At 40.1% G+C, this 57,671-nt stretch carries 50 protein-coding genes (1 of these 50 running past the window's edge); 18 read left to right on the top strand and 32 right to left on the bottom strand.

The window, feature by feature from the left end; all coding sequences use genetic code 11:
- Window positions 1-1,032, top strand: partial view of an exodeoxyribonuclease VII large subunit gene (gene xseA, locus Q0791_RS03710; protein ID WP_299002824.1) — the 3' portion only. Its footprint begins 315 nt before the window's first position; 1,032 of the gene's 1,347 nt are visible here — the last part of the coding sequence; its start codon lies beyond the left edge, outside the window; the stop codon is at window positions 1,030-1,032.
- 54 nt (window positions 1,033-1,086) lie between these two features.
- Here xseA and der read toward each other — a convergent pair whose 3' ends face one another.
- The 8 genes from der to Q0791_RS03670 all read right to left on the bottom strand — a co-directional run bounded on the left by der (window position 1,087) and on the right by Q0791_RS03670 (window position 9,939).
- Window positions 1,087-2,559 (bottom strand): ribosome biogenesis GTPase Der, encoded by a 1,473-nt coding sequence (gene der, locus Q0791_RS03705; RefSeq protein WP_299002821.1) that lies wholly within the window; start codon window positions 2,557-2,559, stop codon window positions 1,087-1,089.
- Window positions 2,560-2,644: 85 nt separating this feature from the next.
- The gene (bamB, locus tag Q0791_RS03700; RefSeq protein WP_299002819.1) at window positions 2,645-3,832 is read right to left on the bottom strand and encodes an outer membrane protein assembly factor BamB; all 1,188 of its coding nucleotides are present in this window, start codon (window positions 3,830-3,832) and stop codon (window positions 2,645-2,647) included.
- Between the two features lie 11 nt (window positions 3,833-3,843).
- Window positions 3,844-4,464, bottom strand: a complete 621-nt coding sequence (locus tag Q0791_RS03695) for a tetratricopeptide repeat protein (RefSeq protein WP_299002817.1) — start codon at window positions 4,462-4,464, stop codon at window positions 3,844-3,846.
- A gap of 14 nt (window positions 4,465-4,478) precedes the next feature.
- Window positions 4,479-5,753, bottom strand: coding sequence for a histidine--tRNA ligase (gene hisS, locus Q0791_RS03690; protein ID WP_299002814.1), 1,275 nt, complete (start codon window positions 5,751-5,753; stop codon window positions 4,479-4,481).
- Between the two features lie 144 nt (window positions 5,754-5,897).
- Window positions 5,898-7,010, bottom strand: coding sequence for a flavodoxin-dependent (E)-4-hydroxy-3-methylbut-2-enyl-diphosphate synthase (gene ispG, locus Q0791_RS03685; protein WP_299002811.1), 1,113 nt, complete (start codon window positions 7,008-7,010; stop codon window positions 5,898-5,900).
- Between the two features lie 15 nt (window positions 7,011-7,025).
- The gene (locus tag Q0791_RS03680) at window positions 7,026-7,976 is read right to left on the bottom strand and encodes a RodZ domain-containing protein (RefSeq protein ID WP_299002808.1); all 951 of its coding nucleotides are present in this window, start codon (window positions 7,974-7,976) and stop codon (window positions 7,026-7,028) included.
- A 61-nt stretch (window positions 7,977-8,037) separates the two neighbouring features.
- Window positions 8,038-8,790 (bottom strand): type IV pilus biogenesis/stability protein PilW, encoded by a 753-nt coding sequence (gene pilW / locus Q0791_RS03675; protein WP_299002805.1) that lies wholly within the window; start codon window positions 8,788-8,790, stop codon window positions 8,038-8,040.
- A gap of 27 nt (window positions 8,791-8,817) precedes the next feature.
- A complete protein-coding gene (locus Q0791_RS03670) occupies window positions 8,818-9,939 on the bottom strand; it encodes a bifunctional tRNA (adenosine(37)-C2)-methyltransferase TrmG/ribosomal RNA large subunit methyltransferase RlmN (RefSeq protein ID WP_299002802.1) in 1,122 nt (373 codons plus the stop codon).
- A gap of 169 nt (window positions 9,940-10,108) precedes the next feature.
- Here Q0791_RS03670 and Q0791_RS03665 point away from each other — a divergent pair, with 169 nt between their 5' ends.
- The gene (locus tag Q0791_RS03665) at window positions 10,109-11,197 is read left to right on the top strand and encodes a CNNM domain-containing protein (RefSeq protein WP_299002901.1); all 1,089 of its coding nucleotides are present in this window, start codon (window positions 10,109-10,111) and stop codon (window positions 11,195-11,197) included.
- Window positions 11,198-11,352: 155 nt separating this feature from the next.
- The gene (locus Q0791_RS03660; RefSeq protein WP_299002800.1) at window positions 11,353-13,104 is read left to right on the top strand and encodes a bifunctional metallophosphatase/5'-nucleotidase; all 1,752 of its coding nucleotides are present in this window, start codon (window positions 11,353-11,355) and stop codon (window positions 13,102-13,104) included.
- A gap of 38 nt (window positions 13,105-13,142) precedes the next feature.
- Here Q0791_RS03660 and Q0791_RS03655 read toward each other — a convergent pair whose 3' ends face one another.
- The 3 genes from Q0791_RS03655 to Q0791_RS03645 all read right to left on the bottom strand — a co-directional run bounded on the left by Q0791_RS03655 (window position 13,143) and on the right by Q0791_RS03645 (window position 14,464).
- A complete protein-coding gene (locus tag Q0791_RS03655; RefSeq protein ID WP_299002798.1) occupies window positions 13,143-13,679 on the bottom strand; it encodes a GNAT family N-acetyltransferase in 537 nt (178 codons plus the stop codon).
- A gap of 13 nt (window positions 13,680-13,692) precedes the next feature.
- Window positions 13,693-14,175, bottom strand: coding sequence for a hypothetical protein (locus Q0791_RS03650; RefSeq protein WP_299002791.1), 483 nt, complete (start codon window positions 14,173-14,175; stop codon window positions 13,693-13,695).
- A 67-nt stretch (window positions 14,176-14,242) separates the two neighbouring features.
- Window positions 14,243-14,464 carry a DUF3820 family protein gene (locus Q0791_RS03645; protein ID WP_299002900.1) on the bottom strand — a complete coding sequence of 74 codons (222 nt, stop codon included), beginning with the start codon at window positions 14,462-14,464 and terminating at the stop codon, window positions 14,243-14,245.
- 180 nt (window positions 14,465-14,644) lie between these two features.
- On the opposite strand from Q0791_RS03645, the gene Q0791_RS03640 reads away from it, so the two are divergent.
- Window positions 14,645-15,463 (top strand): M90 family metallopeptidase, encoded by an 819-nt coding sequence (locus tag Q0791_RS03640; RefSeq protein WP_299002789.1) that lies wholly within the window; start codon window positions 14,645-14,647, stop codon window positions 15,461-15,463.
- Between the two features lie 123 nt (window positions 15,464-15,586).
- Here the strand turns inward: Q0791_RS03640 and aceA are convergent, their stop codons facing one another.
- The 3 genes from aceA to Q0791_RS03625 form a co-directional block, all read right to left on the bottom strand.
- Window positions 15,587-16,915, bottom strand: a complete 1,329-nt coding sequence (aceA, locus tag Q0791_RS03635; protein WP_299002897.1) for an isocitrate lyase — start codon at window positions 16,913-16,915, stop codon at window positions 15,587-15,589.
- 88 nt (window positions 16,916-17,003) lie between these two features.
- Complete coding sequence (gene aceB / locus Q0791_RS03630; protein WP_299002786.1) at window positions 17,004-18,629, bottom strand: malate synthase A; 1,626 nt, start codon at window positions 18,627-18,629, stop codon at window positions 17,004-17,006.
- A 665-nt stretch (window positions 18,630-19,294) separates the two neighbouring features.
- Entirely contained in the window at window positions 19,295-21,526 is a 2,232-nt protein-coding gene (locus Q0791_RS03625) for a zinc/cadmium/mercury/lead-transporting ATPase (RefSeq protein WP_299002785.1), read from the bottom strand.
- Between the two features lie 408 nt (window positions 21,527-21,934).
- Between Q0791_RS03625 and Q0791_RS03620 the strand changes: the two genes are divergently transcribed.
- Window positions 21,935-23,173, top strand: a complete 1,239-nt coding sequence (locus tag Q0791_RS03620; protein WP_299002783.1) for an SLC13 family permease — start codon at window positions 21,935-21,937, stop codon at window positions 23,171-23,173.
- A gap of 74 nt (window positions 23,174-23,247) precedes the next feature.
- On the opposite strand, the gene rsmS is transcribed toward Q0791_RS03620, so the two are convergent.
- Together rsmS and Q0791_RS03610 are read right to left on the bottom strand one after the other, a co-directional pair.
- A complete protein-coding gene (gene rsmS / locus Q0791_RS03615; protein WP_299002781.1) occupies window positions 23,248-23,448 on the bottom strand; it encodes a pleiotropic regulatory protein RsmS in 201 nt (66 codons plus the stop codon).
- Between the two features lie 63 nt (window positions 23,449-23,511).
- Window positions 23,512-24,240: a cytochrome b/b6 domain-containing protein gene (locus tag Q0791_RS03610; protein ID WP_299002779.1), complete on the bottom strand. Its 729-nt coding sequence runs from the start codon at window positions 24,238-24,240 to the stop codon at window positions 23,512-23,514.
- A gap of 211 nt (window positions 24,241-24,451) precedes the next feature.
- Here Q0791_RS03610 and Q0791_RS03605 point away from each other — a divergent pair, with 211 nt between their 5' ends.
- Both Q0791_RS03605 and Q0791_RS03600 read left to right on the top strand, forming a co-directional pair.
- Window positions 24,452-24,679, top strand: a complete 228-nt coding sequence (locus Q0791_RS03605) for a hypothetical protein (RefSeq protein ID WP_299002777.1) — start codon at window positions 24,452-24,454, stop codon at window positions 24,677-24,679.
- 110 nt (window positions 24,680-24,789) lie between these two features.
- Complete coding sequence (locus tag Q0791_RS03600) at window positions 24,790-25,488, top strand: tRNA (adenine(22)-N(1))-methyltransferase TrmK (RefSeq protein ID WP_299002775.1); 699 nt, start codon at window positions 24,790-24,792, stop codon at window positions 25,486-25,488.
- Between the two features lie 15 nt (window positions 25,489-25,503).
- Here Q0791_RS03600 and Q0791_RS03595 read toward each other — a convergent pair whose 3' ends face one another.
- Window positions 25,504-26,115, bottom strand: a complete 612-nt coding sequence (locus tag Q0791_RS03595; RefSeq protein ID WP_299002773.1) for a fumarylacetoacetate hydrolase family protein — start codon at window positions 26,113-26,115, stop codon at window positions 25,504-25,506.
- A gap of 348 nt (window positions 26,116-26,463) precedes the next feature.
- On the opposite strand from Q0791_RS03595, the gene Q0791_RS03590 reads away from it, so the two are divergent.
- Window positions 26,464-27,726, top strand: a complete 1,263-nt coding sequence (locus Q0791_RS03590) for a dicarboxylate/amino acid:cation symporter (protein ID WP_299002772.1) — start codon at window positions 26,464-26,466, stop codon at window positions 27,724-27,726.
- A gap of 57 nt (window positions 27,727-27,783) precedes the next feature.
- Here Q0791_RS03590 and Q0791_RS03585 read toward each other — a convergent pair whose 3' ends face one another.
- The gene (locus Q0791_RS03585) at window positions 27,784-28,236 is read right to left on the bottom strand and encodes a YaiI/YqxD family protein (protein WP_299002769.1); all 453 of its coding nucleotides are present in this window, start codon (window positions 28,234-28,236) and stop codon (window positions 27,784-27,786) included.
- Window positions 28,237-28,292: 56 nt separating this feature from the next.
- Window positions 28,293-28,856 (bottom strand): alkylphosphonate utilization protein, encoded by a 564-nt coding sequence (locus tag Q0791_RS03580; RefSeq protein WP_299002766.1) that lies wholly within the window; start codon window positions 28,854-28,856, stop codon window positions 28,293-28,295.
- Window positions 28,857-29,088: 232 nt separating this feature from the next.
- Between Q0791_RS03580 and Q0791_RS03575 the strand changes: the two genes are divergently transcribed.
- Together Q0791_RS03575 and Q0791_RS03570 are read left to right on the top strand one after the other, a co-directional pair.
- Entirely contained in the window at window positions 29,089-30,474 is a 1,386-nt protein-coding gene (locus Q0791_RS03575) for a methyltransferase domain-containing protein (protein WP_299002765.1), read from the top strand.
- 240 nt (window positions 30,475-30,714) lie between these two features.
- A complete protein-coding gene (locus Q0791_RS03570; RefSeq protein WP_299002762.1) occupies window positions 30,715-31,197 on the top strand; it encodes a glutathione peroxidase in 483 nt (160 codons plus the stop codon).
- A 2,151-nt stretch (window positions 31,198-33,348) separates the two neighbouring features.
- Here the strand turns inward: Q0791_RS03570 and Q0791_RS03565 are convergent.
- The 5 genes from Q0791_RS03565 to Q0791_RS03545 form a co-directional block, all read right to left on the bottom strand.
- The gene (locus Q0791_RS03565) at window positions 33,349-34,320 is read right to left on the bottom strand and encodes a phosphate ABC transporter substrate-binding protein PstS family protein (RefSeq protein WP_299002759.1); all 972 of its coding nucleotides are present in this window, start codon (window positions 34,318-34,320) and stop codon (window positions 33,349-33,351) included.
- Window positions 34,321-34,432: 112 nt separating this feature from the next.
- Window positions 34,433-35,740, bottom strand: coding sequence for a phosphate regulon sensor histidine kinase PhoR (phoR, locus tag Q0791_RS03560; protein ID WP_299002757.1), 1,308 nt, complete (start codon window positions 35,738-35,740; stop codon window positions 34,433-34,435).
- Between the two features lie 99 nt (window positions 35,741-35,839).
- Window positions 35,840-36,424, bottom strand: a complete 585-nt coding sequence (locus Q0791_RS03555) for a VOC family protein (RefSeq protein ID WP_299002754.1) — start codon at window positions 36,422-36,424, stop codon at window positions 35,840-35,842.
- Window positions 36,425-36,501: 77 nt separating this feature from the next.
- Window positions 36,502-37,188, bottom strand: coding sequence for a phosphate regulon transcriptional regulator PhoB (gene phoB / locus Q0791_RS03550; RefSeq protein ID WP_299002751.1), 687 nt, complete (start codon window positions 37,186-37,188; stop codon window positions 36,502-36,504).
- A gap of 209 nt (window positions 37,189-37,397) precedes the next feature.
- Window positions 37,398-38,483, bottom strand: coding sequence for a porin (locus Q0791_RS03545; protein ID WP_299002750.1), 1,086 nt, complete (start codon window positions 38,481-38,483; stop codon window positions 37,398-37,400).
- A 279-nt stretch (window positions 38,484-38,762) separates the two neighbouring features.
- On the opposite strand from Q0791_RS03545, the gene rdgC reads away from it, so the two are divergent.
- Window positions 38,763-39,671 carry a recombination-associated protein RdgC gene (rdgC, locus tag Q0791_RS03540; protein ID WP_299002894.1) on the top strand — a complete coding sequence of 303 codons (909 nt, stop codon included), beginning with the start codon at window positions 38,763-38,765 and terminating at the stop codon, window positions 39,669-39,671.
- 70 nt (window positions 39,672-39,741) lie between these two features.
- On the opposite strand, the gene Q0791_RS03535 is transcribed toward rdgC, so the two are convergent.
- Entirely contained in the window at window positions 39,742-41,544 is a 1,803-nt protein-coding gene (locus tag Q0791_RS03535) for a PDZ domain-containing protein (RefSeq protein WP_299002747.1), read from the bottom strand.
- 118 nt (window positions 41,545-41,662) lie between these two features.
- Here Q0791_RS03535 and Q0791_RS03530 point away from each other — a divergent pair, with 118 nt between their 5' ends.
- The 4 genes from Q0791_RS03530 to xni all read left to right on the top strand — a co-directional run bounded on the left by Q0791_RS03530 (window position 41,663) and on the right by xni (window position 47,763).
- Window positions 41,663-43,795, top strand: a complete 2,133-nt coding sequence (locus Q0791_RS03530) for a hypothetical protein (RefSeq protein ID WP_299002746.1) — start codon at window positions 41,663-41,665, stop codon at window positions 43,793-43,795.
- Window positions 43,796-43,861: 66 nt separating this feature from the next.
- Window positions 43,862-45,388 carry a GGDEF domain-containing protein gene (locus tag Q0791_RS03525; RefSeq protein ID WP_299002745.1) on the top strand — a complete coding sequence of 509 codons (1,527 nt, stop codon included), beginning with the start codon at window positions 43,862-43,864 and terminating at the stop codon, window positions 45,386-45,388.
- A gap of 84 nt (window positions 45,389-45,472) precedes the next feature.
- On the top strand, window positions 45,473-46,831 hold the full coding sequence (gene ppnN / locus Q0791_RS03520; RefSeq protein ID WP_299002743.1) for a nucleotide 5'-monophosphate nucleosidase PpnN: 1,359 nt from the start codon (window positions 45,473-45,475) through the stop codon (window positions 46,829-46,831).
- A gap of 167 nt (window positions 46,832-46,998) precedes the next feature.
- A complete protein-coding gene (xni, locus tag Q0791_RS03515; RefSeq protein WP_299002741.1) occupies window positions 46,999-47,763 on the top strand; it encodes a flap endonuclease Xni in 765 nt (254 codons plus the stop codon).
- A gap of 345 nt (window positions 47,764-48,108) precedes the next feature.
- On the opposite strand, the gene Q0791_RS03510 is transcribed toward xni, so the two are convergent.
- Both Q0791_RS03510 and Q0791_RS03505 read right to left on the bottom strand, forming a co-directional pair.
- Window positions 48,109-48,753 carry a GNAT family N-acetyltransferase gene (locus Q0791_RS03510; protein ID WP_299002739.1) on the bottom strand — a complete coding sequence of 215 codons (645 nt, stop codon included), beginning with the start codon at window positions 48,751-48,753 and terminating at the stop codon, window positions 48,109-48,111.
- A 117-nt stretch (window positions 48,754-48,870) separates the two neighbouring features.
- Window positions 48,871-51,687 (bottom strand): prolyl oligopeptidase family serine peptidase, encoded by a 2,817-nt coding sequence (locus tag Q0791_RS03505; RefSeq protein ID WP_299002891.1) that lies wholly within the window; start codon window positions 51,685-51,687, stop codon window positions 48,871-48,873.
- Window positions 51,688-51,982: 295 nt separating this feature from the next.
- Here Q0791_RS03505 and Q0791_RS03500 point away from each other — a divergent pair, with 295 nt between their 5' ends.
- Complete coding sequence (locus tag Q0791_RS03500) at window positions 51,983-52,990, top strand: isocitrate dehydrogenase (protein ID WP_299002736.1); 1,008 nt, start codon at window positions 51,983-51,985, stop codon at window positions 52,988-52,990.
- Window positions 52,991-53,080: 90 nt separating this feature from the next.
- On the opposite strand, the gene rlmM is transcribed toward Q0791_RS03500, so the two are convergent.
- The 4 genes from rlmM to Q0791_RS03480 all read right to left on the bottom strand — a co-directional run bounded on the left by rlmM (window position 53,081) and on the right by Q0791_RS03480 (window position 56,397).
- A complete protein-coding gene (gene rlmM, locus Q0791_RS03495; RefSeq protein WP_299002733.1) occupies window positions 53,081-54,163 on the bottom strand; it encodes a 23S rRNA (cytidine(2498)-2'-O)-methyltransferase RlmM in 1,083 nt (360 codons plus the stop codon).
- Window positions 54,164-54,282: 119 nt separating this feature from the next.
- Window positions 54,283-54,669 carry a DUF423 domain-containing protein gene (locus tag Q0791_RS03490; protein WP_299002730.1) on the bottom strand — a complete coding sequence of 129 codons (387 nt, stop codon included), beginning with the start codon at window positions 54,667-54,669 and terminating at the stop codon, window positions 54,283-54,285.
- Window positions 54,670-54,684: 15 nt separating this feature from the next.
- Window positions 54,685-55,326, bottom strand: a complete 642-nt coding sequence (locus tag Q0791_RS03485; protein WP_299002728.1) for an alpha/beta fold hydrolase — start codon at window positions 55,324-55,326, stop codon at window positions 54,685-54,687.
- 159 nt (window positions 55,327-55,485) lie between these two features.
- Entirely contained in the window at window positions 55,486-56,397 is a 912-nt protein-coding gene (locus Q0791_RS03480; protein WP_299002725.1) for a transcriptional regulator GcvA, read from the bottom strand.
- Between the two features lie 172 nt (window positions 56,398-56,569).
- On the opposite strand from Q0791_RS03480, the gene Q0791_RS03475 reads away from it, so the two are divergent.
- Together Q0791_RS03475 and Q0791_RS03470 are read left to right on the top strand one after the other, a co-directional pair.
- Window positions 56,570-56,791 carry a hypothetical protein gene (locus Q0791_RS03475; protein ID WP_299002722.1) on the top strand — a complete coding sequence of 74 codons (222 nt, stop codon included), beginning with the start codon at window positions 56,570-56,572 and terminating at the stop codon, window positions 56,789-56,791.
- 312 nt (window positions 56,792-57,103) lie between these two features.
- Window positions 57,104-57,238 carry a hypothetical protein gene (locus tag Q0791_RS03470; RefSeq protein WP_299002718.1) on the top strand — a complete coding sequence of 45 codons (135 nt, stop codon included), beginning with the start codon at window positions 57,104-57,106 and terminating at the stop codon, window positions 57,236-57,238.
- A gap of 37 nt (window positions 57,239-57,275) precedes the next feature.
- Here the strand turns inward: Q0791_RS03470 and Q0791_RS03465 are convergent.
- Window positions 57,276-57,671: IS3 family transposase (locus Q0791_RS03465; RefSeq protein ID WP_299002715.1), on the bottom strand; the 396-nt coding region annotated here is incomplete at its 5' end.

Here is a 57,671-nt window from a genome sequence, read left to right as displayed (position 1 = left end):
GATGGGTTACTCGCTCAGCAATATGAAGCCTTAAAATTAAAACTCTCCTCGGAAGGCTTATTTGCCACTCATACCAAACGAGATTTACCCTTAAATATACAGCGTATTGGAGTGATAACTTCACCCACTGGCGCTGCCATTCGTGATATTTTACATGTCCTCAAAAGGCGCGATCCTTCTATTGAAGTGATTATTTATCCCGCACAAGTTCAAGGCGCGGTCGCGGCAAAAGGCTTATGTCGAGCAATAGTCAATGCCAATGCCCGCAATGAAGTCGATGTGTTACTGCTGACACGAGGGGGCGGTTCATTAGAAGATCTTTGGTGTTTTAATGACGAAACTTTGGCGCACCATATTTATAACAGTGTCATTCCACTCATCTCGGCCGTGGGTCACGAAATAGATACCACCATCAGTGATTATGTGGCCGATCTCAGAGCGCCAACCCCTTCTGCAGCCGCTGAATTATTGTCAAAAGATACAGTAAATAAACAACAAAAATTACTCACTCAGCACTCTCGATTAAAACAAAGCTGGCAGCACTTTTTATTGCAAAAACAAGCCGAAACTGACAGACTCAATCATCAATTATATCGCCACGATCCCAAGCGACGCTTGCAAACCTTTCAGCAAGGCTTTGATGAAGTACAACTAAAACTTATCAATGCACTGGAGCGTTATTTAAATAAACTCACTCTCAAACAACAGGCTTTACTGCACAGATTGAATCATCAATCGCCAAGCCATAAGCTGGCACTCAGTACTCATCAATTAGCGCACCAGCATAAACGCTTGTTCGATGCCATGAGCAGCTTAATGAAGCAAAAAGAGCAGCAATTTAATCACCTGACACACCAACTCGACACTGTGAGTCCATTGGCGACACTCAGTCGAGGCTACAGTATAACCTTTGATAACCAAGGACAAGTGCTCAGAAATACGGATGATATTAAAGTCGGTGATACATTAAACACACGATTGCGCTTTGGCGAAGTGCAATCGACCGTCATTAATGCCACCCAAAAAGAGTAAAACACAAAAAAAGGAACCTTTCGGCTCCTTTTTAACTTAAACATAAGGATTAAATTACCCTTTATTCTTATCTTTAATATGACTTGCCATGCGCTTACGGCGTCTTTCTTGGCTCACGGTTAGCTTTTTCGTGTTCATACCTTCAAAGGGATTGCCCCCTTCTTGAAAACGCAATTGAATGGGCGTTCCCATCACTTTTAATGAACGACGATAATAGTTCATCATAAAGCGTTTGTAAGAATCCGGTAATTTTTTCACTTGATTACCATGCACCACCACAATCGGAGGATTATAGCCCCCAGCATGGGCGTATTTTAATTTCACTCGGCGACCATTCACTAAGGGTGGCTGATGATCGTCTTGCGCCATTTGCATAATGCGCGTTAACATTGCTGTGCTCACGCGGGTTGTCGCACTGTCATAGGCTTCTTCGATAGACTCATAAATATGCCCCACGCCTGTGCCATGTAATGCTGAAATAAAATGAATACGCGCAAAATCAATAAAGCCTAAACGACGATCGAGTTCGCTTTTCACCCTATCTTTAACATCTTGATCGATACCGTCCCACTTGTTAACTGCAATGACTAAGGCACGGCCCGCATTTAACGCAAAACCTAACAAACCGAGATCTTGCTCTGCAATCCCTTCACGGGCATCGATCACTAATAACACCACATTACTGTCTTCAACCGCTTTGAGTGTTTTAATGACCGAGAATTTCTCAACAGTTTCATGTACTTTTGAACGGCGACGTACACCCGCAGTATCGATCAGAACATATTCACGCCCTTCTCGCTCCATGGGAATATAAATACTGTCGCGAGTCGTGCCAGGTTCATCATAAACCACCACACGCTCTTCACCTAAAATACGGTTAATCAAGGTTGATTTACCCACATTCGGTTTACCGATAATGGCCAATTTTATCGGCAAGTCTTGCAAACGCTTTTGCTCAGCTTCGGCTTCTTCTTCGGTATATTCGCGCTCTTCTTCGTCTTCAATCGCCTCGCCATCTTTGACAATGCCCATGGCTTCAGCATAAGGGGCAAGAGAGTACTCAATCATATTCGTGACACCACGACCTTGAGCCGCAGCCATTTGATAGACTTCACCTAAGCCCAGTGACCAAAATTCAGCACAAGCCGAATCGGCATCGATGCCATCGACTTTATTGGCCACAACAAAAGTGGTTTTCTCACGACTTCTTAAATGTTGAGCAATCGCTAAATCTGCCGCAGTTAACCCCGCGCGGGCATCAGTCATAAATAAAACCACATCGGCTTCTTCAATAGCCGCTAATGACTGCTCAGCCATACGGGTTTCAATCCCTTCTTCCGTGCCATCAATACCACCGGTATCGACCACGATAAATTCATAACCTGCCAAATGAGCTCGGCCATATTTACGATCTCGAGTTAAGCCAGGAAAGTCAGCAACAAGTGCGTCTCTGGTGCGCGTCAGTCGATTAAACAGTGTCGACTTACCAACATTGGGACGCCCAACTAGGGCCACTACAGGGATCATTTATTTGCCTCTATTACTTACTATTTTGAAATAAAAAGCCCCCAGCAGTATAGCTGAGGGCCCTATCTTATTGATACTACGTTATTTAAGGAAGGGTCACCTTAGACACTACGCCATCACGTGCTTGTACATATAAACTGTCACCAACAACAAGGGGGCGACTGTATAAACCTGAGCTATCGACTTGAATACGGCCAATGATTTCACCTGTGCTAACATCAAGAAAATGCAGATAACCTTCAAAATCACCCACGACTAAATAGCCATTAAATACAACAGGTGAGGTTAAATCGCGATTTGATAACTCAGTATTGGACCAAAGCTCAAGCCCATTACGCCGATTAACAGCATACACTCGGCTGTGATCATCTACGACAAATAAATTGGCGCCCAAGTAGGCTAATTCTTGAAAACTGGAATACTGACGAGACCAAACGATACGGCCCGAACGCATTTCCATAGAAACAAGATTACCGTTATAACTGACCGCATAAATATTATCACCGAGTAATAAAGGCTTCATATCCACATCGGCCATACGGGCAAATTCATTACCGCCTTTTGGCGTATAAATCGCTTGCTCCCAAGCAGCTTGACCATTGGTTTTCACTACAACGGCAATTTTACCATCCGCAGTGCCCACAAAAAATCCACCCGCCTCATAAGCCGCTGAACCTGTGCCGCGCAAGGTTAAGCTTGGCAATTGGGTGTGGTAAGTCCATAGGCTAGTGCCATCACTCACATCAAAAGCTTGTAATGAACCATTCCCGGTATTCACCGTCACAATTTCATCACCCACAGTTGGCGCTGATAAAAGTTCACCATCGGCCATCACATGCCAAAGAATATCACCAGTTTCGGCATCTAAAGCCACTAATAAACCATTTTCAGCACCGATAAACACTTTATTACGAGCAGCAGTAATGCCAGCTGATAATAATATTCCTCTACTGGTTGGCAGCACATCTTCTTTAAATTTATCACTTAAATCAACCGACCAGACAGGCTTTCCTGTCTCTTCATTAAATGCCTTTATGAGGCCAGCTCTATCAGCAACAAATAACTTACCGTACCGCACTGCTGGTGCTAAACGTGAATAATATCTGCCCACGCCATCACCGACACTTTCGCTCCAACTGACGGTTGGAAAAACGCTCGCTTGAATGCTGCTCAGCTCACTAACTGGCTCTTCTTCAACATCCGTTGAAGAACAAGCTGATAATAAACCTATGCTCAAACTACACGCAAATAATGCTTTGCACCAAGACTTCATGGGCAGTTCCCTTATGCCTTATTTAAATTATCTAACTTCATTTGTAAGGCGGGACTTGTGGCCAATCCACCTTCATCAATCGCCGATTGGTAAGCCGTTTTGGCTTGTTCATCTTCACCTTGTTGCACCAAAAAATCCCCTTTTAGCTCATCACGCTGAGCCGAAAAAGCAGGAGCGGTCACTTGATCTAAGGTGGCAATGGCAGCAGCAAACTGACCTTGCTGTGCTTGTACTCTCGCTAGACGAATACTGGCTAACATCACTAAACTTTGATCTGGATTACTGGCAATGACACTTTTCAATGCTGTCATGGCTTTCTCATAATCTTCTTGTTCAACAGCCGCTTTTGCAACCATAAGTTCAATCAAAGCTTGATAGCCTGACTCATTGTAATTTTTCGAGAAATTTTCAGCACCTGTTAATAATTGGGCTTCAGTTTCACCTGAGGCTGTTAGCGCTTGAAAAGCTTCTGATGCTGTTTCATTTTGCTTCACTTGATGATCAGAATAATAATTCCAACCAAATAGTCCACCTAATCCAACAACAGCCCCAATGACAATGGAAGTACCGTAATCTTTCCAGAACTGTTTGATAGCATCAACTTGCTGTTCTTCTGTGCTATAAATTTCCATGTACTCTTCCCCTATTAAATCAGTTCTGCAATATATGCAGCTAATGCATCCTGAGCCACCACGGCTTGCGCTTTACCATCGCGTAAATGCTTAACCACAACTTGGTTGTTCTCTAATTCATTCTCACCGATAATGAGCGCAATACTGGCACCACTGTTATCGGCACGTTTCATTTGTTTTTTGACGTTTCCACCACCACAATGGGTCATTACTTTACAGTGTGGCAAGCGAGTGCGCAATTGCTCTGCCAGCTTAACGGCGGCAATACGGCAATTATCTCCCATTCCAGCAACATACACATCCACCGCAGCTGGAATATCTTTCGTCAATGCCAAGGTTTCAAGCAATAATACAATACGTTCAATACCCATGGCAAAGCCAACAGCGGGAGTGGCTTTTCCGCCGAGCTGGCCGACTAAACCGTCGTAACGCCCACCAGCAAGCACAGTCCCCTGAGAGCCTAAACTGTCGGTGATCCATTCAAAAACAGTGCGATTATAATAATCTAAACCACGCACTAAACGAGGATTAATGGTGTATTGGATGCCAACGGCGTCTAAGAGTTCACAAAAATGTGAAAAATGTTGACGAGAATCTTCACCTAAATAATCAGACAAAGTAGGCGCATCGGCTAAGATGGCTTGAATAGCGGCATTTTTAGTATCTAATACCCGCAATGGATTTGTATACATACGACGCTTGCTGTCTTCATCGAGTACGTCTTTATGGGTTTCAAGAAACGTAATCAGCGCATCGCGATATTGTGCTCGCTCATCACTATCGCCTAAGGTATTAATTTCTAAGCGAACATGCTCACTAACGCCTAACTTTTGCCATAAACGTGCAGACAACATCAGCACTTCAGCATCACTGTCGGCACTGGCGATGCCGTAAACTTCCACACCAAACTGATGGAATTGACGATAGCGTCCTTTTTGAGGACGTTCATGTCTAAACATCGGCCCCATATACCATAGACGTTGTTCTTGATTGTACAGCAAGCCATGTTGATTACCTGCACGCACAGTCGATGCTGTCCCTTCAGGACGCAAGGTTAAACTGTCACCATTTCGATCGTCAAAAGTATACATTTCTTTTTCAACAATATCGGTCACTTCACCGATAGAGCGTTTAAAAAGATCGGTGCTTTCTACAATAGGAGTACGAATTTCACTGTAACCATAAGCACTGACTGATTCTCTTAATACACTTTCAACTTTTTGCCAGATTGGACTTTGTGCTGGCAGAATATCGTTCATGCCGCGAATTGCTTGGATCGTTTTTGCCACTGTGTTAACTCATTCTGTCATTTATAAAATGAAAGGCACGCTTATCTATCAATAGCAATGCCATTAATTCAACATTTCAGCCTAATCGCTTAAATCCCCACCAGTTTTGAGACTTCATTGGTGAAATAGGCTGAGCATTTAAAATTATGTGATGTCTTTGGTTGGAATTTGATTATCAACCAACGCCGCTTTGGCTCGAATTTTCGCTTCCAATGAATCCACAATATTGAGGTTATCAAAACGCTCTTTTTGTCTCACACCGTCATCGTAATAACCACTCATACGATGTCCGCCTGTTAATCCAATATCTGACACTAATGCTTCACCGGGGCCGTTGACGACACAACCAATAATGGACACATCCATGGCTGTGGTCACATCTTCTAAGCGTTGCTCTAGAGCATTGACTGTTGCGATCACATCAAATTCTTGACGTGAACAAGAAGGGCAAGCGATAAAGTTAATACCACGAGACCGAATACGTAATGATTTTAAAATATCAAAACCCACTTTAATCTCTTCGACGGGATCCGCCGCTAAAGACACACGTAAAGTATCGCCAATACCATCGGCCAATAACATCCCTAGGCCCACCGCAGATTTCACGGCACCTGCTCGTGCACCACCGGCTTCCGTGATCCCTAAATGTAAAGGCTGTTTAATTTGTTTGGCCAATAGACGATAGGATTCAACCGCTAGAAAAACATCTGAGGCTTTCACACTTACCTTAAATTGATCAAAGTTGAGTCTATCTAAAATATCCACATGACGCATGGCAGACTCAAGCAGGGCCTCTGGCGTCGGCTCTTTATATTTGTCCATTAAATCTTTTTCAAGAGAGCCACCATTGACACCGATGCGAATAGGAATATTTTTATCTCTAGCACATTCCACCACATTTCGAATGCGCACTTCATTACCTATATTACCTGGATTGATTCGAAGACAATCAACCCCGTATTCAGCCACTTTAAGTGCAATACGGTAATCAAAATGAATATCAGCAATCAATGGAATGCGTGTTTGCTGCTTAATTTGTTTAAATGCTTCAGCAGCGTCCATAGTTGGAATGGAGACCCTGACAAGATCGGCACCGACATTTTCAAGGGCTTTAATTTGAGCAACGGTCGCATCCACATCTGTGGTGCGAGTATTTGTCATTGACTGCACAGCAATGGGTGCACCATCACCAATGGGTACATCACCGACGTAAATGCGAGTAGAAGGACGTCTGATTATTGGAGATTCATTGTACATGATTAATTTGCTCTATTATTCGCCAAGCGGAAGGGTTAAACGGGCGACTTTACCGCTGGGAAAAGATTCTAAGTTTATATTGTTGCCATTCAATGAAACCGTTACAGATTGAGGGGCGCCCAGTAAAACAGAAAATGGCGCTTCTCCTGATAAGCTCAAAGTTTCATTGGCTTTTTCTAGTCCTGAAGTCAGTACTCTGCCTGTAGCATCGGTGACTTTTATCCAACAATCCCCTGTAAGGGTAAATAACAATGAAGACCTTGATGACGTCATGGGAGTGTTGTGACTGTCTGTATTTATCTCTTTATCTATCTGTGTATTAGACTGTGTGGTATTTGCTCCATGACTTTGTACAGGCTGTGTCTCTAATGCTGAATCACTGCTATCTTGAGAAGGATTATCTAACGTCATCAGATCCTTATTGACGGCCTTCACATTCGATTTTTCAGCATTAATGGTACTTAAGTTTATCGCTTGCTGTCCTTGAGCCATTTCCTCTGCAGTGGGCTGAGAAATATCCAACTCAGTTTCCATAGATGATTTTTGTACCCACCACCAGACCATTAATGCCAATAAAATCACTATGATCAAATAGGTTAATAGCGTCAAGCGGCCATCTCGTGCTTGGCGAGTGGTTTGTCGTGAAAAGCTTTGCATGCCTGGCAGCTGCTCATTGGCCAAACAAGTATCTAAACAAGATTGAATACGGTGCGAATCGGCCTGAACAATACGAGCAAAATTCTTTACATAGCCTCGAGTGTAGGTACTGCCGCCAAGCCCTGAAAAATCATCAGCTTCAATATTCCTGACCACCATGGGCCTTAAGTTCAATTGCTCTGCCACTTCATCAACAGATAATCCTTTGTTTTCACGGGCAGATTTTAATTGCTCGCCTAAGGTCAATTCTTGACTTAATGTTTCATCGTTATCGCCATCGTTGGGCAACTCAATATGTTTTTTTGTCATTAGTGCATACTAGCCCGATATTATATGATTGTGTCAGATAAAGTCGCCGCCTATTCACATACTAAAATGTGCTTGTTGCCACCGCTTCACCAAGACCTTTTTCAATTTTAATCCCCAGCGCCAAGCTTTCCGTTGTACGAGGTAACACCTTGTAATAACTTAACAACTGCTTTTGCGCGGCAACAAAATCACCTAATTCAATTTCAATTTCAATGAGTTCAAGTAACGATGTTTTTCTTCTTGGGTTGTATTTTAACGCTTTATTAAAATAGTTTCTCGCTTTTTCGAACTGCCCCGCCTTACGGCTACATATCCCTAAATTTTCATAGGTAGCCGCAAATTCAGTGTAATCAGATTCAGACACAGCCTTTAAAAATTGTGTTTCAGCCTCATCAAATTGACCCTGCTGACATAAAAATACACCAAAATTATTAAAGCTATCGCCAGAAACATCATTCGATTTTAGCGCCAGCCTAAAGGCCTTCTCAGTGTGAACCCTATCCCCAACAAACTGATAGTAATACGCTAAAGCCAAGTTAACCGCTTCAAGCTCAGGCGCATACATAAAGGCTTTATCTAAATTATATTTTGCTTGCTCAATATTCCCTTTGCGCAAGTATACTAAGCCTAATTGCACTCGCTGCTTTGCCGCAGCGAGCCCATTAAAGCTTGTTTCAGAAACAGGTTTATCTGTCCCAACATACGTTCTTTCTGTTACACAACCGACTAATGTGACAGCAACAAACAAAAACATACTGATTTTATAAAATATTTGTTGCTGTTTTTGCCGCTTTCCTTGTCGCAAGTCTTCCATGGCTATTGTAACCAATCCATTAAAAAATTAGTCCATTGTGACTGAAATTTGGCTCTCTTGCATGCGTTTTTTCGCCAAACGTTTCGTTCTATCTTTGATATCACCGGCTAATTGTCCACAAGCCGCATCAATATCATCTCCTCGGGTTTTACGCACGATCACAGTAATGTCATAACTCATCAAGACTTTTGAGAATCGATCAATACGAGAATTAGAAGAACGCCCATAAGGTGAACCAGGGTAAGGATTAAATGGGATCAGGTTAATTTTACAGGGCGTATCTTTCATAAGCTTGGCTAATTCATGGGCTTGATCTGTGCTGTCATTAATGTGATCAAGCATCACATATTCCACGGTGACTCGGCCACGATTCGCATTTGATTTAGTTAAGTATCGACGGATCCCCGCCAAAAATTCCTCTAAAGGATATTTTTTATTCACCGGAACCAAAACATCCCGTAACTCATCATTTGGTGCATGAATACTCACAGCCAACGCCACATCAATCATGTCCCCCAGTTTATCTAATGCGGGTACAACGCCAGATGTTGATAAGGTCACTCTGCGTTTAGATAGGCTAAAGCCAAAATCATCAAGCATGATATCCATCGCAGGCACAACATTTTTCAAATTCAATAACGGCTCACCCATGCCCATCATAACCACATTGGTAATAGGGCGCTCGCCAGTTTCTTTTTGAAAACCTAAAAACTCAGCCACTCGCCAAATTTGCCCAACAATTTCTGCCACGGTTAAATTACGATTAAAACCTTGCTGAGCGGTTGAACAAAAGGTGCACTCCAAGGCACAACCCACCTGAGAAGACACACATAAAGTGGCTCTGTCTTCTTCAGGAATATAAACCGTTTCGACTTCTTGTCCTTGACCAACGTTGATAGCAAATTTGATGGTGCCATCGAATGATTTTTGATAACTTGAAATTGTGGGGGCAACCACTTCACAGCGCTGGGCCAATTTAGCACGCAACACCTTATTAATATTCGTCATTTGTTCGAAATCACTTACACCAAAGTGATAAAGCCATTTCATTAGCTGATCGGCACGAAAGGGTTTTTCTCCCATATCGGCAAATAATGCTCGCATTGATTTACGATCAAGATCCAATAAATTGATCTTTTTTTCACTCATTGTAACTAACCTCAAAAACCTAAAACCTGCTGCAGGGCGGCAAATTATACAGAAATCAACCCAGTTAAGCTAGTTTTCATCGCCCTAATACAAACCCCCATAGTACCGCCACACAGATCAGTGATATCCTATGGTTCCTTTTATCCAATTAGGCTTAAATAGTCACACTATGTTCACCTTAATCATCATTGTATTAATCGCATTAAGTGTTTCTTTTATATGTAGTATTTTTGAAGCTGTTTTACTTTCCGTTACCAATAGCTATATCACTAGCCTCAGCCAAAGTGACGCCACGAGTGCCGCACGGCTCCAAAAACAAAAAGACAATATAGAATCCCCTCTTGTGTCGATTTTAACCCTCAATACTATGTCTCACACAGTAGGAGCGGCAGTTGCAGGGGCACAAGCCAGTATCATTTTTGGCGATCAGATGTTTGGCGTATTTTCCGCCATACTGACATTTTTAATATTGTTTTTTGCAGAGATAATTCCAAAAACATTAGGTGCAAATCATTGGCGCCGCTTAGCGCCTTTTACCTCTTTGTGCATTCTTTGGATGGAAAGAGCCACTTTACCGCTAATTTGGTTATCGAACTTGGCCACACGTAGCCTAGGTAAAGGCGATCAAGGGTTATATATACGACAAGAAATCAGCTCTATGGCGCAAATAGGTAAAGAATCGGGAGAACTGGATGAGCAAGAATCTCATATCCTCATTCAAATGCTCAGTGTGAAAGAAATGCCTGTCACCACCATAATGACTCCTAGGACTGTGGTCTTTAAATTACCTATGTCAATGACACTACAAGACTTTATTTATCAACATCAATACGCCCCTTTTTCTCGCATTTTAATCTACGATACCAACCCCGATGACATTATCGGTTTTGTGAATAGACATGATGCCATCAATGCAGCAAAAGTCACTCCAGCAGAATATTTAGCCATTTTAAAGCAGCCTTTACTCATAGTGCCAGAAACAGCTAAAATTTTGCCTTTATTTCAATTAATGATTAAACGCAGTACTAAAATTGCCATGGTTGTGGACGAATATGGCTGTGATTTAGGGATCATCACCTTAGAAGATATTATTGAATCTTTGTTAGGCTTAGAGATCGTCGATAGCAATGATCCCGCAACCGATATGCAGCAGCTTGCACGTCAGCTTTGGCAAAAACGCATTCAAGAAAAAGGCATTCGAATTTCTGACAATAACGATGTCAGCAGTGTTTTAGCGCGGCATAAAAAAGAACATTAATCGCCCTATTTATTACATTGGCAATACAGTTCCATACCCACTTGCACGGTTAATCAGGATACTGGCTTCTTCGTTTTACTTCAGGTTATAATCCGCAAATACTCAAATCCGATGCCTTTTTTATCGGACTTGAGTATTGACATTAAGAGGTAATAATGACTGAACTCTATGCTTGTAAATTAGCCCATATCAATGACACCCACTCACATTTTGATCCCACCCCTATTCATTTTAATTTAAGCCATCTCGATAAAACCCTGAGCTTACACACCCACACAGGGGGATATGCTCGGCTTGGATATCAAATAGAAAAAGCACGGCAACAAGCCATAGAAAATCAACAAAACTTTCTGTTTTTACATGGTGGAGACAGTTTTCAAGGCACCTTATATTTTAGAGAGTTTAAAGGTCAAGCCAATGCCCATTTACTCAATCTACTCAAGCCTGATGCTATGGTGCTGGGCAATCATGAAATAGATGCGGGTAACGGCCCTGTCGCCTCATTTCTTGACAATATCGATTTCCCTCTTCTGGCGGGCAATATGGACTTAAGCCAAGAATCCCCCAACAAACCCGCTAAACTAAAAAATCACCCCAATCTATTAGACTTGGATCCCCAAACCCAAACAGCCAAAGTGCTATTAAAGCCTTTCCATGACAAAACATTGGCCATTATTGGCATAACGTTAGATCAAATGAAAGAGATTGCCAGACCCGATCCCGATACCCACTTTATTGATGCCATTAAAACAACCCAAAAAACAGTGACTAAACTCAAGCAACAAGGGATTGACCATATTATCGTCTTAAGTCATTTAGGTCTCACTCAAGATAGAGTTCTTGCAGAAAAAGTGCCTGAAATCAGCTTAATTGTTGGCGGCCACTCTCACAGCCTTCAGGGCGATTTTACTTCACTTGGCTTATCCTCATTACCTTACGCAGAAACCATCAATACAGTCCCTATTCTTCAAGCGGGAAAATATGCAGAAACCCTCGGCATTGTCGATATCGATTTTAATGCTGCAGGACAAGTGACTCGATTAAAGGGCCACAATTATTTCATGCTCAATAAACAGTTTATTCTAGAGTCTGCCCAAGGAGTGACAAAAGAAGATTATTCATGGGCTAAAAGCCAACTTGAAAACCATTCCAATATTTTATGGGATCAGAAAGACGACACAGTTCAATCAGCCATAGATACACGCTATCGTCCAGCACTTATTGCCCTTGAAGAGCAAGTGATCAACTTCATTCCTAAGAGTCTCATTCATACCCGCCTTCCTAGTCAAGCGCTCCCCCACGGCAGTGAAATATCGCCTTGGGTCAGTCGCAGTATTTATCATGAAACCCGCATACTGGACGAAAAAGTTGATTTTGCCCTGCATAATGCAGGCGGCGTGAGACAATCCTTAACAAAAGGTCAACTGACTCTTGCTGAAGTGGTTGGCCGACTTTTACCCTTTGATTTACCTTTAGTTAAATACCAAATTCAAGGAAAATACCTTTATCAAGCCATTGAATCTTCAATTAACCATGCCACCAATAACGGTGTGATGGGCACAGGCGCGGGCAGCTTTCCTTACACCTACGGACTGCGCTATTTTTATGATGGGCGCCGTCCATTAGGACAACGCATCACCCAGTTAGATCTTCTAATACAAGAAGGCGAACATTTAGCGGATCAAGAAGCTATCTGGGAAGCCGTTAAATTAGACCAATATTATGTGGGAGTCTCTTCTGAATATACCGCCTCAGGCAAAGAAGGTTATCAAGCCCTACAGCAAGCCTGCTGGCAAAGTGCGATTAGCGAACTATCCCTTGCAGAAGCCTTTATTCAATTTATGAGCAAAGAGCAGAATATGGCGCAAGTTTTACCTTTACAAGTGCATTACAAGAGCCACCTTTAGTTCTGCCCCTATAATGCGCTGCTAAGGCTAACAGCGCATCAAACTTGAGGCTCACGACGTGGCTCAAGCCTTTTTTCATCCAGCACTTTCTCCATCAAGAAGCCCATGATCACTTGACCGGATTTTTCTTGATAGCTTCTGTGGCGTAGCTTAAAACCTTGCTGCAAAAATAATGACTTAGACAATTTCGACGCATCAACACTTAAGCGAGGAAAACCTTGCTCAACTGCCCACTCTTGTAAACAAAGATACAAGCACCTCGCAATGCCTTGATGTTGATAATCGGAATGCACATATAAATGCTCAATATAGCCAAGATTTTTATAATCCCTAGCAACATTGATAAAACCACAACACTTTGCTCGACCTTGTTCCAACTGATTATCATCAATCATTAACCAAGTTTGGCTATTGGATAACCGCTTATGCCAATAATAATGAGAGCGAGGCGCTTTTGACCAAGCTTGCCGTTGCGGTAGCGAATAAACATCGTCAGTAATAGCATGAATAGCATCATGAAATAACTGACTCACGCTCGCCGCATACACTTTTTGGTAGGGAATAATGAATAACATCGCAAGGCTTCATTTAATTCGTTTTTAAATTGACTACTTTTTCTCTGATCTTTGACTCACTGGACCATGAAAAACCACTCACCCCATAACGCGTTAACTGTCTATGTGCTTGAATGGATAAAATAATATAAGGGATAATATTGAGCGCATTAATGATAGCCAAAATGGCAAGGAAGGTGGTTCGTAAGGGACTATTAAACATACGTGAAAACTTGATAGTGGTATAAACATAATAAATGACACAAACAAAAACAATCAGTAAACTCCCCACCAATAACACAATATTATCTTGAACGCCTTGCGCAAATTGCCACTCAAAATACGTATACAATCGCGGTAACATTTCCATGAGGGTCATGATAACCAATGGAATAAGCAATTTTTTTTGATATTGTGATATTTGACAGAGCATTGAAATTGTTTGCTCTTGATGACCATCTTGTGTATTCATCTCACTCGAATCACTAAGGGTAGCGGTTGCAGATGTGGTTTTCATTTTACCTACTGATTAATCAATTTGATGCCAATTTTATCGCTAATTAATAAGGATAAACACTCTTTACTCATTTAAAGTCTCTTTCTAATAAAGGTTGTAACATAGACTCCAACCCATTGAGCTTAATTTCATACATTAAGGCTAATTGTTGACCCAACTTGCCTTCAGGAAACCCTTTACTGTGAAACCAGACTAAATATGGCTCAGGCAAGGTTAACAACTTTCTCCCCGCATATTTTCCAAAAGGCATTTTTTGATGAATAGCGGCTAACAAAGCTTGCTCATCCACTCCAATTTGTTCTAACAACTTAATGCTACTCCCGTCTTTCATTTAAGTTTATTATGGCGTTAGCACAGGCCGTTGCCAATCATTATTTGATAATCTCATTCCCCAACCTTGAATATTGCCAAAAGCCCCTTATTTCTTTAAATAAGAGCATTAAATAAGAAGAATAAAAAGGATGTCAATATGGTCATATTTATTATCATGTTAGTGAGCGTCAGTGCCATTGCTTGGATATTATCCCGTAATTGGCGTGTAGAGCGACAACGTAACAAAATAAGAGCGCAAGCTTTCCCCAAAGCGTGGCGCCAAATACTCAAACAACGCTTTCCTTACTTTAATGCAATGCCAGCCGACCTACAATTACAACTTAAACAGCATATTCAAGTCTTTGTGTCAGAAAAAAATTTTGTTGGTTGCAAAGGATTGATCATTGATGATGAAATCAAAGTCACCATTGCCGCTCAAGCCTGCTTATTACTACTGAATCGAAAAACAGATTATTATCCAAAACTAACCGAAATTTTGGTCTACCCATCTATTTTTGTTGTTGAACACCCTGAACAAATTGGTCAAATCGTCTCATCACAACCAAAAGTATTATCCGGTGAGTCTTGGCAAAACGGGAAAGTGATCCTTTCTTGGCAAACAACACAAGATAATGCCGCTCATCCTTTTGAAGGCAATAATGTGGTGATCCATGAATTTGCTCATCAATTAGATCAAGAAAATGGCAAAGCCAATGGCGCACCGATTTTAAATCGTGTGGAAGATTATCAATCTTGGTCTAAGGTATTGGCCGATGAATACGCTATGCTTGTTCTTGCCGCCCAACATCAAACCCCTTCGCTCTTTAGCTATTATGGCGCCACCAACCCTGCAGAATTCTTTGCGGTGATCAGTGAAGTCTTTTTTGAAAAGCCCCATGCGTTTTTTAAGCAACATCCTGCACTCTATCGTGAACTCAGTCATTTTTACAAATTAAATCCAATCCATTGGCACTAATACCAATAACACTTATTAGCAATAACACTAAAATCACGACAAGGTGAACCACAATAAAAAAACCGTACAGTTAGGTTGGAAGACTGTACGGTAAACATCACAATCGACTAGGGCTCACCTTTATTAGGCCTTTTTAGCATAAAACTGCTGCTCTTCTGTTGATCCCGTTAAAGCTGTCACCGATGAGTGTCCCCCTTGAATAATATTGGTCACTCGATCAAAGTACCCCGTTCCGACTTCTTGTTGATGCGCCACAAAACTGTAGCCTTTTCTCGCTGCTGAAAATTCAGCTTCTTGCACTTTTTCAACATAATGTTTCATGCCTTCGCCTCGTGCGGTATCGTAGGCGAGATCAAACATGTTGTACCACATGCTATGGATCCCAGCGAGGGTAATGAACTGAAATTTATAGCCCATATCAGACAACTCTTGTTGAAAGTGAGAAATCTGCTCATCCGTTAAATTTTTCTTCCAGTTAAACGAAGGTGAACAATTATAGGCTAATAACTGATCGGGGAAATGTTCATGGATCGCATCAGCGAAACGCCTCGCTTCTTCTAAACAAGGTGTCGAGGTTTCACACCATAATAAATCGGCAAATGGCGCATAGGCTAACCCGCGAGAAATCGCCTGCTCAATTCCAGCGCGGACTTTAAAAAATCCTTCCTCTGTTCGCTCACCAGTAATAAAATCTCTATCATAAGGATCACAATCCGATGTCAATAAGCCAGCAGCATTAGCATCGGTTCTTGCTATCACTAAGGTTTCTACGTCACAGACATCTGCTGCCAATCTGGCTGAAATCAATTTTTGCACCGCCTCTTTTGTGGGCACTAAGACTTTACCTCCCATATGACCACATTTTTTCACTGAGGCTAGTTGATCTTCAAAATGCACACCGGCAGCCCCTGCATCAATCATGCTTTTCATTAATTCAAATGCATTTAACACACCACCAAAACCCGCTTCAGCGTCAGCAACTATGGGAAGAAAATAATTCACATACCCTTTCTCGTGGGGCTCATGTCCACTGGCCCACTGCACTTGATCGGCACGCCTAAAGGCATTATTCACATTTGATACAACCGAAGGTACTGAATTCGATGGGTATAAAGATTGATCTGGATACATATTGCCCGATAAATTCGCATCCGCTGCCACTTGCCATCCAGATAAATAAATGGCTTCAATACCCGCTTTCGCTTGTTGGACAGCTTGTCCACCTGATAATGTCCCCAAAGAATTAACGTAACCTTTTCTTGCTTCACCGTGAACCAGTTCCCAAAGCCTAGCAGCGCCGCGTTTAGCTATGGTATTTTCCGGTACTAACGATCCTCTCAATGCCAACACTTCTTCAGCAGTATAAGGACGATGTACATTCTTCCATCGAGGATTTTCGGCCCAATCTTTTTTAATGCTCTCAAGTTGTTTCTGCCGTGAAATACTGCCCATAGTGCTAGCCATAATCGTCTCCTTCGGTTTATCTAAAACAGGTTTACTGTTTCATTTCATCCACCTGTTGTTGTGCAAACCTATTGTGTTAAGCAATCAGTAAATTTGAAGCGGGCTCAGTTAAAAAATCCACCAATTCATCCGCCAATAACATATTTTCTAGCAATACCGCAGCTTGTGTATAACGGCCATGAGTAAATTCGTGATCGCCGATTTCCTGTTTCACCTTAGCCAATTCTTCAATTAACATCTTCTTGACTAAAGATTTCGTCACTCGTAATCCATTGGATATCAACACTTGATGCTTGATCCATTGCCAAATTGAGGTCCGCGCAATTTCGGCGGTAGAGGCATCTTCCAGTAATCCATAAATAGGCACACAAGCTTGCCCATTAATCCACGCCTGAATATATTGCAATGCAATACGTAAATTCAATCGCATCCCCTCTTCGGTACGCTCACCTTGACAAGGCATCAATAGCTCTTTTGCCGTAATAGGCGCATCAACGTCACGGGTAACATGAAGTTGATTCTTATGGTTTACGCCAATAAATTGCTCAAATGCAGCCATAGAAGTGTCGATTAATCCAACATGCGCCACCCAAGTACCATCATGACCGTGACTGGCTTCCACTTTTTTATCATTAAACACGTGAGTTAATAGTTGAGCATTGCTGTCTGTTTTCTCACTGGGAATACTGGCAGCCAAACCACCAATCGCCATTGCTCCTCGTTTATGACAGGTTTTGACTAATAGCCTTGAGTAAGCACTCATCAAGGAGGCGTTCATAGTGACTGCTTGTGTATCGGGTAATATACGATCTTTATGATTTTTTAGCGTTTTAATATAACTGAAAATATAATCCCAACGGCCACAATTCAATGCGACGATATTAGCGCGTAACTCATACAATATCTCTTCCATTTCAAAAACGGCAGGTAAGGTTTCAATCAAGCAAGTACATTTTATCGTGCCTGGGCGTAAGCAATAACGATCTTCGACAAATGCAAAGATCTTGGCCCATAATCTCGCTTCTAAATGGCTTTCTAATTTAGGAATGTAAAAATAAGGTGCACTTTCTTTTTCTAACAATTTAAGATAGTTATTATGAAAGTAAACACAAAAATCAAAAAAAGCGGCTGGGATCGGCTCCCCTTTGAAAGTCACATGCTTTTCAAGCATATGCAAGCCTCTTATGCGACACATTAATACGGTTTTCATTCGAGCATCATCATTGACTGAGTCAATTTTATCCTCTTTCTCATTGATCACATCACGAAGATTTTTCTGACCCTTAAGAATATGTTCCCAACTGGGCGCTAATGCATCTTCGAAATCAGCAATAAACACCTTTGCATTTGAATTTATGCCATTTATTAGAGTATCACGATCCACAGGACCGGTTAGCTCAACTCGCCTATCTTGCAAATCTTTAGGAATAGGTGCAACACACCATTGAGAGTCCCGTATTTGCTTGGTTTCTGTTAAAAATGCTGGCAAAGTCCCCTTATCAATAGACTGCTGCTTTAGCACTCGCATGTTAAGTAACTCAGCCACTTCATCATTAAATTGCTCACAGATCTTTTCAATTAAACTGACTGTGCCCGTTGACAGCACTTTACTCTGTTGGATCAGGACTTGTTCTTGAGCGCTCCCTTTAATCACAAGAGATGCAGCGGTGATTTGTTTTTCTTCTATTGTATTGGTTAGCATCTCGACGACTCCATATTCCGTATTCCATCTATAAAAGAGACAAGAGAAAGTAAGCACACTTACTTTCAAATGTTTAATTACAACAAAATTTAAAGACAAAATAAAAATAATGCAACTTAGAAAATTAAAGATGAAAAATAAAAAAAGAATCATTCTAGCGATTTAAATTGGTCTGACCAAAAAATAAAACCAAAGATAAATAACTGAAATAAAATAAATTTAATATAAAACAGACAATGAGCAACTTGATTATCAATTGACAAAGAATAATTTGTCAGACAATTTTACCAAGGAAGGACACGTGAAAGTTGTTACGTAATTTTATTACCATGTGTAATAAAATAAATACTTAAATAAATCACGAAAGAAAACAGAAAAGTGTGTGTCTATGTTTTGAACTTACCCATAAGAAAAGGCAATAATAAACGATAGATCATTATGTTATTGGCGAATAATATTTAACAAAAGTAAAACAATCGTTTTAAACTGACGTTTACGTCAATATGACTAAGCCTGAGCAAGAAAAAATAAAACAGAAAAATTATGTTTAACGACTAACACTGAAATATTAATTGGTTTATTAACAAAAAAATTCATATTTTGATATAAAGATATCGAAGATCAAGTCTTCGATATCTTTTGATAAACCTAACGATTAAAATAAGCTAATTCTGTTTGGCTTTGAACCCTAATAAACGTAACGCATTCAATGTCACTAAAGCGGTCGCGCCACTATCTGCGAGAATCGCTAGCCACAAGCCCGTGAATCCCAATAATGTGGTCACTAAAAATACGGCCTTAAGGCCAAGAGCCAAGGTGATATTTTGTCGAATATTTCGTAGCGTCGCTTGGGATAACGCTATCATTGCAGGCAGCTCAATTAAACGATTATGGGTTAATGCTGCATCGGCTGTTTCTAATGCAACATCCGTTCCTCCCCCCATTGCAATACCAATTGATGCCGTTTTCATAGCAGGCGCATCATTAATTCCATCACCCACCATAGCAACATTGGCCTTAGCATTGGCTTTTTCAACAGCAAAGACTTTATCGGCAGGCAATAAGCCTGCTTGAAAATCAATGTCAATTTCAGCAGCAATGGCAGCGGCGGCACGAGGGTTATCACCCGTTAACATGACTGAGTTAATGCCCATGTTTTTTAATGCCAATATGGCTCCTTTAGCATCCTCACGTAAGTTATCCCGCCAAGCTATCATGCCTATGGGCACACCATCTCTTAATACTATCACTAAGGTCTTACCTTGCTCCTCTAACGCGATGGCTTCACTTTGTTGCACTGCACTCAAGGTGATTTGTGAAGGCAGCCTATTCGCAGCATATAGCTGAATAAGCTCCCCTTCTACAGTCCCTTGAATGCCTCGCCCGGGTAATGCTTCACGGAATGCAGCTTCTTTAACCTCAATGCCTTTATCTAGAGCGGCATTCACCACGGCCACCGCTAAAGGATGTAAGGATCCCATTTCCACCGCAGCGGCTTGCCTTAATAATCTTTGCTCCTCTCCCTTCCAGCACACAAGATCAGTCACCATAGGTTGACCTTGTGTCAGGGTTCCCGTTTTATCAAAAGCCACTGTCTTAATATGACCCAGTTGCTCTAATGCAGCGCCGCCTTTAATCAAAGCGCCTCTTCTGGCCCCTGCCGCTAATCCAGAGGTGATTGCTGCGGGAGTCGAAATCACTAACGCACAAGGGCAGGCAATCAATAATAAAGTTAAACCCCGATAAAGCCATTCACTCCACAATTGTGCAAAAAACAGTGGTGGGATCACAATCACTAAAGCCGCTAACATAATCATGGCTGGCGTATACCAACGACTAAAGGTATCTAAAAAACGCTCGAGCGGCGCTTTGCGGGACTGCGCATCTTCAATTAAATGTAAAATGCGATCAATGGCATTTTCTCCTTGTGCAGATATAATTCTTAATCGCACAACTTTATCAGCCACTAACGAACCCGCCATTATTTTATCGCCGGGCACATGCTCTACAGGTACGGACTCCCCCGTCAACGCACTTTCATCAAAACTGGCGATAATATCTAATAATTGGGCATCAGCAGGTAACCTAGCACCTGGGGCAACTTCAATCACATCACCTTTGACTAAAGACGCAACTGAAACCTTCACTTTAGTGCCATTTTTCTTAATGACCGTGGCTTCCTCAGGCACTAAATCCATCAAGGCCTTCACACCACTACGTGCTCTTTGTGCAGCGTATCCTTCTAAACGTTCACCAATTAAAAAGAGCAATAGCACCATACCCGCTTCCGCCGTCGCGCCTAAATATAGCGCCCCGATTGCCGCAACACTCATTAGAGTTTCAATGGAAAAAGGCGTACCAGAACGCGCTAAAGTTAACGCCTTTTTAACAATAGGTAATAGGCCCAGTATCGTGGTTAATGTAAATGCTATGCTTCCCCATGCCACAAAATATTGGCTGATCAGAAACGACAGTAACATCATTAAAGCAATCACAATAACGGATAAATTCTGCCTAATGAAACTCTGCTCTACGTGCTTAGTTGCACTTTTATTCTTAGCGAGTCTGACACCGGTTTCCATTGCCTTAGCTTCAATTTTATCCACCATATTTGAAGACTCAAAGTGAACAATTAGCTTCTCAGTGGCAAACATGACCTTTGCACTCACAACCCCTTTTAAAGACATTAATGCCTTTTCTAACTTTTGAGCACAACTGGGGCAATCCATTCCTAAAACTGTCCAGCTTTGTGTATGCCCCGAACGAGCTCGTGCCAAAGACTCTCCTTCATCATGCCCACTATTGACTGAACAACAAGTGCGCTTGCTCTTGCTTTCAACTTTATTTCCGACAAGGTGAAGGTGAGGCTCTTCTCTATTACAACTCTGGCCAGCCATGGGTAACACTCCTAAAAGACATCACCTGTTCAATGGTGACGTTTACACTCAAATTAAGCACACTCAATAACTCCCAATAAGTCCCAATTAAGTCATCACGTGCACAATATAGCTTAACTATAAACCTTGGAGTATTATCTAAGGTCAAGCAAAGTTTATTAAGAACCCCATATCAGCATGTTTAAACTAGTATTTAAAAGAGAGGCAACGAGTCATCTGCAAATACCAAAAACATAAAGTCATTCATAAACAAGTTAAATCCATTTAAAAACAACAAGACGCTGTTTTTAAAAACTATGACAAAGTGCCTCAGATAGTCAGGTTAATAAGGCAACGAAAACATGCATAACAGATAAACTTAAGCCTCATTCAATTCATGAAAATCGAAAATGTAAGGCATTAGCTTCTATGTCATTAAGTTTAATTACCACCATCATCATTTTTATTTTAATCTCTGTTCGGCAATGGCTTCCCAGTGGGTTACGAATTTGGCACATCATGTCGATAGGCGCCATTGTCATTTTAATCATGGGAGAAGTGAGTCTAAAAGATGCTTTTTTCAATATTGATTGGAATGTGATTGCTTATTTATTTGGTGTGTTCTCCATTGCCGCAGCATTATATGACAGCGGCATATCCGATCGCATGTGTGACTACCTTAATAAACATCACCCAAGTATTTCCATTTCATTATTTTTTTTAATGGTATTTTCAGGGATCACAGCAGCATTACTTACCAATGATGCAGCAGCGGTTATTGGAACGCCCATTGCACTGACCTTAGCCAGATTATTAAAAATTCGCCCTACAGTATTACTCATTGCATTATGCACTTCGGTCACGATTGGCAGCATGTTTACCCCTATCGGTAATCCACAAAATATTTTAATTGCCGCCAGAGGACATATCACTAATCCTATGAGTAGCTTTGCATTGTGGTTAGTTGTTCCAACCCTATTTTCAATGACATTTGCCTTTTTCTGGTTGCTTTACGTACAAAGAGCATGGGGGCAAACTTGCAAAGAAGATGTCGACCTTCCTAAACCTAACCATGGCAGTACTTGGCCCTCTTATTTAAGTGTCGGTCTACTCATTGCTATGATTCTAGGCGATAGCCTACTCATTAGCATTAATCCAAGCTATCAGGTTCCCATAGGCATTATGGCACTCATTGCATGCTTACCCGTTTATCTCTTTAACCCCCATCGAAATACCGTCTTCAAAGAAGTCGATTGGGCAACACTCGTATTCTTCGTGGCCATGTTTATTGTGACAGGCGCAGTCTTGGCATCAGGAGATTTACAAACTTGGTTAGGCCCCAAAATTAATGAACTTAATCATCCTCCTTTGCTTACTATGATCAGTTTTTGGGGAAGCCAATTATTCTCTAATGTTCCCCTCATCGAAATCTATTTACACTTGTTGACTCAACAATCCCTATCGACCATGATGCTGTTGTCAGCAACAAGTACGCTAGCCGGAAACCTCTTTATTATCAGTGCAGCAAGTAATGTCATTGTGGTCCAACAAACCGAAAAATTTAATGCTAAACCTTTCAGCTTTTGGGAGTTTGCCTTAATATTACTCCCTATCACAATAGTGTCTCTTATTTTCAGTTATCTATGGATAGTCTTTGTTATGTCTTAAATCGTCTCATGCTGAAAGGGATAAAGCCGCTATTGCCATGAGATAAAGCGGCTCCAACCTCTGTTATTGATCCGTTAGTCAGAATCCTGTTGGTTAATTTTTGCTTCTAAATCTTGTTTCACTATCGACAAGGCTTGCAAAGCCACATGAGGATCGATCTCATTGCTTTCCAATAAAAAAATCAAATCAACCGCCAATTTTATTTCAGCCGAAGCGGACTCTAATGAATGAAGATGATCTTCCTTGCTATTTCTCGTATCGTTATCTTGGCTCATTGTATAACTCAATTAGGAAATGAATAATAACGATAGGTCAAACAACCTACCTGTGTCTCTACGTTATCGCGACTTATCTGTTAATTTAATGGATTTATTACCTGAAATCATTGCCGATACAATGCCAGGCTGATGGGTGATTTCCGCCCAAATCACACCCAAAACATGAAGAAAAATAAGCAGCATCAAAAAATACACACTGTATAAATGTATAATCCCCGCGAGTTTCTTATATGGGCTGAGCAAAGCAGCCTTGGTCTCATCGACTCCCGTTTTGTCATAAGGTTTAATCGATGAAGGTTCGGTATTCTCTTGAGCAATAAATTGCTGAGTCATGCCACCAAAAGGGGGATAATAAACATCGGTTCCCGCTCGAATAAGACCTGTAAGAGCAATAATACTTAAGGTCAACAAAATAAATATAATCATTACTTTTCCAAGAGGATTATGGCCTAAGTATTGCGGAGCATCAGGATGATTCATCATCTTAACATAGTCCTTAACCTCTCCTTTTTTAAGCGATAACGCACTCCATCTGGCAAATTTGTTCCCCATAAAGCCCCAGCATATTCGTAAGCTAAGGTTAATAGTAAATCCATAACCTATGATGATATGTAATTCCTTTAACTTAATTTTGGCGGCTAATCCTGTGATCCCTAATTCAGGTTTAAACAACATGATAAAACCAACAAACAATAGCAAAAGCACCAGAAATAAATTAACCCAATGGAATATTCGACTGGGTAAATCCCAAACAGGTACAGTAGACTGGCTTTGTGGCTCAATATTCATATTATTTTCCTATACGAAATACCGCTTTTTATTTTCGGCGAACATCTTACTTGCTAAACACAACAAAATCGAGAAAACTCACTCATCGAGAAGCCTATCGACGTCGACTGACTTGTTAGATGAAACTGGATTTAGGTATAATGATGCTTATCTTAAAGATTGTAATTGACTCAGATCAAAATCATTACAAGAGCAGTAAAGGCAGCAAACGATGGCACAAGTGGATTTTACGCGCATTAATCAAACCACGACACAATCCTATAATGAACAAAAAAATTTGATCAAACGGGTTTTCAAAGGACAAACAGTACCTTGTAAAAAATGCGGACAAAGCTTATTACTGAAATTACCCAAAACAGATCCATCTACAGCTGTATCGGGGATTTATTGCAAAAAAGGATGTACCGATCTTGAGCTTGATATGGAGCAAATCATTTAATACTTAAGAATCCAACCCAATAATGCATTACAGCACTTTCCATTGACGCACTCTCCATAGAAAAAAGTTCGCCATTGATAAAATTCCATTAATAAAAGTTGAGTCATTTTTTGAAGCTAAATCCACGATTACACCAAATTAATCAAATGATAACTCGACAATATGCCCATATTTGGGATTGTTGTTGCGATCACGGCTTACTCGGCGCAGCTTTGCTCGATAAGCAAGCAGCCTCCCATGTCCATTTTGTTGATACTGTGCCACATGTAATGGCAAACTTAGAGGACAAATTAAAGCGATTTTACTCACAGCTCGCCCCTAAAAATCAAGCAACAATATCAACCCAATGGCACACTCACTGTTTAAACGCCAAAAGCCTTCCACTAGAGCCCAGTTCACAAGCTCAACTCATTATTATCGCAGGTGTCGGAGGCGAACTCACGCTTGAAATTATTGAAAACTTGCTTCAGTTACACTCCAAGATCCCTTTAGAGTTTTTGATCTGTCCTGTTCATCATCAATTTAAGGTAAGGCAAAGATTGAAGCAACTGCAATTAGGCTTAATTGATGAATCTTTAATACAAGATAATCACCGCTTTTACGAAATCATACATGTCTCAACACAAGCAACGGACCCCATAACATCAGTCGGCAACAAAATGTGGGATCTGAGCTTAAAAACACATCAAGACTACTTAATAAAAACAATCGCTCATTATGAGAATATTGCTAAAGGAAATCAGCAAGCACACAGTCAGCCCATTCAAGCTTATCAAGCACTATTGGCGCAACTTAAGTCATATGCTTAGTCGTTAACATGCTCGTCATTCAGCCAACCACTCTTGTGTCAATAAGGTATCACCATTTAACATCACCTCGGCACAATAATGGCTCTTTGGCTTTAATTGCCCTACCCCTTTTGGTGTTCCCGTCATCACTATGTCGCCATCTTCTAAGGACATGAAACTTAAAATATCCGCCAAAATAGCCTGAGGCGAGTGGATCATTAGCGCAATATCACCTTGTTGAATGACTTCATTATCAATAGACAGCGAAAAAGATAAAGAAGGGTCAACTGAATCTATTGAGACAAAATCACTGAAAACAACGGATCCATCAAACGCCTTTGCTTTTTCCCAGGGTAATCCTTTTTGCTTTAACTGGCTTTGCAATGCTCTTTTGGTTAAATCAAGTCCCACTCCAACCGCTGAAAAACGCCCCCCTTGATAAAGAAAACAGAGCTCTGTTTCATAATGTAAAGCTTCGGTATGGTAAGCTTTTAATCGCGTCGATATCGCAGAATTAGGCTTAATAAAAATAACCAAGTCGTTCGGCACATCATTATTCAATTCTTTTATATGCTCCACATAATTGCGCCCCACACACACAATTTTAGAGGGTTGGATCGCTTGTTCATCGACTTTTATAGAATGCACAACTGTGTCCTTAGTATGTTCAAGTAAAATTGATAGAAAAAAGCCTAATCAAGACTAAAGTCTAACATTGATACGCGCTTTTTATAGGCAAAAATGTTAATCAAACAATAACTTGATTACAAATGAAAAAAATGCAACCCTTAAGAACAACTAAATCAAACAATTTAAAACATTACTGCAACAAAAATAAAATAAAAAGACGATTTTATCATTTTCATCCTGTTTTTTAGCTGAATATCATTAAAGAGACTTGCTAATAACGAAAATATCGAAGAGTATTTTTAGCATTAAAAATGGAAACGACCTCTATGGAAAGAGATAAACAACATAATTGAAGGCATAAAACTCATGTTCAAATCATTATCATCACGCATTTTTATCGGATTATTTTCCGGCCTGATAATAGGCACTATTATTCAATATGGTTTTCCTGACAGTAGTTTTGCAAGTGATACTCTAATTCATATTGCATCTGGTGCAGGCAGTATGTTTGTTCAATTAATCATGATGCTCGTCGTTCCCCTCGTCTTTTTTAGTATTGTTACAGGAGTCAGTGAGTTACAAGATTTAAAGTCCTTTGGTCGTCTTGGCAGTAAAACCTTCGCTTTATATTTAGTCAATACTATGATAGCAATTGTTGTCGCTATCGCCTTTGCACTTTGGTTAGAACCAGGCGCAGGCATGGTGTTATCGGGTGCTAAAGATGCCAAGCTTACCGCAACAGAATTACCTGGCTTCATAGACATGATAGTCAATATTATTCCCAGCAATCCAGTCAAAGCCTTTTACGAAGGCAATATGCTTCAAGTCATCTTCATGGCTTTACTCACAGGCGGTATAATCAAATCACTAGGTGATGAAGTCAAACCTGTGGTTATTTTCTTTCAGCATGCCAATAAAGTCATGCTAAAAATGATCACCGTAGTGATGAGTATTGCCCCTATCGGTGTCTTTGCGCTAATGGTAAAACTGGGAGCAACCTTTAAACCAGATGCTTTCATCAGTGTCTTTAGCTACATGGCATTAATCGTTGCTCTACTGGCTTTATGGGCCTTAGTGGTTTACCCCATTATTGTTGGGTTAACAACCAACATTACCGCTTCTCAATTTCGCCGTAGAACCCGTGAGCAATTCTTATTTGCTTTATCAACGGCCAGTTCAAACGCCACTATCCCTGTCACTATGCGTACCTTAACTGAAAAGCTAGGTGTTAAACCCAGTATTGCAGGTTTTGGTGTTCCCATGGGAGCCACAATGAACATGAGTGGTGTGGCAATTTATATTACCGTAGCAGCTTTCTTTGTGGGAAATGCTTTTGGTCATCCCATCACAGTAAATCAACTACCCGTACTTGCCTTTAGCGTATTTTTACTCTCTGTTGGCGCTGGCGGTGTACCAGGTGGTGGTATCGTGATGATTGGTGTACTTATTCATCAACTTGGATTGCCTATTGAAGCCATCGCCCTCGTTGCCGCATTAGATCGTATTATTGATATGTTCTGTACCAGTACTAACGTTGTCGGTGATTCTGCCGTTGTCAGTATTGTTGATCACTCAGAGAAAACACCTGAACAACGAGAAGCCAATCCACAACTGAATGCTGAAGCTTAATCTTCTAATATTAAAAAAGCAGAATGATAAAAACGCCTATGCCAGATCTAGGCGTTTTTATTTTTTCTGATTAGCGGTTAATATTTTATCTAGCTGATTAGAAAAAGCCTGCCTCTGAGCTTGAGTCATAGCAGACGGTCCTCCCGTTTGCACACCACTTGAACGCATAGTATCCATAAAATCACGCATATTTAAAATCCCTTTAATATTATGGTGGGTATAAAGCTCTCCTCTTGGATTCAGTGCAACCGCACCTTTATCTATCACCTCAGAGGCCAGTGGAATATCGGCTGTTATCACTAAATCTTGAGGCGACAATCGCTTAACGATTTCATCATCTGCAACATCAAAACCTGACGATACAGTGATCATTTTAATAAAAGCGGAAGGGGGGATTCGAATAGTATGATTGGCAATAAATGTTGTCACTGTTTGCGTTCTATCAGCCGCCCTGAACAGGATCTCTTTAATCACACTAGGACAAGCATCGGCATCGACCCAAATTTTCATCACTTTCTCCGTCGTTAAAAAACGCCAACTTATTAGGTTGGCTTTACCCATTTAAATCATGATTTTTTGACGAAGCATGTCAAAATAACAATACGGGTTCCATTAACACGCCCCTCAATATGTTCAGGGTTATTTGTCAGCGAAATATTACGCACTGTGGTCCCTCTCTTAGCGACAAAGCTGGTACCTTTTACATTCAGATCTTTAATGATCACAACATTATCACCCGCCTCTAAAATAGCGCCGTTACTATCCACTGTGGAGGCCACCTGCTCTTGTGTATTAACAGTTTCTGCATCCACCCAGGCTTGTAAATCATCCTCTAAATAAAGCATATCCGTTAGATCTTGAGCCCAACTCTCAAACTCTAAACGCTTCAACATTCTCGCAGCCATCACTTGCACGGCCGGAACAGTACTCCACATGCTGTCATTTAAGCATCGCCAATGATTCACATCCATTTTATCTGGCGCCATAATTTGCTCATGACACGTATGACAAACCATCAATTCATTGTCATGATGTGCACCTGAATAAGGTAACTCAAATACCACTAATTCTGTACCTGCACCGCACAGCTCACATTTGTTCTCACAACGTTGACGTAATTCAGTTGTCATAACTCTTTTCGATTATCCGTATAAAATTTCGCTGCATTGTATCCCATCATTAAAAAACTTGAAATACGCGAAACACAAAGTCCTTCATATCACTTTTTGAGGGCATTATTTTTACTTAACCCTGCTTTCATCGGTGTGAACTACCACTCTCAAACCATTTAGAGGTATAATCCTTTTCAATGTTAATCCATGCTCGTCATTCCCGTCAGCATTTAGATCTAGGCTCTTATTCATGGATACCCCCCTCAATATTCAGGCGCTCACACCTTTGCAAAAACGTGCGCTCAGTTATAGTCATACACTGCACTCTCTTTTTAATGAAATTATCACCACAGAATCACCAGCCGACCGTGTCTTAGCTCGGTATTTCAGAGACAATAAAAAGCACGGTTCTAAAGATAGAAAAGTCATTAGAGAAACCTTATTTGCCTTGTTTCGTTGGTGGGGCTGGATAAAAAAAATACAAATACAAGAAAATGATGCGCTTAACTGGTATGTTCAACTGAGCCTCGTTGGTTTATTTGAAAAACACAGCTGGCATAACATTATCGAATCATGGCTCCAGTTCGCCAAACTTAGCCCTGTGAATGTATCTTTATTTTTGCCTTATCTCGATACGGAGCAATCCTTCACTAACGAGAGACTTAAAACTGATCATATTGACTTGCACTCACATCAAGCTAAGCAAGCCTTACTTAAGCAGCTCACCAGTTTAGACTTTCCCTTACTTGATTTAGTCCCAGATTGGGCTAGAAACATGGGCATTTTTACTAAAGAAAATGAAACGTTACTCATTGAGGCTTTCAGTTCTCGGCCTCCCATTTGGGGAAGAGCACAAAATATAAGCACACAAAAAGCACTAGAATTATTACAAAGAGCTGACATAGAGGCTAAGGCTGACTCCCCTTTTACGGACAGTATTCATTTAGGCCACAAAAATATTAATCTCAACGGGCTCGCACTCTATAAACAAGGGCAATTAGAAATACAAGATTTGGCTTCACAAGTCATTGGTCATATATGTGCCCCTAAGCCCAATGAGCACTGGTGGGACGCTTGCTCTGGTGCTGGAGGAAAAAGCTTACAACTCCGCTCAATAATGTTACAACAAGATCCTCAAAGCAGCGGAAAAATAATTGCATCAGATATTCGACATAAGGCCTTAGAAGAATTAAATAAACGTGCAAAACGAGCCAAATATAAAGGCATTAAAACTCAGGCTTGGATAAATAATGAGTTACCTGTAAAAGCGAATAGTTTCGATGGTGTTTTGGTTGATGCACCATGCAGCTGTATCGGTACATGGCGACGAAATCCCGATCTGCGTTGGATCAGTCAGAGCGCAGCGGTTACCCAAAAAGCGCTTTTACAAACGGATATTTTAAATCGTAGCGCTAAAGCTGTAAAAGTGGGGGGAAAATTAATCTACGCCACTTGCTCTCTGTCATCGATAGAAAATGAAGACGTTGTAAAGGCATTTTTACAAACCAACCCTGAGTACAGTCTTGATACCCTCACACATCCATTTACTCATGAACAACACAAAATGCTGACGATATGGCCATTTGAAGCCAATAGTGATGGCATGTTTGTCGCTAAGATGACCAAAAATCGATAATGATTCCAACAGGGGACTGGATCACAGCCCCCTGATTTTCTCCTGCACAGAAAATAAGTTGTGCACAATCTAAAATACCGCTAAAGTAAAAAAAGGATTACGGTACCAGCTGATGTCGATCCGTGATACTTCAAGATGCGGGATCCTGCAGGAATAAAAGCCTTTTAAGCAAAGCTTTGAATTGCGATCCCGATAATGCTCAGTCAACATTCAGACACACAGTATAAAAAGGACAAATCTATGTCGGAATCTATTTATCAATTTTCTGCTGTCGATATAAAAGGGACTCGAATCGATTTCAAACAATATGAAAATAAAGTACTTTTGATTGTCAATACAGCAAGTCAATGTGGCTTCACTCCCCAATATAAGGCGCTAGAAGCACTGTATAGAAAGTATCAATCGAAAGATCTCATCATTCTAGGTTTTCCTTGTAACCAGTTCGGCCAACAAGAGAAGGGCAATAATGAAGAAATCAGCGCTTTTTGCGAAGTCAATTTTGGTGTCTCCTTTCCTTTATTTCAAAAAATAGATGTCAATGGCAAGCAAAGTCACCCTCTCTATCAATTCTTAAAAAAATCTGCAAAAGGCGTGTTAGGCTCTGAAAATATCAAATGGAATTTCACTAAATTTCTCGTTGATAAGCATGGCCATGTCATCAAGCGATACTCACCTACCACCAAACCGGAAGATTTGGAAAATAAAATCCTTGAGCTCTTATAGATAATTTAATCAATACATAGATTTATTTTTTTATTGATAAATGTTGAACTATTAGTAAAAACGCCACTCTAATTGATTGAGCATGTTTTTTAATGTTCATCATTCTCCCTTGGGGTTTCTAATAAACCCCATTGATCAATAAATTGATCAAAAGGCAACACTTGATTTCATCAAGGTAGTTGCCTTTTTTGTACCTATTCCTATGACAAGAAAAGCCCTTACTTTTATCACTAGCGTTCAAAAATTTTTTGTACTTTTTTAAAAAAGAATGGAACTTATGTGCATTTTAACGCTCTGATATTATGAAGCGATTATTTTTGAATGGTTTCATCATTTATCATCTCCCTATTGAAGCATATTTTGTGCTGACTTTTACTTACTAGGGTCAATATGGAAAATGACAATGAACAAAAGCATCACTTCAATACATCAGGCCAACACTATTATCGTTAGGGCTCTGTAGCAAAAAATTATGTACTCATGCTCAACTAGCGCAGCATGAACCCCATAATCTGTTTTTGTTACAAGCAATACTGAGGTATTGAATATGTTGTTATTGTTTACATTTTTCATTTAACGATTCTTGTTGGCAACACTCTTTTGAGGGTTGCCATTTTTTATGTGCATTTTCTATCTAACGTCTCATTTTATGGCGGCACTTTCCAATCAGAAGTCCAAAAACGCCATCCTCAGTCAACTTTTCAATATAGAAACCCTGAAAACAAAAATCATCACTCACTGATAGCAAAACCAAATAACCAATGTGTCTTTATTCTCTTTGCACCTTCTGACATGATCAACTGAATTCGGTCACACTTTCTCGTCATTTTTTCATTCTTTTTTAAAAAGCATTGAACTTATGTGCATTTCAACGCTCTGATACTATGAAGCGATTATTTTTGAATGGTTTCATCATTTATCATCTCCCTATTGAAGCATATTTTGTGCTGACTTTTATTTACTAGGGTCAATATGGAAAGTGACAATGAACAAGCAACAATGTGATACGGCTAGCGTAATATCCAGTTTAACCTTGTTCTGATTTTCCTGAAACGACTGTTATTGTATGGCAACCCTCTTTAGAGCGTTGCCATTTTTTTCGCTGTTTCAAGAACACTGTTATGCTCTATTTTATTTGCTCTTTTTTCACTCTTTTTCTCACGCTCTCTCGCCATTTTTTCAATCTTTTTTGAAAAAGAATGGAACTTATGTGCATTTTAACGCTCTGATACTATGAAGCGATTATTTTTGAATGGTTTCATCATTTATCATCTCCCTATTGAAGCATATTTTGTGCTGACTTTTACTTACTAGGGTCAATATGGAAAGTGACAATGAACAAGCAACAATGTGATACGGCTAGCGTAATATCCAGTTTAACCTTGTTCTGATTTTCCTGAAACGACTGTTATTGTATGGCAACCCTCTTTAGAGCGTTGCCATTTTTTTCGCTATCTCCAGTGCAGTGTTACGTTCCATTTTATTTGCTCTTTTTTGAAAAAGCATGGAACTTATGTGCATTTCAACGCTCTGATACTATGAAGCGATTATTTTTGAATGGTTTCATCATTTATCATCTCCCTATTGAAGCATATTTTGTGCTGACTTTTACTTATTATGGTCAATATGGAAAGTGACAATGAACAAGCAACAATGTGATACGGCTAGCGTAATATCCAGTTTAATCTTGTTCTGATTTTCCTGAAACGACTGTTGTTGTATGGCAACCCTCTTTAGAGCGTTGCCATTTTTTTCGCTATCTCCAGTGCAGTGTTACGTTCCATTTTATTTGCTTTTTTTCATGCTCTCTCGCCATTTTTTCAATCTTTTTTGAAAAAGAATGGAACTTATGTGCATTTCAACGCTCTGATACTATGAAGCGATTATTTTTGAATGGTTTCATCATTTATCATCTCCCTATTGAAGCATATTTTGTGCTGACTTTTACTTACTATGGTCAATATGGAAAGTGACAATGAACAAGCAACAATGTGATACGGCTAGCGTAATATCCAGTTTAACCTTGTTCTGATTTTCCTGAAACGACTGTTATTGTATGGCAACCCTCCTTGGAGCGTTGCCATTTTTTATGCATCCCTAACAAAAAAGCCACCATCACCATAAGGAGGCCTTTTCTAAATGTAACTAATATTACAAGCGAATACCTGCTTTCGCTAAATCTTTCGCAATCACACCGCGAGGTAAAGCCACATATCCGTCTTTTTCAACAATCTTTTGGCCTTGTTTTGATAAAATAAAGCGAATAAACTCACGATCCATTGGTGCTAATTCTTTATTGGGCGCTTTGTTGACATAAACATATAAGTACCGAGATAGTGGGTAGATCCCTTTTGCCGCATTTTCCGCTGAAGCATCGATATAATTAGTGCCTTTCTTTGATATAGCAACCGCTTTCACACCCGCAGTTTTATAGCCAATACCCGAATAACCAATGGCATTCAAAGATTGAGAAACAGATTGTACTACTGATGCAGAGCCAGGTTGCTCATTCACATTGGCTTTAAAGTCTCCTTTACACAAGGCTCTTTTCTTGAAATAGCCATAAGTACCCGATACAGAATTTCGACCATATAGCTGAATATCTTTCGCCGCCCAACGACCTGTTAAACCTAAATCCCCCCAACGATCCACATCTTGACCACCACACTTATAAGTAGCAGAAAAAATATCATCGATTTGCTCAATACTTAAACCTTCAATCGGATTATCTTTGTGTACAAAAACCGCTAATGCATCAATAGCCACGCGGATCCGAGTCGGTTTATAGCCGTAATGCTTTTCAAATGCCTCGATTTCGTTGGGCTTCATTTTGCGGCTCATAGGTCCAAACTGAGAAGTCCCTTCTGTTAGTGCTGGCGGTGCAGTAGAAGAGCCTGCAGCTTGTATTTGTATATTGACATTTGGGTAGAGTTCACGAAATTCTTCAGCCCATAATGTCATCATATTTGCCAAGGTATCTGAACCAACCGATGATAAGTTCCCTGACACGCCACTTGTTTTAGTATAAATCGGTAAATTGGGATCAATAGATGCCATCACGCCGATAGAAAACACACTTGCTACAGTCAAACCCACTGCGCTGATCAGCTGTTTCAGTCTCATTTCTTGCTCCAATATTCAGCTTAATTATTTCAATGCAGTCAGTATCGATTGCGACCGTGACAAGTCTATGACAACTAAGTGACACTATGATGACAAACCAAGCTTTTTTAACTTATACCGCTATAGGGCTCATTTCTAATAAATGTTGAGGGATAACAAAGCTGAATGTACTCCCTTTACCCAGTTCACTGACAATATTCAATTCACTTTGATGATGGCTCAATGCATGCTTAGTAATGGCTAAACCTAAACCTGTTCCACCACTGCCTCTGGATCTTGCACTATCGACACGATAAAAACGCTCGGTCAGTCGACCAAGATGCTGTATCGCTATACCTTCTCCCGTATCCTTTACACTAAAAACACCTCCTGCTGGAGTATGCTTCCAACTTATCTCTATCACGCCACCTTCTGGCGTGTACCGAATAGCATTAGAAATCAAATTAGAACAAGCGCTTCTTAATTGTACTTCGTCACCATGAACGTCGCATTTCTCCTCACAGAAAAAGTGTAATTGATATTGGCCTTGGGAAAGCGCTTTCGCTTCCTCAACCAATAAGTTAAACAGTGCAGACATATTGATTGTTTGCTCTAAATCAATATTACTGGCATCTTCAATGCGAGAAAGTACCAATAATTGCTCAACCATAGATTTCATTCGAGTCGTTTGCTGTTGCATTTGAACCATGGCCTTCATATTGGGCGAGTCGGGTTCAGCCATACCCTGCATCATTTCAAGATACCCTTGCAATACGGTTAACGGTGTCTTCAACTCATGGGACACATTGGCCACAAAGTCTTTTCTCATCCCTTCAAGGTGTCTAACATGGGTAATATCTCTTGCAATAAAAAGGTATTGACCCGTACCATAAGGCATTATTCTAATTTCAAGTACGCCATTTTCCGATAACGGGGCAGCAAGCTCAAAAGGTTCAGCATATTCACCTTTTTTTAAATATAAAGAAAAGTCCGGATGACGAAGAAGGTTGTCAATACGCTGCCCACTATCTTGAGGCCAAACGAAACCCAGCAACAAACGCGCCAACTGATTACACCATAAAATATTATATTCAGAATCTAACACCACCGCAGCATCGGGCAATGCTTCAGCACCTTGTCTAAAACGCCCTAAAATATACGCTAATTGAGAAATACGCTTTCTATTTTTTCCCTGTAATCGATAAATACCATTGAAAACACCTTCCCAACTTCCTCTACCATTAGGAGGCGTCAATCGCCTATCGTGCCATAACCAATAATTTAACCTAGAGATCTGATGATAATGCCAGAATAATAACCCAATACTACCCAACATCACGATTTCAATCACTCGACCGAATAATAGGCCGAGAGAAAAACAAAAAAATAGAAAAAAAATCAAACGCAAAAATAAACGTGAACCAGAGTAGGAGTCAAGCATAAAACAACCTAAAAGCTGCGGTAAAAAAACAATAATTTAAAATATAATCAAAGTGATATTTAATTTACGACCCCATTTTGCCATTTGAAGCAACTTCCTTCACTGGCTGGCGATATCATCATGGCCTTGCTCAAGCTCCCATTGAACGCCATAAGGATCTTGAAAATAAAAATATCGGATCCCACCAATAATATGACACACATTCTCTTTTTCTTTCAAATCACTTTCAAGTGCTTCATCCAAGAAAATAAAATCATTTGGCGTAATAGGGCTAATAGTATAAGGCTTATAATCTAAATGATCGCTGATCATTTTTACACCATTAATACTTTTTAAAAATTGAAAAGCCTCATCAATATTAGCGACACCTAAAGCCACATGCCTCACACCACCAATATCATTGGTATTGCCTGTAGGCCTGCTATCATTTCCACTGGGGTAATGATATTCCATTAATTCAATAAATAACGGAGTAGGAACCGTTGGAATTTTTAAAAATTGTATACACACATCGACTTTATCAGCTTCTTCAATAAATCCCGCTGATTTTGCAAAACCAACATTTTTAAAATGAGCAAAATGTTGTACTGGAATAGCGCCTAATGCTTGTTGATAGAATTCACTGGCTTGCTCAATATTATCCACGACGATATTGATGTGAGAAATCGACTTATACGCTATCATAAAAATATCCTTATATTGATTGCATCACCATTCATTATAACAATATCGGTTTCACTGATTATTCCAGTCTACGTATTTTACCTTGCAGAAAATCGATAGCCTGCACCACGAACAGTCTGAATCAATTTATCATGCCCACCCTGCTGAATCGCTTTACGTAAACGCCTAATATGCACATCTACGGTTCGGTCCTCAACATACACATTTGTCCCCCATACATTATCCAGCAACTGTTCTCGACTATAGACTCGTTCAAGGTGGGTCATAAAAAAGTGTAATAATTTAAACTCGGTTGGCCCCATTTCAATCACCATCTCACCAACAGTCACTCTATGACTCACAGGATCAAGCTGTAACCCTTGCACGTCTATCGTATCTTCTAAACAAGTGGGTGCACTTCTTCGCATCACAGCTTTAATACGAGCAACCAATTCTTTTGGTGAAAAAGGTTTGGTAATAAAATCGTCAGCACCCACTTCCAATCCACGGACTTTGTCTTCTTCTTCCCCACGTGCCGTTAACATAATAATGGGAATTTGACGCGTGAACTCATCTTGGCGTAAACGTTTTGCCAGCTGTATACCACTGCCACCTGGAAACATCCAATCAAGTAAGACTAAATCTGGATAAGGTTCAGACAACCTAGCCAAAGCAGAATCATAGTCTTCTGCAGCAATAGTGTTAAAACCGTGTTGCTCAAGCACAAAAGTTAGCATATCTCGAATCGCTAACTCATCTTCTACAATTAATATCCTTGCCGTCATAATTAATCTTCTATCAGTGAATGTTACACGACTATTATTATTGGTCAATTTTATTACAAAAATATGAAACAACGAACGATTATTATGCCCTAAAACAATAATCCCGTCTTATGATCTTTACACTTAGATCCTCGACACAATAGCAAATAAGGAGGCGAATGCCTCCTTATTCATTTTATATTTTTCTAGATTATCACAACACATCATGCTTAGAATTTATGCTCAATACCCACAGCAAAATACTTATCCGTTTCTTCACTGCTACCTGTGTAAGCCGTGTCATAGGTACGATCTATCCAAAAAGCCATCAGCTTAGTCGGCTTAGCCAATTGATAATCAACACCCGCAGCCCAAGACTCTCCAACCTCTTCCATATCTTGGTATTGCGCTTTTAAAGTAAAATCTTTTACTGGGTACGCTGCACTTAATAAATAACCATTATTTCGATCGCCATCAACTGCAATAATTTGCTCAAATGTCTCTCCATCTATCGTAACCTCAATCTCATCATATTTCTCCTTTTGCTGCTGATACATGGCACCGAGCTTTAATTCCATAATTTTTACTTGCGCTGTTCCACGGATGATCTCATAACCTTTGACATTATCATCATAGGCCACTGATGCATAAAACATCGTCTTCTTCAGTTTCTTATCACCATAAAATGCAGCCACACTATAACCATTCTCATCATATTGATTTGAGTCTGCATCTGCGACATAAGTCGCGCCTATTCTAAATCCCTTCATATCTGGTGTTAAATACGTTGCCGTTTGTGCCATACGATTCTGGCCTTTAAACAGGTACTTAATATCACCATCTAAATCATTGAACTGATCGACTTTTCCTTCTGAGCGCTTAAAAATGGTATCATTACGTCCAACCGCTAATTCTCCAAAACTCCCTCTTAAACCAACAAATTGATTACGAGCGGTAAAATTATCAGAACTATCAGCGCCCGTGTCCACTTTATACTCTATGGTATAAAATGCTTCCAAAGCATCGGTAATTTGATAGCCCCCTTTCACCCCTAGTCGAGACTCGTTACTTTGAATCGTATTCTTAGTCTCTCCATCCTCATCATTATATTGGCCTGTAATATTCAGCTTCCCGTACAAAATGACCGCACTGTCTAATGCTTGCTGACTTTGCATGGTATTACCACGATCACTGTTAACATTAATGTCAGTGGTAACGTCTTGTTTATTATTTTGTGTCGTTTCCGCAGCCTGAGCAGAGGCCAAAGTGAGTGAAGCCAGCGTAGAAGCTAATAGAGTTTTATGAAAAGCGTTCATCAATGCATCCTTTGGCGGTATTTCGCCTTCGTTATTAGTTTTCGAGCGCTATAATGCAACATCTTTATTTCATTTTTATTTCAATGATTATCTTATGATGCATTAAAGTTAATTGAAAGCGGCAATGTTAATTAAATGTGAGCAACATCGAAGAAGCTGGCTTATTGAAATTATACAAAAAGTCACCACCAAGAACCGATATTGCAGAGGATTAGAGTTTACCCACGCCTAACAATGCCTTACACTGCGGGGTTTATTTCTTCATTAGGCATGTTAGCTATGTGGTTTAAAAACCTTACCCTTTACCGTTTCAATAAACCCTTTGATATTGATACAGAAAAACTTGAACAAGCGCTAGCTGATTTCACTTTCTCTCCCTGCTCAAGTCAAGATATCAGTCAATTTGGTTTCTCAAATGCTTTAGGAAAGTTAGGGCAAGCATTGGTTCATACAGCCGAAAATAGACACCTCATTTGTGCTACTAAAGAAGAAAAAATTCTTCCTGCACAAGTGATCAAAGAAGCATTAGAAGAAAAAGTGGCCCTCATTGAACATGAAGAAAATCGCCAGTTAGCAAAAAAAGAAAAAGATGCGCTAAAAGATGACATTATCACTCACTTATTACCCAGAGCTTTTTCAAGACGAAGCCAAATTCGCGCATTGATTTTACCCGAAATTAATATGATCTTAGTCGATAGCAGTAGTGCAGCTAAGGCCGAAGAATTATTAGCATTATTAAGAAAAGCCCTAGGTAGCCTGCCAATTGTCCCCTTGAGCTTTCAAACTCCCATAGAAACCCAGCTTACTCAATGGCTTAAAGATGGAACTTCACCTCAAGGTTTCGAAATGCAAGATGAAGCTGAATTGAAATCTGATTCTGATGAAGGAGGAATCGTGCGTTTCAAACAGCAAGATCTCAGTGAAGATGAGGTACTTGCCCATATTGAAGTCGGTAAACAAGTGCACAAACTGGCCTTACATTTTGGACAATCCATCGCCTTTTTAATGCAATCAGATACTAGCCTTAAACGACTCAAGTTCTCTGAAGAGTTCAGAGCTGAAAATGATGAACTAAGTGATGAAGATCCACTCACTCGTCTTGATGCCGATTTTGCCTTAATGGCAACAGAACTGATTGCTTTAATGAACACTTTAGTTGCAGCCTTAGGTGGAATTGAAGAGCATTAAACTCCTCTCTTAAACCCATGCGCTCATGTAAAGATGACAGCCTGTTTATTTCTAGGCTGTCATCTATTTTTTATGGCTTAATCCATTCTCCCTTTTCATTGAAAGGCCACTGGATCCCTAACCAAGCAGTGAAAAAGTCTTTCTGTGCTTGTGTTGGCGAGACGACACTTTTTAATTGCAATGAACGACTCGGTTGAGCCGTTAATGTGACCGATATTTCTTGCAATTTCTGCTCTTGAAACACTGTCATAATAACGGTCTGCCCAAGCGTAAAATCCTGCAGACGTTTTTCGATATCACTGGCCGTGACTTTTAGTCCATTAATCGCGACTAATTCATCACCTAAGGTCAGACCCGCATTCCAAGCAGGACTTTCTCGCATGACCTCAAGCATAATTAAACTGCCTTCTTCAAACGTCACTCCAGTAAAAGGAATATCGTCCACTTCATTCCCATAGGTCAAGGCTATGCCCGCTTGTTTTAATAAATCAGTGAAGGGCAACTGTACTGGTAATTCCACATATTGTGACCACCAGCCTTGATAGTCCCGTCCCGAAAGTTTTTTTAAAATTCCTTTAACATCATTGACATTATAAGATTTAGGCAAAGAAAAATCTTGGTAAAGCTGCTGGTGCACATCTCGGTATGACACCTTATTGTGAGTGTTTTTTAGCAGAGAAAAATCCAATGCAAGTGAGGCCAAATAGCCTTCATAATAGATACTCACACTATTATTAGTCGAATAATCACCTCTAGTACTCACCCATTGACTAAGGCTGGCTTCTGCCACTGACTGAATTTGATTACCTGGAGTATGTTGACTCAAAGTAATGCGTTCAGCTAAATCGTCAAAGAACTCTTTTGCTGTGATCACTCCAGCTCTTAATAACAACTGACTTTGGAAATAACTGGTTGAACCTTCGGATATCCATAACAAAGGCGTCAACTTTTCTTCTTGGTAATCATATGGCACTAATCCCTCAGGCCGATAAGCTTTCACATTCCAAGTATGGATAAACTCATGAGCCGCTGTTTTAATAAAACCTAAATAATCTTCTCGCTCTCTAAAACTAAAACGCGGCTTTTGAATAATGGTTGAGTTGAGGTGCTCTGTAGCGCCACTTTCTCCACTTGTTGCATGGATCATATATAGATAACGTGAATACGGATACCCAGTCCAAATGGCGGAAGCTTGACGACTCAATTTTGTTAAATCCGTTACTATTTGTTGTAAATCGTAGTTGCCTTCTCCCCATACCACCAACCCATATTCCCTGCCATCGACTGAAAATTCTCGATACTGGTTAATGCCAGACTCAATGGGAGAATCAATCAAAACATCATAATTCATCGCGGTAAAATGATGCTGACCTTCTCCCCTTTCCATACCCGAATAGCTTTTCCAACCTTGAGGCACAGAAAGATGGACATTCACTTTATCGCTTCTATAAGTAGGACTATACATAAAAGTACCCGATGCATCTAAAAAGGCATGGGTTCCATTGATGTGACTCACTCGTTGCCCCAACAAATTAGCGTGTAATTGATATGAAACCGTCACGCTCGTCGGCTTATCTAGCGTTATTTGCCACTCTCCATTTGCCGTTCTTCTCCAAGGTAAAACATCCCCCTTAGAGTTAGTCGCTGTAAACAAGCGAATATTATCCGCTAAGGGTAACACTTGATATTTACCTGTTCTCCACACGGGTAAATTTACCTTGAGTATCTTCTCCTTCGTTTCAGGAAATTGAATATCCACCTGAGCAAGATGATGCTTTGGCTCAACAAGCTCAATAAAGTAATTAACATCACTGTATACAGGTAGACTCAATATGGAGGTAAAAAGAGATACAAATAAAGCTGAATTATTCACTAAAACACCATTATGTTATTATATTTTATAATTAAAAAATAAAAGTATAACATTAGAATCAAGCATACTGGTATAATCAAAACAGAATCCTTGTAAGTGAATAAAGGCCAGCGATTTTATGCGTTCCTTGTTGTTATTGCTTCCCATTGCCCTATTAATGCTTTCCTTTTACGTAAAATCAGAAGATGAATTTGTCAATGAAGTGAGATTAAGAGAAACACCTCACCTTAGATTACAAGATTTGCTTGCGCACTTACCCAATAAATATGCTTTTAACGGTCAAGGGGAGTTCGCTCAATTAGTTCGAACCTATCACCTCAATAGTACTGAGTTCAAACAACAACTCATGCAACTTGCTCGTATTTATCTACTGACAGACATAAACATCAATCTCAATGCTAATGAACGCTATCAATTAGCAAAAAACATCATTGATTCAATGGATAAAGTCGTTGAGACTCCCTTTGAGCACAGTATGTTACTCATGCTTAAAGGCCGCTATTTAAAACAAACAGCACAAGATTACACCGCGGCCATTGACTTATATAAACAAGCACTGGACAAAATAGGATTACAATCTTCCTCAGACACACTGTTATTAAAATATATTCTCTATGAAGGCTTAGGGATTATGTATCGAATGGTTAAGCAAAATGACCTCTCACTGTCATACTTGAATCAAGGTAAAATGCTGGCCTTTTCGATCAAAAATAAATACTTAATCGTTAAATCGGAAATTTATTTAGGTCGGTATCATCACACAAAAAAAGAACTAAAAGAGTCATTAGACCATTTTACACAAGCCATTATGTTATCTGAACATATTAAAATGCCTGCATTGAGGGCTGAACTTTATATGCAAGTTGCTCGCGTTTATAAAAGCCTAAATCAGTGGGATGACGCACTAAAATATACACAAGATGCTTCTTTTATTTATACAAAAATAAAGAAAGAACATAAAGTCATTGCCGCTATTAGGCTAATGGCCATGATTTATGCCGAGAAAGGGCAATGGAATTACGCCATTGACTACCACCTAACCGCACTACAATCTGATATACATCTCGAAAACCTTATTGGTCAAGCTATTGATTATCATAACCTTGGAGAGGCGTATTTTCAAAATGAAGATTATAAATCCGCTTATAATTACCTCAAAAAAGCAGATGTTATTTTTTCCGAAAAACACTCAAATCATTATTTAGTTTATAACGATTTACTATTAGCCAATGTCACACTCGCCCTTAATCAATATAATATGGCAAAAAACTATGCTACTAGTGCCTTTGCCAAGGCCAAACAACTCCATTTAATTGATGAGCAAAAACAAGCATTACAATTACAAATCACCATTTATAAGCAATTAAAGCAATTTTCTCACGCACTTTCAGCCCTTGAAAGCTGGCTAAAATTAGACGCTCTTATACCGCCATACACAAAAAATACTCGTCATGCTAATGCTATGTTAGCGCAGCAAAAACTGAAGTCGACATTATTTAACGCAAAACATCAACACAATAGCGATATGTCATTACAAACTCGCTACCAATACATTTTTATTGTAATGCTAGGGTTAATCACTTTTATTACCATAGCCTATATCGCGCTGTGGCGTCATCGCCTTCAATTAAAGCGTTTACTCTCTGAACAATCTGCTTTTATTGACACTGATCCTATTGTCAATGTGCCAGGTTACCACGCCTTCATGACAAGATTATCAGAGTCCAATTTAAATCACGCTTCCAGCATTGTCTTATGCTCGTTAACGGACCAACTTAATGCCGATCTCACATTAGGCTTTCAAGCCAACCGCGATTTACATCTAAAACAACATGATGCTTTAAGCCGCGCATTGAAAGCAGACGTCTTTCACATTCGTTCAGGTCTTTTTGCCTGCTATATTCCCCGTAATACTGATGCAACCAGCTTAATACTCGCATTGCGAGCCTGCCTCGATGACAATCATTGGCAGACCCGATTCCATATCGGTTTACTCAATTTACCTTTACACGCCGATCCTGCAATCAAAGTTGATCTTGAGACTCACTTTACCGCCGCTCAAATGATGTTATCTGGCGCAATGAGTTTACAAGAGCCACAAGATATTTACGTCACTATGACAACCTTAGATTTTGCTCCTGCCAGCATTTTTAGCCCTCCTCTTTACCAACACTTAACGCGCAGTATTGACCGAGGTTTGGTAAAAATTGAAAGCAATGGAGACAAAAATAATATCAGCTGGCACGAATAATCGCTGACTCATATCAATGCATTCAAGGCATGTATTTAAAATAAAACCGTTAATCAGGACAGAGTAATGAAGGATAAAATTACCCACCAGCATACAGGGATATCGCATCTACCACATCCCCAAGTTCATCATGCTGACTCGACTAAACTAAAACAACTATTTCAGTTTGTTCACTATTTGAGTCAAGCTTGCAAAGGACTTAACCGAGAATTAGACAAGAAACTGACACATTTACAAGCACTATTGGATTCGCCAGACACACGCCCCCAAACCTTTGTAGAACTGAGTAAAATAGAAAGCATATTAAAACAACACAATAAACAAGTTAAAACTCAATTAACGGCACACCAAAAGCAGCTTATTCTTTCAATAACACCACTTGAAGAACGCTTTACTCTCAGCCAAAAACAAAAGCAACAGTTTGCCTGTTTAAAACAAGGACTCAATCAACCCTTTCACACATTTGTCGATTATATTAAGCAATTAGAAAACGTGATCTTTTTCTACTCAGGTATTATTAGCAATAAAATATCAGAGAATGAACAAACATCCATTAACTACCAAACTCTCGCAATAGAATTGACTCAAATTATCTCTGAAATTCGATTTCATACTCATCAAACAAAACAAATAATCGAAATCAAAGAAACCTTATTGGGCGACTTTGCATTAACCGATCTCTTATCCGCCTATCAAAACATCCTTCGTTTATTGCAAGAAAATATTGACAGCTCTCAGTCAACTTCTCAAGCTTTCTTACTCACACTTGATGGCGAACTAGGTGGTATAAATCATATCGCTGATACCACTCAAAAGCATATACAAGCACAATTCATAAACAGCAGAATGTTCAATAGCAGTATGTCTAACAAAATGAGTATGATAGAAAAGCATCTCATAGAAATAGATGACATAGATGAACTGAAAGCTAAACTTATTGAACAAGTCGCCAGCCTTCATCTTGAACTCAGTCAAAGGCAAGCACAAGAAAAGCAATCAATCAAAATCATGAAGCGAGCTTTTTCTTCAATGAAAAAACAATTGAGTACCTTACACAAAGAGAGCAATATTTATAAGCAAAGTTTATTTGAACAACAAAAATTTCATTTAATTGATCCCCTTACCCAACTGCCAAATCGGGCCGCACTGGAAGAGCGCATGTCACTTGAATTTCGTCATTATCAAAGACACAAGCAAGCACTCTGGGTTATTATTGCCGATATAGACCACTTTAAATCCATTAATGACCATTTTGGACATTCCACAGGTGACAAAACCTTACAAGTCATCGCTATGGCATTAAAAAACTCTCTCAATAGCAATGAATTTGTCGCCCGTTTTGGCGGCGAAGAATTTGTGATGCTTCTCCCTCAGCTTACCACTAGGCAAGTGGATATTTTCCTCAATCGGTTACGAAAAAAAATTAAAAATATCCCATTTAAGTTCAAAAATCAGCGGATCACAGTTACAGTATCTATAGGTGCAGCAAAAGTCTTGAAGCAAGAAGCCATACAAGACACCTTTGAACGTGCAGATGCTGCGCTATATCGAGCCAAAAATGAAAGCAGAGACAAAGTGATTATTGACTTATAAAAATTAACGGTCGTAGCTTCACCACTCAATATGACTGACTATTGTATGAAAGTAATGATCATCAATAACTGCTAAGGAGTGACTATGATAGTTAGGATCAGCCCAAAAGGCAGTATGGAGCAACTGTCTCAACTCGAAGTTGCCCGCTTAAAACAAAATGCACAAAGTGAGCTTTATCAATTATATCGAAATTGCTCTCTTGCCGTCCTTGCATCAGGTATCAAATGTGATAACAGTGAAAAACTCTTTAAACAGTTTGAAAACTTCAAAATTAATGTGCTGCAAAAAGAGCGCGGCATAAAGATAGAGCTCATCAACCCTCCTGCCGCCGCTTTGGTCGATGGCAAAGTGATTGCCAGCATTCAGGAGCATTTATTTTCGGTGCTCAGGGATATTATCTATTTAAATGACAAGTTTGATCATTTAGAACATATTGATTTTACAGACTCTGTACATATTACCGATTTAGTTTTTGATATTTTACGTAATGCGCGTGTCATGCCCATGTTCAACCCTAATATTGTTGTTTGTTGGGGCGGGCACAGTATTAATGATACTGAATTTCAATATACTAAAGCCGTCGGTCATGAACTCGGTCTTCGAGAACTTGATATTTGTACGGGTTGTGGACCCGGCGCCATGGAGGGACCAATGAAAGGGGCGACAGTAGGTCACGCTAAACAGCAAGTCAACAATGCTCGCTACATAGGACTCACTGAACCTAATATTATTGCAGCAGAGCCCCCTAATCATATCGTCAATGAGCTAGTGATTTTACCTGATATCGAAAAACGTTTAGAAGCCTTTGTACGACTAGGACATGGTTTCATCATATTCCCTGGCGGCGCGGGTACCACAGAAGAATTACTCTACCTATTAGGGATTTTACTCCATGAAGAAAATCAAGATTTCCCCTTTCCACTGGTACTAACCGGGCCAAAAGAAAGCGCAGATTATTTCACTCAAGTGGATACTTTCATTGGCGCCACGTTAGGTAAAGAAGCACAAGATAAGTACCAAATCATTATCGACAACCCCGCCGAAGTGGCTAGGATCCAAAAAGAAGGTATGGAAGCTATTAAGAAATTTAGGAAAAAAACAGGGGATTCTTACCAATATCACTGGGCGCTCAAAATCAATGCTGAGTTCCAATATCCATTTAACCCGACACATGAAAACATGGCCAAACTCGATCTTCATTTTCAACCCAATAAAGCCAAACTTGCCGCTCATTTACGCCAAGCCTTTTCAGGCATAGTCGCTGGTAATGTAAAAATGGAAACCGTAAATCAAATCAAACAACTGGGTCCTTTTCAATTAACAGGCGATCCCAAACTCATGGCATTAATGGACACCTTACTTCAAGCATTTGTCAAACAACAAAGAATGAAATTACCCGGTACCCTTTACGTACCTTGCTATGAGATCTCTCATAGCCATTAACTCTGTCTTTCTCAAGTGATATTCACACGCTCCCTGAATAGCACTTGAGATGGCACTTGAATCAAGAAAGATAACCAGTACAAGGTGAAAATATTGCAAACGATTGATATAATCAATAAAGTAACACCGAATCATCCTCTCTATTACTTAAATCGATAACAACACACATGAATGTACTTTTAATCATTGATGGTATGAATCTTGTCCGCCGTATGCATGCCGCGCAGCCTAATGAAAACAATATTGATGGATTACAAGAACAAGTACTTCGCTCATGTAAAAAGCTCATTCGATTTCACCAACCCTCACATGTTACGATTGTCTGGGATGGTAAAGCCATTTCATGGCGTAAACGTTTGTTTGAAGATTATAAAAAAGGGCGTAAACCTATGCCTGAAGCTCTGAATGAGGGCCTTGCATCACTAAAACGCTACTTAGAAAGCCAAGATATTCACTCTATCGATGCCTTAAGTGAAGCCGATGATGTCATTGCCACACTCGCCACTAAATTAACCCAAGCAAAAGGTAAAGCCATTATTGTCTCAACAGACAAAGGGTTTAACCAACTGATCCACCCTAATATTCAGCTTTGGGATCATTTCAATCAAACCTTTTTAACCCTTGAAGCCAGAGAAGAGAAGCTAGGAGTTGACCGAAGTCAATTTTTAGATTATCTCGCATTAGCTGGCGACAGTGGCAATAAAATTCCCGGTGTGCCAGGCATTGGTCCTAAGTCGGCTTGTGAACTGCTGAAAACCTTTCGTACTTTAAGTAATATTTATCGCTCATTAGATAAAATCGGCACTAAACAAGCCCAAAAGCTGGCCACTGGAAAAACCTTAGCCAAACTCAGTTATAAATTAAGTCAATTACAGACCAATTTACCCTTAAACATCAATTTAAAACAATTTAGGCTAAAACAACAAAATTGAATTAAATCTCACCCTATTTGTGTAAATATACCCGTGATACTTGAAGATGCAGGATTCAGCTGGAATTAAAAGCTTTTTAGGCAAGGCTTTGAACAGCGTGCCTAGTCATTCTAAGCTGATGTTCAATAACGCAGTATAAAAAGCTTTTAAACCAGCCCGTTGGGAGTCTGTAAAAGCACCAACTTCTGCGTTGTATCATCTTAAAAGGCAATAAGCATTCTTGCAATAATACGCCTTGAATTAGGCGCTTTTACAGGCTCTGAAAACATGCATCTTCAAGTATCACGGGTATAAAGCCCGTTTTACTCGATTGAGCTATCACAATATATTAACTCAAACATATCATTAAAAATGATCATTGATTTTCGAGGTTAACACATGATCTTGCCACTGACCGGCAATGTGTAAATAATCTCGAGCGAGCCCTTCTCGCTCAAACCCCAGCGCTTTCAATAAGTGTGCACTTTTTTGATTATGGGGCATATAATTTGCCATAATACGATGCAAACCCAGTTCAGAAAAAGCATGCTGAATACCTCCCTTGAGCATCTCTTGCATATAACCCTTTCCTTGTTGATGCTCACTCAAAGAATAACCTAAATGGCATGCCTTAAAAGGGCCTTGAATAATATTGGTAAAGTTACACACGCCAATCACTTTTGCATCGGGACGCAAACTCAGCAAGCCTTGATTTAAGTGATTTTCTGAGCTCACATCTTGCCGTTTAAATGCCACCCAATGCACAGCTTGCACTTGAAAATAAGCCCGTAATTGATCTTTTAATCGTGCTTGAATATGACTATAGGTAAAATAATCTCGATTTCTTACAGGCTCCCAGAGTGAGAGGTGTGCGCGATTATCTTGATAATAAGTCGCTAATAAACGATATTGCTCCGGCAATAATACTGTCAGGTATAAGCGCTCCGTTTTTAAGATAGGTAATGCTTCACTTACAATAGGACACTCCTTGACGACTTTTTCCTCTAACACGGTCGACTTCTCCTTATTATTCACATCCTTTTTCAATACCTTGTCTGACATTCACTGAGTCACACTCCAGCTATAATCAAACAAGGTATTTATCATTACTTAACGCCATCAAATGACTTAGTCATTTTTTTTGTATTCCTGATACGCTTCTCCTTGGGTTATCCAGTCAGGAGCAGGCTTGCCTTTTAAATAATGATCAAAATACGCCATCATGCGCAGACTATAATCGACTTTGTTGGGGTATTTCTTTAAATGATGTGGCTCATCTTTATACTGCAAAAAGACCACAGGCTTATTCAAACGACGCATGGCTAAATAAAGCTCAATGCCTTGCTCCCAAGGCACCGCTTCGTCTTTATCGCCAAACATCAACATCAATGGCGTATTAATTTTATCAGCATAAAAAACAGGCGAGTTTTCAATATAATCGAGTGGTGCCTGATATAAGCTCTTGCCTATACGGCTTTGCCCAGCTTCATACTGAAATTGCCTTGCAAGGCCACTACCATGACGAATACCACTATAAGCACTGGTCATGTTAGATACAGGTGCACCCGACACGACCGCTGTAAATAAAGACGTTTGTGTAATGGCATAAGCACTTTGATAACCTGCCCAAGAATGCCCTTGTAAGCCAATTGCATCAGGCTTTGCCACGCCCATATCAATAAGGTGCTGCACACCTGAGGTTAATGCGCTCACCGATGAATCACCGGGGCGGCCAATCTCAAATCGAATATCTGGCAGAAAAATACCGTAGCCATTATCGGCAAACCAAGCAAAGTTAGGTCTATGATTAAACTTCATATCAGGAAAAGCATGTAATCTATTGCTCATAAAGCGATAAAAATACACAATCACAGGATAGGCTTGCCCTTCAACATAGTTGGTCGGTTTAATAAACACACCATCTAAGGCTTGTCCATCGCTGTTTGTCCAATGCACAAGTTCGGCTTGTCCCCATGCCAAACGTCGTTTTTGAGCATCCAAATCCGTTTGTTTGACTGCATTTTGTGGTGTCAACACATTGGCAGTGTAAAGATCAGGAAATAAATCATAACGCTGTTTTGAATAAACTAAGATTTTAGGATCTTGGCTCTGTGCTAGCGCGGTCAATTTATAATCCCCCGCCATCAAAGTCGTTAAACCAGGCTGCCCCACTGTTGCCAAGTAAAACCCGTCGCCTTTCGTTTTATCATTATAACCTTGTAATAGAATGGGCTCGTCATTTTCAAGGGTGATAGCCGGCGCATCATTTGGGGTTAAATCCACCAATCGATATTGAATTTTTTGTTTTCGTCCCAAGCCTTTCGTTAATCTCACTCCTTTTTTAGTACGAGTATCAAACTGCCAAATATCATACTTATCATAAACTAACACACCATAATCATTCGTGAGCCAAGGACCAAAACCATAACTGGGTGCATTAGAAGGATAATCATGATCTTCATTGGCAAAAGGCGTATCGATTGCTCGGGTCAAATTAACCCTTTGTTTTCGAGCCAGATCATAGAGAAAAACATGGCCCTGTTGATAGTAAAGGGCATAGTGTTCATTGGGGGATAAACTTGGCACCTCGGAACTAGGTTGTTGATGCAAAAGCAGCTGCTTTTCACCAGTATTGATATTCACAATATAAAAATCACGATAAAAGCCGGCCCAAGTGATCATTTTACGATAAGGACGATCTGAGCTGGCCAACACATAACGTTTAGCCGCTAATAAATTTGCAGTAAATGGGCTTTTTTCTAAATCGGTTTGTTCAAGATCCGCAACCCTTTTGTCTGCCAGTTGCACTAATTTATCATTTTTTATGTGTAAAACGGCTAAATAGGTTCTCGTTAATTCCTTGGCATACTCTTTTATTTCTTGAGGCTTAATACGTTCATCATCACCTTGCCAAATAACTAAGTCTCTTTGCTGCCTCAGTCGCTTGAGGTTAAACATATCCTCTTGGGTCTTCATTTTATCAATAGTCGGCTCAGGAATGACTTGTGGTACTCTTCCAAAGAACAAGCGTTGACTGTCATCAGAAAACCTCAAGGCACTGTAGCGATTCAATGTCCATCGCTTCGTATTAGCCTTTGAGATTAACCTGCGCTTATTCTGTTCAATATCCATCACATTTAGCTGATATTCACGCCCAAAAGGCGGCACATCAGCCTGTCCTGCTGTCCAAGCGAGATAACGCCCATCATCGCTTAATGCAATATGACCAATTTGCTGCTCATTGGACACCTCAATGACATTTGAAGACAGATCAGATAAGCGCACTAAGTTAACTTGATGAAAATCATCTTGAATATTATTTTGTGCCAAAGCGAGTGTTTTCCCTGCCTTATCAAATGTAAACCTTGACACATGCTCCAATGTCAATTGTTTACCTGCGCTTAAGGCCAATAACAGTAATTCGCTGCTTTTATCAAATTCATCAATTTTGGCAGTTTTGCTCTCATCTCCTTGCTCCGTTTCAGCGTCTTTATCCGCTTTCATCGGATTAAACCAAACCACTAAGGAGTCACCCTTTTCACTAAATTCCGCCTGCTTGACATCATCAAATACCCTTTGTTTACCCGTTTTGGTATCCAATAAAATCAAGCCTGAGGTCAGCTTTTCTTTTTCAGCCTTGGAAGCCGTTTCTAATGCCAGTAATGTCGCAGGTGTTCTGGCAATAACAAAACGCCCATCCTGATTCACACTGGGTTTTGTGCCACCAGCTAAAGTAAAAGACTCCTGTGTGCTAATGTTTTTCACTAACACATGGGCATCGCCCCTATCAGGCTTAACTTCAACGGCCAAGATAACACCGTTATCTGAAATAATGGGTTTATCTAGCGCTTCAAACGCCATAATCTCACTCGGCGTCACACTTTGAGGCGCAGCATGCCCCCCTAAAGAAAGTGATACCAAAGCAATCAACATACAAAACTGCATCAATTGTGACTTCAATGTCTTCTCCATTAATTATTGTTATGTGTTCTCGGTACAAATGCCTCTTCGCCTACCAAGTAAGCACCATCAACTTAAAGGCAGCTAAAAGAGAGTTCTTCATTAATCACTTTCAATAAATGATTATTTGTTTAAAAAATGTGATTTTACTCACTATTTCCTGTGAAAGTAAGACGAAAGTCGTTAAAATGACGAAGACAATGAAAATTTCAAGTCGCCAGTCTATACCACTTGTACTGGCCGGCATCAGCAGTAGCGCCCAAAAGGCGGTAGGATAAACATGACAAAAAGAACCATTACGGTGATCCCCGGTGACGGGATTGGACCCAGCATTATTGATTCAGCCATCCAAATTCTTGATAAAGCAGGTTGCAACTTCGAATATGAATTCGCAGATGCAGGTCTCGCTGCACTAGAAAAGCACGGTGAGCTTGTTCCGCAACATACATTAGACTTAATCGAGAAAAATAGCATCACGCTAAAAGGCCCTTTAACGACACCTGTCGGTGGCGGCTTTACCTCAATTAATGTGAGTTTACGTAAACAATTCAGCTTATATGCGAACGTGCGCCCTGTAAAATCTTTCAAAGGCACTCAAGCACGTTATGATGATATTGATATCATTACTGTACGTGAAAACACAGAAGGTATGTACTCAGGTTTAGGCCAAACACTTTCTGAAGATGGTACAACAGCTGAAGCCACCAGTATCATTACTCGCCAAGGTGCGGAGCAAATCGCGACTTTCGCATATGAACTCGCTCGCAAAGAAAAGCGTAAAAAAGTCACTATTGTACACAAAGCCAACATTATGAAATCCACCTCAGGCTTGTTCCTGAAAGTGGCAAAAGAAGTGGGTGAGCGTTATCCTGACATCATCACTGAAGAGATGATTGTGGATGCAACCTGTATGAAACTGGTCATGAATCCAGAGAACTTCGATGTGATTGTCACTACTAACTTATTTGGTGATATCTTATCGGATCTTTGTGCTGGACTGGTTGGCGGATTGGGCATGGCACCCGGTGCGAATATTGGCCGCGATGCAGCCATATTTGAAGCCGTACACGGCAGTGCTCCTGATATTGCAGGCAAAAACTTAGCCAACCCGACATCGGTTATATTAGCTTCTATTCAAATGCTTGAATATTTAGGTATGGCCGATAAGGCTGAGCTGATCCGCAACGCTATTGCATCTGTGATTGCCGAAGGCGATCGTACTACTCGCGATTTGGGTGGCACTCATGGCACAACCGACTTCACTCAAGCGGTTATTGACCGCCTTTAATTTGTGACCTTAAGTGAAGCCATTATTTAAAATAAAAAAGCCTCACTATTTTAGCGAGGCTTTTTTATTAATTTTTACATCTCACTTTGTTTACCAAGGCCCATTTGGACGCAAACACAAATGCACAGTCACTTCATCACGATCATGATATAAATGCTTACAGGCTAAAGTAAAATCATTGACCTCATTTTCATGCAAGATTTCTGATAATGTCGATAAAATCACGCTAACTTCTTTGTAGCGACTTTTCATGGGCAACTTAAGATTAAAAATGGCTTCTTTAAACCAGCCATTGATTGCCCAGGCTTCTATCAATTCAGCCACCCTTGATGGCTTTTCTACCATATCACACACTAACCAATGGATATTTTTTCTTGGCGGCTCAAATCGAAAACCATCGGCTTGATAATGCTTCACTTGACCCGTTTCCATCAAGCCTTCATCCATAGGGCCATTATCAACAGCAGCCACAAACATACCTCGCCGCACTAATTGATAGGTCCACCCTCCCGGACAAGCTCCTAAATCAACCGCATTCATTCCACTGCGTAAACGAGTTTCTTGCTCTTCTTTGGGAATGAAATGACCAAAGGCTTCATCCAATTTTAGCGTCGAACGACTGGGAGCATTTGGCGCGATTTTCAATCTTGGGATCCCCATAAAATGAGGCGAGCTATTTTGACTCAGTGAATACCCCACATACGCCATGCCCGATGCCACAAAGCACACATGAATAATCGGCCGCTTTGGGTTCTCCTTTGCCAATAAACTGCCCGATTTTTTCAATGCTTGACGTAAAGGCACAGTAAACTTACGACAAAAATTTGAACGTTCTTTAGCTTCATTGGTATCGGGAGTTTCAACTCTTAACTCCCCAGCTTTTGACACATCGGCTAAGGCCTCAACTATGGGCGTGGCTCTATCAGACTCAGGGAGATCTTTTAGTAATGCTTTAGCCGCAAACATTTGTCTGGCAAAAATCAGCGAATCTAACGCAATTTTTTGCGCTAAAATATCGGCGTCACCTTCATTGAAACACTGAAAAATGACGTATGCATCATTGGTATTGGTTTTTACAAATCCGCCAATATTTAACTGAGCAGCGCGATCTTGAATTTCTGCCGCACACTCTTTTTCGTAGCCTGCACGGCAAAATAAAAATAGGTTTATCATTAAACTTCCTAAATATGATCAATCCTGATCGATATGACCATCAATCATTGCCCGCTATTTTACACAGTATCTATCCTTAAGTGAAATGAAGGGGTTTCTTTGTTCTTTGGAAGTGCAAATTACTTAAATTCATTCACTCTATTACGCCATACTGCTACGGCAATAAACAACCAACCCAATAAAAATGACAAGCCGCCTAAGGGCGTGATGGCGCCTAACCAAGCCTTTTGTGTTAATGCGTAGGCGTAAAGTGACCCCGAAAACAGCACTATGCCTAAGATAAACATGTAACCCGCCCAAGCAAGTATACGTGAGGGTAACCAATGACTCGCAAAGGCAACAGCAATAAGGGCAAAGGTATGGTAGAACTGGTACTCAACCCCTAAATTAAAAATACGGATCATGTCAACGGATGCCATGTCTTTTAAGCTATGTGCACCAAAAGCCCCTAATGAAACCGCCAAAAAACCACTTAATCCTGCTAATAATAAAAAACCACTGCGCATTTTCTCTCCTCCCCATTAAATTGCGTCAATAAATTGCTGACAATAAGTGACAGCCTGTGCCATATTCTCTTCATAGGTCACACCAGAGGCTTTACGTGGCTTAAAACTATGATCCCCATCAATAAGCCACTGCAGCTGTGCTGCCTTCATTTCAGGCCAAGTATCAACAAGACCCTTTGCACCAAATTTATCTCGCTCACCTTGGATCACCATTAAGGGCGGCTTGCATTCCACGATAGGCGACAATCTTGGCTCACCACCTTTTAAAGGAATAAAGGGATAACCCAAACAAATTACCCCATCCACTGGCGTATTCGCAGCGACCATAGCGGCCATGCGTCCCCCCATGGATTTTCCCATTAAAATAATCTTTCGAGGAGAGTAATTCTTCTTCAAAAAGGCAATATGCTCATTAAAATCAAGCAGCAACTTAGGTGCTCTGTCAGGCGGTCTCCGCTTGCCATCTAATGCATTTGCACGCATATAAGGAAAATTAAACCGCACAACACGAATATGACGGCTTCCAAGGTCCCTTGCCATTTGTTTCATAAAATCTGAATCTCGATTGGCACCTGCACCATGGGCAAAGATGACTAATACTTCAGCGCCTTCACCATCGACTACATATTGACTCATCTTATCTGCCACTTCACTCATTGACGCATTCCTGCCTTAACCTTGTAATCATTTCGTCATCATTCATTTCGTAATCATTCACTGCAAAATGCTTTCGTCAAACACGCTCAGCACTCATTCTTCAAACATTGACGCACTTTTCGCTTAATCTGGTGCCTTAACCTGATAAGAGTTCACGCCTTAACCTGGTAAGAGTTCACTGCGGGATTCTTCTTCAAACATGCTCAGCATCCATTCTCTAAAAGCGATAATTTTACCCACTTCAGCTAAATTCTGTTCGCACACTAAATAATATGCATTTTTACTCAGTAACACATTCGGAAAAGGGCAGATTAAGCGACCGGCCTTAATTTCTGGACTGGCTAACACACTGTAGCCCAGTGCCACACCTTGGCCGTATGCAGCAGCTTGCAGCACTAATGAGGAATGACTAAAAATAGGACCTTGGTTAACATTGATATCCTCCACACCTGTTTGCTTAAACCAAGCTTGCCAATCTTGGCGATTCGCATCGTGTAATAAAGTATGATTTTTAAGATCAGCAGGTGTATTGAGTGGCTTAGGACCTTTGAGCAACATGGGAGAACAAACAGGAATGAGGACTTCATTGCGCAGCTTATCTGCATGGACACCCGGCCATTGACCTTGACCATAATAAATGGCCACATCCACATCATCAGTCAAAGAGCTTTGCTCATTATCGACCGCTTTAATACGCACATCAATATCAGGATTGAGCTCGCTAAACTTTGATAATCTTGGCACCAACCATTGAATAGCAAAACTAGGGGAAGTACACACAGTTAATGAACCAATGGCACTGCGTGCTAATAACCTATCTGTGGCTTCAGATAACTGAACAAATAAATCTTTTATGTCTAAAAAGTAGCTCTGTCCTTCTTCAGTTAACAGTAAAGAACGATTTTTTCGACGAAAGAGTTTGAGTCCTAAAAACTCTTCTAAAGCCTTTATTTGGTGGCTCACAGCAGCTTGAGTCACGAACAATTCTTCCGCTGCACGAGTAAAACTCAATTGCCTAGCGGCAGCCTCAAATGCCTTAACGGCATTTAATGGGGGTAATCGTTTTGGCATAGTGATCTAGCTCTCATTTTTGGATTAGTTTTTCTAATCTTAATTGTTACATTTTATCCTTTGTAAAAGCCAGTACTTTTGTGTAAATTTCGCGCTATCGCAATGACTGCAAACATTACCCTTTTCTGATCGGGTAATGCATTTTTTATACTAGCTGGGAGGCCAAGTAAAAATGTTATCTTTTAAAATGCCCATGATCTTTATGATCCTTTGTGCTGCTTTTTTTGCCAGCAGCATTCAAGCCAATGACGCTTTAAGCAATACCAGTGAGCTACATGCTAGCATAAACGCTGAACTTAACTTAAAAATGGAAGAACTAAAGCAACAATTAACTGAAAATAGAGATACGATTCTGATTGCCAAAGAGCAAATGAGTGAAACCACCACTCAATAAATCTTAACGATTCTCCCATCTAAAATATGATTAAGCTTATACCAATGGACTTATACCAATGAGTTTATCGCCAATAAGCTTAATCATCTATGTTGTACTCCGTTTACTCACTTATCACTCAGTGCTATTCCTCAGCTCTATTCCTCAGTTCTATTCACTCAGGGCTATTCATTGCTTCTAAGTTAATGATGCTCACAAAGAAAAATATATAAGCAACTGATAAAATGAGATTTTAATTAATTTACCCTTGAATTAATTTTACGCTTTGATAACATTGCATTCCTTTTGTACACAATAAAATGGAATAAAACAATGAAACGGATTTTACTCTTAATCATGATGCTCAGTGCGTTAGTAGCTTGTGGAGGGGGTGATGGAAACAGTACTGAAAACAACGCTGAAAATAATGCTGAAAAAGCCAAAGAACCAACGCCAAATACTAACTGACCTGGTCAACTGAATTCGGTCACCCTAGTTAAGTTCGTTAAGCAACTTCTTTTAACAGCTTATCCATACGTTCAAATTCATTGGGACTTTGATAATTAAGGTATGAATGCATCCGCTGGCTGTTGTACCACATGGTTATGTAATTCAAGACATCTTGTTGAGCTGCATAGCGTGTTTGATAATTGCGCCAATGAATTCGTTCTTGCTTCAAACTACCGAAAAAGCTCTCTACTACAGCATTATCCCAACAACATCCTTTTTTGCTCATACTACCGATAAATCTATGTAGCCTGAGTATTCGTCTGTATTGATGACTTGCATATTGCACACCTTGATCTGAATGTACTATCAATCCAGCTTTCGGTTTTCGTTGCCATATTGCCATTGTTAGCGCATCACAAACGAGCTGTGCTTTCATTCTGCTACCCATACT

Source organism: uncultured Shewanella sp. (genome assembly GCF_947495455.1).
Lineage (GTDB): Bacteria > Pseudomonadota > Gammaproteobacteria > Enterobacterales > Shewanellaceae > Shewanella.
The sequence above is the reverse complement of the archived record's forward strand: the minus strand, read 5'-3'. Positions and strand labels throughout refer to the sequence as shown.

What these genes read in the sequence shown, in the direction of transcription:
- Q0791_RS03655 (WP_299002798.1), bottom strand. Translation starts at nt 13,679, where the DNA reads ATGTTATTCATTATTCCCTACCAAAAAGTGTATGCGGCGAGCGTGAGT.
- Q0791_RS03525 (WP_299002745.1), top strand. Translation starts at nt 43,862, where the DNA reads ATGAAGGATAAAATTACCCACCAGCATACAGGGATATCGCATCTACCA.
- Q0791_RS03580 (WP_299002766.1), bottom strand. Translation starts at nt 28,856, where the DNA reads ATGACAACTGAATTACGTCAACGTTGTGAGAACAAATGTGAGCTGTGC.
- Q0791_RS03500 (WP_299002736.1), top strand. Translation starts at nt 51,983, where the DNA reads ATGACAAAAAGAACCATTACGGTGATCCCCGGTGACGGGATTGGACCC.
- Q0791_RS03590 (WP_299002772.1), top strand. Translation starts at nt 26,464, where the DNA reads ATGTTCAAATCATTATCATCACGCATTTTTATCGGATTATTTTCCGGC.
- bamB (WP_299002819.1), bottom strand. Translation starts at nt 3,832, where the DNA reads ATGAAGTCTTGGTGCAAAGCATTATTTGCGTGTAGTTTGAGCATAGGT.
- xni (WP_299002741.1), top strand. Translation starts at nt 46,999, where the DNA reads ATGAATGTACTTTTAATCATTGATGGTATGAATCTTGTCCGCCGTATG.
- Q0791_RS03650 (WP_299002791.1), bottom strand. Translation starts at nt 14,175, where the DNA reads ATGAAAACCACATCTGCAACCGCTACCCTTAGTGATTCGAGTGAGATG.
- Q0791_RS03695 (WP_299002817.1), bottom strand. Translation starts at nt 4,464, where the DNA reads ATGGAAATTTATAGCACAGAAGAACAGCAAGTTGATGCTATCAAACAG.
- pilW (WP_299002805.1), bottom strand. Translation starts at nt 8,790, where the DNA reads ATGGAAGACTTGCGACAAGGAAAGCGGCAAAAACAGCAACAAATATTT.
- Q0791_RS03565 (WP_299002759.1), bottom strand. Translation starts at nt 34,320, where the DNA reads ATGAGACTGAAACAGCTGATCAGCGCAGTGGGTTTGACTGTAGCAAGT.
- Q0791_RS03485 (WP_299002728.1), bottom strand. Translation starts at nt 55,326, where the DNA reads ATGAGTGAAGTGGCAGATAAGATGAGTCAATATGTAGTCGATGGTGAA.
- Q0791_RS03505 (WP_299002891.1), bottom strand. Translation starts at nt 51,687, where the DNA reads ATGCAGTTTTGTATGTTGATTGCTTTGGTATCACTTTCTTTAGGGGGG.
- Q0791_RS03605 (WP_299002777.1), top strand. Translation starts at nt 24,452, where the DNA reads ATGGCACAAGTGGATTTTACGCGCATTAATCAAACCACGACACAATCC.
- rdgC (WP_299002894.1), top strand. Translation starts at nt 38,763, where the DNA reads ATGTGGTTTAAAAACCTTACCCTTTACCGTTTCAATAAACCCTTTGAT.
- Q0791_RS03585 (WP_299002769.1), bottom strand. Translation starts at nt 28,236, where the DNA reads ATGAAAATTTGGGTCGATGCCGATGCTTGTCCTAGTGTGATTAAAGAG.
- aceA (WP_299002897.1), bottom strand. Translation starts at nt 16,915, where the DNA reads ATGGGCAGTATTTCACGGCAGAAACAACTTGAGAGCATTAAAAAAGAT.
- Q0791_RS03490 (WP_299002730.1), bottom strand. Translation starts at nt 54,669, where the DNA reads ATGCGCAGTGGTTTTTTATTATTAGCAGGATTAAGTGGTTTTTTGGCG.
- Q0791_RS03575 (WP_299002765.1), top strand. Translation starts at nt 29,089, where the DNA reads ATGGATACCCCCCTCAATATTCAGGCGCTCACACCTTTGCAAAAACGT.
- Q0791_RS03680 (WP_299002808.1), bottom strand. Translation starts at nt 7,976, where the DNA reads ATGACAAAAAAACATATTGAGTTGCCCAACGATGGCGATAACGATGAA.
- der (WP_299002821.1), bottom strand. Translation starts at nt 2,559, where the DNA reads ATGATCCCTGTAGTGGCCCTAGTTGGGCGTCCCAATGTTGGTAAGTCG.
- ppnN (WP_299002743.1), top strand. Translation starts at nt 45,473, where the DNA reads ATGATAGTTAGGATCAGCCCAAAAGGCAGTATGGAGCAACTGTCTCAA.
- Q0791_RS03555 (WP_299002754.1), bottom strand. Translation starts at nt 36,424, where the DNA reads ATGATAGCGTATAAGTCGATTTCTCACATCAATATCGTCGTGGATAAT.
- aceB (WP_299002786.1), bottom strand. Translation starts at nt 18,629, where the DNA reads ATGCTAACCAATACAATAGAAGAAAAACAAATCACCGCTGCATCTCTT.
- Q0791_RS03670 (WP_299002802.1), bottom strand. Translation starts at nt 9,939, where the DNA reads ATGAGTGAAAAAAAGATCAATTTATTGGATCTTGATCGTAAATCAATG.
- Q0791_RS03470 (WP_299002718.1), top strand. Translation starts at nt 57,104, where the DNA reads ATGAAACGGATTTTACTCTTAATCATGATGCTCAGTGCGTTAGTAGCT.
- rsmS (WP_299002781.1), bottom strand. Translation starts at nt 23,448, where the DNA reads ATGAGCCAAGATAACGATACGAGAAATAGCAAGGAAGATCATCTTCAT.
- Q0791_RS03620 (WP_299002783.1), top strand. Translation starts at nt 21,935, where the DNA reads ATGTCATTAAGTTTAATTACCACCATCATCATTTTTATTTTAATCTCT.
- Q0791_RS03610 (WP_299002779.1), bottom strand. Translation starts at nt 24,240, where the DNA reads ATGAATATTGAGCCACAAAGCCAGTCTACTGTACCTGTTTGGGATTTA.
- phoR (WP_299002757.1), bottom strand. Translation starts at nt 35,740, where the DNA reads ATGCTTGACTCCTACTCTGGTTCACGTTTATTTTTGCGTTTGATTTTT.
- Q0791_RS03475 (WP_299002722.1), top strand. Translation starts at nt 56,570, where the DNA reads ATGTTATCTTTTAAAATGCCCATGATCTTTATGATCCTTTGTGCTGCT.
- Q0791_RS03660 (WP_299002800.1), top strand. Translation starts at nt 11,353, where the DNA reads ATGACTGAACTCTATGCTTGTAAATTAGCCCATATCAATGACACCCAC.
- rlmM (WP_299002733.1), bottom strand. Translation starts at nt 54,163, where the DNA reads ATGATAAACCTATTTTTATTTTGCCGTGCAGGCTACGAAAAAGAGTGT.
- Q0791_RS03545 (WP_299002750.1), bottom strand. Translation starts at nt 38,483, where the DNA reads ATGAACGCTTTTCATAAAACTCTATTAGCTTCTACGCTGGCTTCACTC.
- Q0791_RS03640 (WP_299002789.1), top strand. Translation starts at nt 14,645, where the DNA reads ATGGTCATATTTATTATCATGTTAGTGAGCGTCAGTGCCATTGCTTGG.
- phoB (WP_299002751.1), bottom strand. Translation starts at nt 37,188, where the DNA reads ATGACGGCAAGGATATTAATTGTAGAAGATGAGTTAGCGATTCGAGAT.
- ispG (WP_299002811.1), bottom strand. Translation starts at nt 7,010, where the DNA reads ATGTACAATGAATCTCCAATAATCAGACGTCCTTCTACTCGCATTTAC.
- Q0791_RS03530 (WP_299002746.1), top strand. Translation starts at nt 41,663, where the DNA reads ATGCGTTCCTTGTTGTTATTGCTTCCCATTGCCCTATTAATGCTTTCC.
- Q0791_RS03665 (WP_299002901.1), top strand. Translation starts at nt 10,109, where the DNA reads ATGTTCACCTTAATCATCATTGTATTAATCGCATTAAGTGTTTCTTTT.
- Q0791_RS03625 (WP_299002785.1), bottom strand. Translation starts at nt 21,526, where the DNA reads ATGGCTGGCCAGAGTTGTAATAGAGAAGAGCCTCACCTTCACCTTGTC.
- Q0791_RS03480 (WP_299002725.1), bottom strand. Translation starts at nt 56,397, where the DNA reads ATGCCAAAACGATTACCCCCATTAAATGCCGTTAAGGCATTTGAGGCT.
- Q0791_RS03570 (WP_299002762.1), top strand. Translation starts at nt 30,715, where the DNA reads ATGTCGGAATCTATTTATCAATTTTCTGCTGTCGATATAAAAGGGACT.